Here is a 55,347-nt window from a genome sequence, read left to right as displayed (position 1 = left end):
CGCCACCACCACTTCCCCAGTGGCGCCCAATCTCGTAGCCCGTCATGCCGCCCAGCCCGCCAGCCGTGCCCGACGGCCAGCCGCGGCGGCTCGTCACGACATAGGGCTGCCGTCCGCGCCGCATGAGCGCCGACACAAAGAAGAACACGATGATGGCGATGGGGAACAGCACAGGCAGCCAGTCGCCAAGGCCATCGTCCTTCGCCTTGGCGCGGTCGGGACCGGCCAGCCCCTCCTTGTCGATGGTGGCTTGTATCGCCGAGATGCCCGCGGCCAGACCACCATAAAAATCATTCTGACGGAAATGCGGCGCCATCACGTCGCGCATGATGCGGGACGACATCGCATCGGTCAGCGATCCCTGCACGCCGCGCCCCACCTCGATCCGCATCTTGCGCAGCCCCGGCGGGTTGTCCTTGGCGATCGTCACGATCACGCCGTCATCCACGCCCTTGCGGCCCGCCTTCCATGCCTCCGCCACGCGGATGCTGTACTGGTCGATGGTCTCCGGCTCGGTGGTCGGCACCATCAACACGAAGATCTGGCTGCCGCGCTGCTGCTCGTACTCGGCCAGCACGTTCTCCAGCGCATTGCGCTGGTCGGCGCTCAGCGTGTTAGTCAGATCGGTGACGCGGGCCTGCAGCGGCGGCACGGCCACGAAACCATCGGCCGCCCATGCGGGCACGGCCAGCAGCCACATCAGGCAGCAGAAGGAGATCAGCCTGCGCATCATCGTTTCGCGGCGCTCAGAACTTCACGGCCGGCGGCGCGGAGATGGCTTTCTCGTTCTCCACCGTGAACGATGGCTTGACCGGGTACTTGAACACCATCGCGGTCAGGTTGGTCGGAAAGCTGCGCGCCAGCACGTTGTAGTCCTGCACGGCGGCGATATAGCGCTGGCGGGCCACCGTGATGCGGTTTTCTGTGCCTTCGAGTTGCGATTGCAGATCGCGGAAGGCGGCATCGGCCTTCAGCTGCGGATAGTTTTCGGCCACTGCCAGCAGTCGCGACAGCGCGCCGGTCAACTGACCCTGCGCCTGCTGGAATTTCGCGAACGCCTCGGGATCGTTCAGCGTCTCGGGCGTGACCTGGATGCTCGTGGCCTGCGCCCGCGCCCGCGTCACCGCCTCCAGCGTCTCGCGCTCATGGCTGGCATAGCCCTTGACCGTCGCCACGAGGTTCGGAATCAGGTCGGCGCGGCGCTGGTACTGATTCACCACCTCGCCCCACGACGCCTTCACGGCCTCATCCTTCTTCTGGAAATCGTTGTAGCCGCATGCCGAAAGCAGGCTGGCGAACAGGGCCAGCACCAGCCAGCGGAACAGGGCGGAAGCATTGTGCATGGTGAGCACTCCGAAAATCGAAAAGGCAAATATGGAGTGTAGTGCAGGTGATGTGGCGGGGATGTTCAATTTCTGTGGGCGTCGAGCGAGGGCATGCGGCGTTTGGGCAGCCGTGGTAGATTCGCTCCCATGCCGCAGACAGCCATCCTTTTTGCCTCCGCGCACGTTCCCGCTTCGGGCACGTCGATGATGGCTGCCTGCGCCAAAGCCAAAAAACAGTCGCTCGTCTGACCGGAGCGCGCTGTTCCGTCAGATGGGCGACGGAACAGTACCCGGCCGGGGAGAGCGGACCTGCCTCTCTTTCTTCCCTTCACGCGTCCTGCAACGTTGCACATCGGCGGTTTCTCACCCGGTCGTACGGAGTTTTCCGATGCAAACGATGCAACATGCTTTTCAAGGTATCTGGCTGCCGCTGGTCACCCCTTTTCTTGGTGACGCGGTGGACCACGCGGCACTGGCGAACATGGTCGCCCGCTACCGCGCCAGTGGCCTGTCGGGACTCGTGGTCTGCGGCAGCACCGGCGAGGCCGCAGCACTCGACGAAGCCGAGCAACTGGCGGTACTCGATACCGTGCTCGGCGCTGCCGGCGACATGCCCGTGACGATGGGCCTGGCCGGTAACCATCTCGGCAATGTCCTGGCCCGGCTCGACCGGCTTGGCAACTTCCCGCTGGCGGGAGTGTTGGCACCGGCGCCGTACTACATCCGCCCGTCGCAGGCGGGGCTGCTCGACTATTTCCGTCGCCTGGCCGATGCGTCGCGTGCGCCGCTGGTGCTCTATGACATCCCGTACCGCACGGGCGCCACGCTGACGCTCGATACGCTGCTGCAATTGGCCGACCATGACAATATTGTCGCCATCAAGGATTGCGGCGGCAACGTGCAGACCACGCAGGCGCTGATCGACGATGGCCGCCTGGCCGTGCTGGCCGGCGAGGATCTTCAGATGCTGAATACGCTGGAGCGGGGCGGGCAGGGCGCGATCATTGCGTCAGCCCATGTTCGCCCCGAGCTGTTCGTGGCGATCTGGCGGGCGATGCGCGAAGGCCGGATCGACGAGGCGCATCGCCTGTTCGATGCGCTGGTCCCACTGATGCAGGCCCTGTTCGCGGAACCGAACCCTGGGCCGGTCAAGGCGCTGCTGGCGCAGCAAGGCTGGTTGCGCAACAGCCTGCGCGCGCCGATGACGGCGGCCTCGTTTCCTCTCGCGGCACAGTTGGCGGCGCTGCACGAGGGGTTGGATGTGGTGTATGAATTTCGCTCCCCTCTCCCACTTGTGGGAGAGGGGCTGGGGGTGAGGGCATAGCGGTTCAAATGGCCGCTATCGCGTCTTGAGCCGCTGGCCCTCACCCCCGACCCCTCTCCCGCCATGCGGGAGAGGGGAGCGCATAACGTTGGGAGGTGGGCTCACCCCACCGCAAACGCCTTCTTCGCTGCCTCGATCGTCGTGGCAATGATTGCGTCGTCATGCTTCGCCGACACGAACCCGGCTTCGAATGCCGACGGTGCCAGATAGACGCCTTCGTTGAGCATCGCGTGGAAGAAGCGGTTGAAGCGGCCCACGTCGGCCTTCGTGACCTCTGCGAAGCTGGCCGGAATCTCGTTGGTGAAATACAGGCCGAACATGCCGCCGATGGCGTCGGCGGAGAACGGCACGCCGGCGGCGCGGGCGGCGGCGGTCAGGCCGTCGGTCAGCTTGCGCGTCTGCGTGGCGAGTCGATCGTAGAAGCCGGGCGCCTGGATCAGTTTCAGCGTGGTCAGGCCAGCGGCCACGGCCAGCGGGTTGCCGGACAGCGTGCCGGCCTGGTAGACGCCGCCCAGCGGTGCCAGCTTGGCCATGATGTCGCGGCGGCCGCCGAAGGCTGCGGCGGGCATGCCACCGCCGATGACCTTGCCAAGGCAGGTCATGTCCGGCTGGATGCCGTAGTGCGCCTGCGCGCCGCCCAGTGCCACACGGAAGCCGGTCATCACTTCGTCGAAGATCAGCACGGCACCGTGCTCGCTGCACAGGTTGCGCATGCCTTGCAGGAACGCCTCGCTGGCGCGCACCAGGTTCATGTTCCCGGCCACCGGTTCGACGATGACCGCGGCGATCTCGCCCTTGTGCTTGGCGAATGCCTCTTCCAGTTGCGCGACGTTGTTGTACTCCAGCACCATCGTGTGGCGCGTCACGTCGGCGGGCACACCGGCCGAGGACGGGGCGTTCTGCGTGGTGTCGGCAAACGTCAGCAGGCCCGAGCCGGCCTTGACCAGCAGGCTGTCCGCGTGACCGTGATAGCAGCCCTCGAACTTGACGATCAGGTCACGACCCGTGAACCCGCGCGCCAGCCGCAGCGCGCTCATGGTGGCCTCGGTGCCCGACGACACCAGTCGCACCTGCTCGATCGACGGCACAAGCTTGCAGATCTCCTCGGCCATCACGATCTCGGCCTCGGTCGGCGCGCCGAACGAGAAGCTCTGGACGGCGGTCTCCTGCACGGCGCGTACCACATCGGGATGGGCGTGGCCGACGATCATCGGGCCCCAGGAGCCGATGTAGTCGATGTATTGCTGACCATCCGCATCCCACATGTAGGCGCCATCGGCCCGGGTGATGAAGCGCGGCGTGCCACCCACGGAGCGGAAGGCGCGCACGGGCGAGTTGACGCCGCCGGGAATGGTTTGCTGGGCGCGGTCGAAGAGCTGTTGGTTTCGGGACATGGGAATCGGTTCGGGAAAATTCAGAGGATAGACGGGCGTCCGGCGGTGACAGGGGCGCATGCGGCGGGGCCAACTGGCCGGAAATCCAGCAAATCGGATCCAAAAGGGTGCCGTTCGAACGGCATCTCCCCGCTAAATTGCGCGAACGCGGCGATATCGGGCCAACTACGCGGTTTCATGGGTGGCGTCATCGGCGCTGATTGGGTACCATCATGCGCTGGATTTTAATGGAGAGTGGCAAGCGCCTGCATATATGGAATACAAGACTTGGATGTGCCTGATCTGCGGCTGGATTTACGACGAGGCTGCCGGCGCGCCGGAAGATGGCATCGCCCCGGGGACCAAATGGGAAGACGTGCCCATCAACTGGACCTGCCCGGAATGCGGGGCACGCAAGGAAGATTTCGAGATGGTTGCGATCTGACGCAAACCTTCTACTGTTCGTCGCGCCGAAGCGACAGAACGGCAGGTGGCGCCGGAATGTCCGGAGTGTCCGGATTGACGGCCCCACCTTGAATCGTCACACTCTGCGGCAAAACTGAGCATACGTCCGGCCATCTGGCACCGGGCGTGGCTTGCAGTAAAAGAACATCGAAAACATTGCAGTGTCGGCAGCGCGTTCGGGTACGCGCCGCCACCGGCAAGCCTTGTCAGGGCTACCGGGATTTTGATTGGGAATACGGTAATCGGGGGCCGCCGGCGCGTGCATTGCGCATTGCCGTGCGGAAGTTCTCAAGTGAATGCCGACGCCTGTCGCAATTTCAGGCAGTTGGCCGCGGGAACAAGATGCGGGTCAATCCTACTGAACAAGACACGTCTGTCGATGGGGTCGATGGCGGCGGCATGGCCGGCGTCAGCGACACCGGCGCGCCACGCAAGGCCGCCACGAAGGTGCTCGTGATCGACGACTCCAGCACCATCCGCCGCACCGCGGAAATCTTCCTGACGCAGGCAGGCTTCCGGGTCATGCTGGCCGAGGACGGCTTCGAGGCGCTCGCCAAGGTTGGCGACCTGCGCCCGGACGTCATCTTCTGCGACATCCTCATGCCGCGTCTCGACGGCTACCAGACCTGCTCCCTCATCAAGAAAAGCCCGCGCTTCCACGCCATCCCCGTGATCATGCTGTCGTCCCGCGATGGCGTGTTCGACCGATCGCGCGGGCGGCTCGTGGGCGCCCATAACCATCTTGCCAAGCCATTTTCCCGCGAAGCCCTGCTGGAGGCGGTGCAAACCTGCCTGGGCGGCTGCGTGGCGGAAGAGGGCGCGGCCGAGGCGGCATGATCCTGCCGCCGCAGCATTCAGGAATACAACAATGACCATCAGCAAAATCCTCATCGTCGACGATTCGCCTACCGAAGCCCTGTTCATGTCCGACCTGCTCGGCAAGAAGGGCTTCAAGGTTTCGGTAGCTGGCAACAGCGACCAGGCCCTGGCCCGGCTGGAAGCGGACACCTTCGACCTGATCCTGATGGACGTGGTGATGCCCGGCCAGAACGGCTACCAGACCACGCGCGCCATCAAGCGCGACGACCGCTTCAAGGACATCCCCGTCATCATGTGCACCAGCAAGGGCCTGGAGACGGACCGCATCTGGGGCATGCGACAGGGCGCGTCGGACTACATCGTCAAGCCCGTGGATGGCGAAGAACTGCTGACGAAGATCGCCGCGCTGACCCACTGAGCCCGAGCCACGAGCCCGAGCCGCTCTCGGGCTTTATTGCTGGCTTCCGGCCAGCCCTTGCCTCACGACCCGCTTCACCGGGACCCCGATCATGAATGCGCCGCGCCAGGACATCCGAGCCCGACAGACCCGACTGCATGACTACCAGGCCATGCTGGCCCGACGCCTGCGCGAGGCGCGCAGCATGCCGGCCGTGGACAGCTACCTCGGCGTGCTGGTGGGGCAACGCCACTGGCTGCTGCCGCTGACCGAAACCGGCGAAGTGCTGGAGATGCGCGCGCCAGCGCCCGTGCCGCTGACCCAGCCGTGGTATCGCGGCCTGGTCAACGCGCGGGGCAACCTGCTTGGCGTGATCGATTTCAGCCTGTTTGGCGGCGAGGGTCCGACGCCAGTGCAGCCCGGCAGCAAGATCGTGGTGTTGTCGCGGCACGTGGAACGGGCCTGCGGGATCATCGCCACACGCGTGGTGGGCCTGCGCCACGCGGTGGACCTGACGCCGTCCGCGCAGTCCCCCGAGGGCGATGCCTGGCACGGCGCGCCGCTGGTGGATCGCGACGGGCGCGACTGGCGGGTACTGGACATCGGCCGGTTGCTCGACGCACCCGCCTTTCTCCAGGTGGGCCGCAGCGCGGCCTGACCGGCCGGGCGGACACACCAAGAACAATCGAATAACGCAAGAAAACGAACAGAGGGTTGCTATGGTTATCAAGAAGATCAGCCTGGGTCGCCGCACCTCGGCCGCTGGTGGGGCCGGTGGCTCGGCGAATGCCGACGCGCCGCACACTTCGGTATTCGCCAAGGCGGCCAGCAAGACGGGTGGTCTGGGCCAGAGTCCGGCCGGGCAGATGTCGGGCTGGCTGACCAACATGCCGTTCGCGTCGCAACAGCGTGCGCTGACGGCGGGCGTGGTGGTGTCGCTGCTGGCCCTGCTGGCCTCGGTCTATCTTGATAACCGGCAGGCTACCAACGGCGCGGCGCAGATCGAAATCACCGGCAACATGCTGATGCATTCGCAGCGTCTGGGCAAGGCGGTGCCGGTGGCATTGCTCGGTAACGCGCAGGCATTCACGCAGCTGCGCCAGTCGAAGGAGCAGATGACGGCCGACTTGCTCGCGCTGCAGAACGGCAGCGACGAGATGCACGTGCGCGCGACAACGGGCGAGGCCGTGCCGCTGCTCGATAAAGCGCAGACGTCGTGGAAGCGCTCCGAAAAGAGCGCGGCCGACGTGCTGGCCCAGCAGCCCATCCTGACCACGATCGGCCAGACGCTGCAGATCTTCAATGCATCGAACCCCGAACTGCTCGAAGCCGCCGAGCAGGTGGCGGCGATCAAGCTCCAGGCGGGCTCGAATACCCGCGAGGTGGCTGCGTCCGCGCAGCTTGTGATGCTGACGCAGCGCCTGGGCAAGAACCTGAACGAGTTCCTTTCCGGCGAAGGCGTGAACCCGGAGACGGCGTTCCTGCTGGGCAAGGACACCAACACCTTCCGCGAAACGCTGGACGGCCTGACCAACGGCTCCGAGGCGCTGCGCCTGTCGCCGGCCAACGATGCCGAGACGCGCACGTACCTGAAGCAGCTTTCGGAGCGATTCGAGGCGGTGCAGAAGACCACGCAGACCATCCTGCAAAACCTGCCGGGCCTGATTGCAGCCAAGCGCGCGCAGCAGCAAATCTTCAACGACAACGAAGCCCTGCGCGGCGAACTGTCGCAACTGCAGACCACGTATGCCGAGGGCGCGCGGTTCCGACCGTGGACGCTGGGCGCGATGATCGCCTCCGCGGTGGCCACGCTGCTGTGCCTGGCCGGGCTGGCGGCGCTGTACCTGCGCGATTCGCGCGTCCGTACACTGGAAGCCGAGGCGCGCGAACGCGAGGCCGAAGCCCGTCGTCTCGACGAAAAGCGCAACAACGACACCACCCAGAAGGCCATTCTGCAACTGATGAACGAACTGCAGGACATCGCCGACGGCGACCTGACACGCCAGGCCACGGTGACCGAAGACATCACCGGCGCCATTGCCGACTCGGTGAACTACACGGTGGAAGAACTGAAGGAACTGGTGGGCCGCGTGCAGCAGACCGCCGGGGAAGTGCAGACCGCTTCGTCGCAGGTGCAGGAGACCTCGGTCCAACTGGCCGCGACGACCGAGGAACAGACGCGCCAGATTCGCCAGACCGGCGAATCGGTCGTGGAGATGGCGGACCGCATCACGCAGGTGTCGCGCGGCGCAGCCGAATCGGCGAATGTGGCGCGCGCCTCGCTGGCCGCTGCCGAACAGGGCCAGAACGCGGTGCAGAACGCCATCGCGGGTATGAACGGCATCCGCGAGCAGATCCAGGAAACCTCGAAGCGGATCAAGCGGCTGGGCGAATCGTCGCAGGAGATCGGTGAAATCGTCGAACTGATTTCGGACATTACCGAGCAGACCAACGTGCTGGCACTGAACGCTGCCATCCAGGCGGCGTCCGCGGGTGAAGCGGGTCGCGGGTTCTCGGTGGTGGCCGAAGAAGTGCAGCGCCTGGCTGAACGTTCGGGCGAAGCTACCAAACAGATTGGCGCCCTGATCCGCACGATTCAGACCGATACGCAGGACGCGGTCCACGCCATGGAGCAGAGCACGGCCGGCGTGGTCGAAGGGGCACGCCTCTCGGACAACGCCGGTGCCGCACTGGTGGAGATTGGCCGCGTGTCGCGCCAGTTGGCCGAGCTGATCGAGCAGATCTCGCAGACCACGTCGCACGAGGCCGGTCTGGCCACCAACGTGGCGCACCACATCGAAGGCATCCTGGAGGTCACGGCCCAGACGACGGCCGGTACGCGCCAGACCGCTACCTCGGTGCGCCAGCTGACGGCGCTGACCGAAGAACTCCGTAACTCGGTATTGCGATTCAAGATCGCCTGAGGCGGGCCCGTTACCTAACGGGCACACCGGAACTCGTCATGTCCTTGCATTCAACAGTTACCAGCGACGTGGCCGATCCGGCCGCTTCGCAACCGCCCGTAGCCGCCGAGCATGAGCCACTGATCCCGGCGGCTCCGCCGGCCGCGCCGCTGCGCGACCTTTCCGTGCTGGCCTGGCTGGCGCCGAGCCTGCGCACGGCGCTCGACGATGCAGCGGCCGAGTTGGGCCACTATGTCGACGAGATCCGCCAGACGCCCGAGGCGCTGGGCGCGCGCGACACCACCTCGCTGCGCCTGGCGGGCCAGCAATTGCATCAGGCCGCTGGCGCGGTGCATATCGTCGGCCTGCGCGGCGTGGATGCCTATTGCCAGGCGCTGCGCCGGTTGCTGGAAGCGGTCGATACGAGTGCCGTGCCTGCCGATGCCGGCACACTGGCGGTGTTTCGCACAGGCGTGCAGGCACTGGCGGAATATGTGGACGACCTGATGGCCGGCGACGCGGAAGATCCGTTGCGCCTGTTCCAGCCCTATGCCGCCGCGCTGTCCTTGATAAAGGAAGAGCGCATCCATCCGGCCGACCTCTGGGGCGAAGAGTTGCAGATGCTGCCCGGCATCGTGCTGCCCACGCTTTCGGCGTCGGCGGTCACGCGTGCGCGCCAGCGTTTCGAAGCCGCGCTGCTCAAGGCGCTTCGGCTGCCTACCCCATGCACGGACGCTTCGCTGCTGCGTGAAGCGTGGCTGCCGCTGCAGGCGGCACTCGACGAAGTACGCCATCACGAACAGGACGCCCGCCGCACGACCGATACGCCCGATCGTGGCATCTGGCACACGCTGGCCATGGTGTTCCGGGCCCTGGCGCATGGCCTGCTGCCGTCGGACCTGCTCGCCAAGCGATTTGCCGCGCGCGTGCACCTGTTGGTGCGCCAGTACCTGCAAGGCCAGGTTCGCGTGCCGCAGGCTCTGCTCAACGATGCGGTGTTCTTCCTCGTCAATACCGGCCTGACACCCGATGGTGATCCTGCTACGACGCCGCCTGCGACGCAGGCGTCCATCGGCGTGCTGCGTGCGGACATCACGCGCTCGCTCCAGGCCTTCCGTGTGGATGCAGCGCACGCGGTGGCGCGGGCCGATTTCCAGCAGCGTTACTACGGCTGGCTCGATCCGATCGATACCCGCAACCTTCAGCACGCGGCCACTGCCATCGGCCGTGCCGCCAGTGACGATCAGTCAGGCTGGGAACTGGCGCTGGCCTCGCTGGCCGAGGCGGCGATGCCGCTGGCCCAGCCCGCGCTGCAACAATGTCTGACGGCCGCCGCCGCGTATGCAGGACAGCGTCCTGCCGGCGATGCGCTAGGCCGCGCCGGCGTGGCGCTGTTCCTGTCGCGCGCACTCGCCATGCCGTGGCGCGTGCATGGCAAGTCCGGCCACATCGCCGCACGGATCTTTGCGGAGCAGTGCGCGGTCCTGGAAGGCGCTTTGGGCGATGCTGCTGCCACCGCGCCGGACTGGCTGGCGGAGATGGTGCAGGTGGCTGGCGCCCAGGCGCAACGTGCCGAAGCCGTGTCCCAGTTGCGTGCCCAGCTTGACAGCGGGGAATCGTGGCTTGATACGTATGACCGCAATGCGGCGCGTGCCGATGCGCCGCAAGCGCTGGATGACGCCGCCCAGGCTTTCGGGGCGTTGCTGGCGACGCTGGAAAATATCCATGGCAGCACGGCCATGCCCGAAGGTGCCGACGAGCCTGCCGACGCCGCGCTGGCAGCCGCACGCTCTGTGATGGGGCGGCTGGCCGTGCTGCGCGAGACCGAACACGAGACCGCCCGCGTCGATCAGCTTTCCGACATCGCGGCCGAGCTGGGCGCGGTCCATTCGTTCGCGGACCTGCTCGAATTTGGCCGCAAGGCCGGTGCCGATGCGGAGGACGATCCCTTGGCATGGATTGCTTCGGAGCACGAGAGTCTGCCGCAGGGTACGCTCGGCGCGGCCCGGAGCGCCGCCATGGATGCGATCCGCGTGGCGGCTGCCGCCGATTCTCCCGAAATTCAGCGGCTGCGCGCCGCACTGCAGGCTGTGGCCGACCATGCCACCATCGACGATAACGCCACGCTGCGCCGCCAGGCCAGCGAGGCGGCGACGCAACTGAACGCCTGGCTGGCCGGCAGCGATTCCGCCGCCGAGCGTCTGGTTGTGGCACTGGCCGATCCGATACCTGCTGCAGCTGCGCCGGCCGCACCGCTGCCGATGACGGCACCCGTGCCGGTCGATGCGGCGGCCATCGACGCAGAACTGCTCGAGATCTTCCTGTTCGAGGCCGAGGAAGTGCTCGGCAACATCGCTGCCGATATGGCGGGTGGCATCGACGCGCTGGGCGATGCCGACGCGCTGAGCCGCCTGCGCCGCGCGTTCCATACCTTGAAGGGCTCCAGCCGCATGGTGGGCCTGAATCGGTATGGCGAAGCGGCGTGGGCTGTGGAACAGTTGATGAACCTGTGGATCGCCGAGGGTCGCGCTCCGCTGCCGGCATTGCTGACGCTGCTGAACCAGGCGCATGACCTGCTGCGCGAATGGGCGCTGGCGCTGCGCGACGATTCGTCCACGCTGCGTGATATCGCGGCATTGGTGGATGCGGCGCAGGGCGTGCGCGAGCCGGGTTCGGTTCAGGCGGTGCCGGAATCCAGGTCCGTCGATGCTGTGGATGCCATCTCTGCCGGGGATCCGCTCGATGCCCTGCTGGCCGAGGCCGAAGCCATCGAGATTCCAGCCCTGCCCGATGAACCGATCGTTCCGGAGGGCAATGCCGACATCGACAGCAACGTGCTGCCGTTCCGCCTTGGTGGTGGGCTGGCCGACGAGGACGACCACTACAAGGTTATCGGCCCGGTTCGCATCGGGCTGGCGCTCTATAACGTCTATTTGCAGGAAGCCGACGATCTGCTGCGGCAGTTCGCCACGGATCTCTCCGAGTGGAAGCACGAGAACCATCCGTGCCCGAGCGAACTCGCGCTGCGCGTGGCACACACGCTGCAGGGCAGCGCATCGACAGTCGGCCTGACACCGGTGCGCGATATCGCCGAGGCGCTGGAACAACTGCTGTTGCTGCTGGGCCGTCATCCGGTGGTGATGCATCCGGCCGACTTCCGTCTGCTCGATATGGCCGTGGACAGCCTGCGCGCGATGCTGCACCAGTTCGCTGCCGGCATCTGGCCCGATGCGGATCCGTCGCTGTGTCGCGACCTGAACGATTTTGGCGAACGCGCGCTGGTGCGTCCGCGTGCGGCGGTGCCGCCCGAGCAGTCCGCCGGGCAGGAGGGCTCTGTCTCGCAGTTGTTTGGCAGCCAGCCGCCGTCGCCTGTGTCGCCGCTGCCCGAGATCGACAATGCGGCGCAAGCGCCCGCGCCCGGGTTGCCGCCGGTGAAGCTGACGCCTGTGGTGTCGCTCCCGCCGATCGTGCCGACTCCGGCTGCCATCACCCCGGTCACGGAAGTCCATGACGCGGTGGTGATCACGATGCCGACGCCGCGCCACGATTCCGTTGCCGTGGCACACGTATCGGCCAGCTCGCCCGATGTTCCAGAGACGCTGCCCGAGGTGCCGACCGATGCCTCGTCGCTCGACCCCGCACTCGTCGAGATCTTCCTCGAAGAAGCGCAGGGTGCCTTGCCGGATCTTGGCAAGCTGGTGCGGACGTGGGAAGCCTCGCCCGAGGAGTTGCAGCAGGGCGGGTTGATCCTGCGCGGGCTGCACACGCTCAAGGGCAGCGCCCGCATGGCCGGGGCAATGGCGCTGGGCCAGGCAGCGCACGAAATGGAAACGCTGCTGGATGCCAGCGTGCGCGGCCAGCGCGTGACCCCCGACTTGTTCGGCAAGCTCTACGCCTGGTACGACCGCATCCTGGCGCACGTCGAGGCATTGCAGAACGGCCAGTTGCTGCCGGTGGACGATGCGGACGTGGTGAACGGACTTGTCGCTGCCGCGCCGGAGCCAGCTTCTCCATCGCAGGCGCTGGTGCCAACGCAGGTCATCGCGCCGCCATCGATCCAGCCCGTCGTGGCGCTGCCGACCGATGCCGAACGCCAGCGCGCGCTGGTGCGCGTGCAGGCTCGCACGCTCGATACGCTGATCAACGATGCCGGCGAAGTGGGTGCCACACGTGCCCGTCTCGACAGCGAACTGCTGGCGCTGCGCAGTTATCTTGGTGAACTGAACGACAACGTCGCGCGTCTGCGCATGCAGCTGCGCGAGATCGAAATCCAGGCCGAAACGCAGATGGCGTCGCGTATTGCGGACGCCCAGCACAACCAGGAATTCGATCCTCTCGAGTTTGACCGTTTCACGCGCTTCCAGGAACTGACGCGAATGATGGCCGAGTCGGTCAACGACGTGGCAACCGTGGAGCAGAATCTGCAGCGCGGCTTCGACCGCGCCTCGGGTGACCTCGCCGCACAGGCACGGCTGACGCGCGGGCTGCAACGCGGCCTGATGCAGGCGCGCATGGTGCAGTTCGATGCGCTGGCCGAACGGCTGTACCGTGTGGCACGCCAGTCTGCCACCGAAACCGGCAAGGAAGTGCGCCTGCTGATCAAGGGCGGTACGGTGGAAATCGACCGCTCGGTGCTGGACCGCATGGCTGGCCCCATCGAGCACTTGATCCGCAATGCCGTGGTACATGGCATCGAACCGGCGGAGACGCGTCGCGCGGTGGGCAAGTCGGCCACTGGGGCGCTGACGCTGGAAGTGCAGCAGGAAGGCAACGAGGTCGTGCTGACGTTCTTCGACGACGGCAGCGGCCTGGACCTCGGCCGCATTCGCGAGCGCGCGGTGTCGCGACATCTGCTGGCCGCCGACGAGGATGTCAGCGAGGCGCGTCTGACCGAACTGATCTTTGCGCCGGGGTTCACCACCGTCGATACGGTGTCCGAACTGGCGGGACGCGGCGTGGGCATGGACGTCGTGCGCTCGGAGACCGTGGCACTCGGCGGCCGGATTACGCTCTCTACCGAGGCAGGACGCGGCACGAGCTTCACGGTGCATCTGCCGCTGACCACGGCTATCACGCAGGTGCTGCTGGTGTCGCTGGGTGGTCGCCTGTACGCGATCCCGAGTGGCATGATCGACCAGGTCCACCAGTTGCGCGAAAAGCCGCTGCTCGATGCATACAACGCGGGCCGCTTTGCTGCCGGCGGACTGGAAGCACCGTTCTTCTACTTCGGCGCGCTACTGGAAGAAGTGGCGGCGATGGGCTCGGGCCGCAAGTATTCTCCGGTGGTGGTGGTGCGCTCGGGCGCCGAACGCGTGGCCGTGCATGTGGACGACGTGATCGGCAATCGCGAAGTGGTGGTGAAGCACATCGGCCCCCATCTGGCACGTCTGGAAGGTATCGCCGGTGCCACGACGCTGGGCGATGGCGAGATCGTGTTGATCTACAACCCGGTGGTGCTGGCCCAGCGCTGGGTACGCGAACGCGGCGAGGCATCGCCCGCTGTGCCGCTGCTGGTGGCGGGGGTGCCGCCGCAGATGGGCGCTGTGGCCGAGTTGGTCGATGCCAATACCTCGGTACCGGTCGCCGGTCTGCTGACCCAGCCAACAGTCATGGTGGTGGACGATTCGCTGACGGTGCGCAAGGCCAGCCAGCGTCTGTTGACGCGTGCGGGATACAAGGTGGTACTGGCGCGCGATGGTGTGGATGCGCTGAAGCAACTGCAGGAAGTGATGCCCGATGCCATGCTGGTCGACATCGAGATGCCGAATATGGACGGCTTCGACCTGACGCGCAACGTGCGCGCCGACAACGACACCAACCACATGCCCATCGTCATGATCACGTCGCGAACGGCAGAGAAGCACCGTCGCTACGCCGCGGAGATCGGCGTGAACGTGTACCTGGGCAAGCCGTTCAACGAGGATGAGTTGCTGCGTACGCTGCAGCAGCTGATCGGGGAAAAGGCGGAAGGGACAGCGGGGTCGGTGGCGCAGATGTTGGGGGATGCTTAAGCATTAAATCTCCCTAGTGTTTTGCTCCCCTCTCCCGTTCTGCGGGAGAGGGGCGGGGGAGAGGGCCAGCAGTTCAAATTGCGATGTGGTCGGCAAGCAGAACCGCCAGCCCTCTCCCCCAACCCCTCTCCCAGAGGGAGAGGGGAGTAAAGACCAAACGCGGCTCAATCGGCCTTCCGGTTCACCATCCTTGCCGGCACTGACAACGTCAGTGCCGCGCCCACCACCAGACACACGGCCAGCAGATACATGCCCGAGTCCGTGCTCTTGGTCAGGTCCTTCAGCCAGCCCACCGCATAGGGGCTGATGAATCCCGCCAGATTCCCCAGCGAGTTGATCAGCGCGATGCCTGCCGCAGCGCCCGTCCCGGCGAGGAACGCCGTGGGCAGGCTCCAGAACAACGGCAATGTTGTCAGGATGCCGATGGTGGCCAGCGTCAGCGCGATCATGGCCATCGTCGTATCGCCGTGCCATTGCACCGACAGCACCAGACCCAGCGCGCCCAGCAGGGCCGGGATTGCAATGTGCCAGCGGCGCTCGCCGCGACGGTCAGCGCTGTAGGCCACCACGATCATGCCGATCACCGCGCAGCCGTAAGGAATCGCCGTCAGCAGGCCCACATCGAGTGCGCCTTTGACGCCGGTCTGCTTGATGATCGTCGGCAGCCAGAAGCTCACGCCATACAGTCCCATCACGAAGCTGAAGTAGATCGCGCTCATCAGCCAGACACGTGGGCTAAACAGCACGGTACGGATGGGCGGATCTTCCTTGTGCTGGTCTTCGGCTGCGATATTGCGTTCGAGCAGCGCCTTTTCCTCCTCGGTCAGCCACTTTGCGTGCCGGATGCGGTCATCGAGGCGCACCAGCACCCAGATGCCGACGAGCACCGACGGAATGCCTTCGATCAGGAACATCCATTGCCAGCCCGACCAGCCGTTATGGCCGTCGAAGTTCTGCATGATCCAGCCCGACAGCGGCCCGCCGATCACGCCCGACAGCGCAATGGCCGTCATGAAGAACGTGGTGGTGCGACCGCGACGATTGGCCGGATACCAGTAGGTCAGGTACAGGATGATGCCGGGGAAGAAGCCCGCCTCGGCGATACCGAGCAGAAAGCGCAGCACGTAGAACATCGTCGGCGTGGTGACGAACATCATCGCCGCCGAGATCAGGCCCCAGGTAATCATGATCCGCGCAATCCAGATGCGCGCGCCTACCTTGTGCAGGATGACGTTGCTCGGCACCTCGAACAGGAAGTAGCCGATGAAGAAGATGCCTGCGCCCAGCCCGTAGATGGTCTCGCTGAACTGCAGGTCGTTGAGCATCTGCAGCTTGGCAAAGCCTACGTTCACGCGGTCCAGATAGGCCACGACATAGCAGAGCAGCAGGAAGGGGACGAGGCGCCAGCTCACCTTGCGGTAGGTGGCGTCCTCGAAGGCGGCGTCATGCGCACCGGCATGGGCTGCGGTGGAAGTCATGGGTGTCTCCTTTCTCGGTTTGTCCGATTTTTTGTTGTACTGCCGGGATACTTCCGGGGTGCTAACAACGAACGGTCAGACGCAGCGACCGCCGTCCACTTCGATGCAGGTGCCGGTGATGAAATTGGCGTCGTCCGAGGCCAGGTAGAGGCAGGCGTTGGCAACGTCCTGCGGCGTGGACATGCGGCCCATCGGAATCGTGGCGAGGAATTTCGCGCGATTCTCCGGCGTATCGGGCACGCCCATGAATTGTTCGAGCAAGCCCGTGGCGCCGATTACCGGGTTGACGCAGTTGACGCGGATATTGTCGGGACCGAGTTCCGCAGCCATGGCCTTGCTGGCCACGATCACGGCGCCTTTGCTGCCGTTGTACCAGACCAGCCCCGGACGCGGCCGGATACCGGCGGTGGATGCAACGTTCACGAAGTTGCCGCCGCCGTGCTGCCGGAAATGCGGGATGAAGTGTTGGGCCGACCAGTAGATGCTCTTGACGTTGACCGCATAGACGCGGTCGAAGTCTTCCTCGGTGATGTCGAGGATCGGCTTGTTGCGGTGGGTGGTGCCCGCGTTGTTGACCACGCAGTGCACGCGGCCAAACGCGGCGATGGTGGCATCGCGCATCGCGGCTACGTCGTCGCCATGCGAGACATCGGCCCGCACGGCGCGCGCCTGGCCGCCCGCATCGCGAATGGCGGACGCCACGCGTTCCGCGGCGTCGAGGTTCAGGTCGGCCACCATCACGCTGGCGCCTTCGCGCGCAAACGTGTGCGCGATGCCTTCTCCGAAACCCGAGCCGCCGCCCGTCACTACCGCTACCTTGCCAGCCAGTCTGGTCATTGCCTGTCTCCTGTCTTGGTGAAGGCCCGGCGCGGTCTGTCGTCTATTGCCTGGTGCCGCACTGCGGGCGGAACAACGTTGATAAACGCAAAAACAAAAAAGAACGATGGGTTAGAACGGTCCCTTGTTACGCAAGGCGTTGCCGACCATCATGATCGCCAGCAGAAACGGCAGTGCCACGTAGAGGCACCAGTGGACGCGGTCGCCCACGGTCTCGCCCCATTTGCGCTTGAAGATCTGGAGGCGGGGCATGCCCGACGGATTCGTCGCGCGCTTGGCCCGGACATGCCATGCCATCCAGAAAAAGAAGATGGCGAAGGCGACCGAGAGGAAATTGATGTTACCCATGCTGAATGGCGATAGTTTTCAAAGTGGTGAATCCGTACAGGGCTTCAAAGCCCTTTTCACGGCCGTAGCCTGAATGGCCTGTGCCGCCGAACGGCAGCTCGACGCCGCCGCCGGCGCCATAGTTGTTGATGAAGACTTGCCCTGCGCGCAGCTTGCGCGCCAGGCGCATCTGCCGCGCACCGTCGCGCGTCCAGACGCCCGCCACCAGCCCGTAGGCGGTGCCATTAGCCATGCGGACGGCTTCGTCCTCGGTGTCGAACGGCATGGCTGCCAGCAGCGGGCCGAAGACTTCTTCCTGCGCCAGCCGATGCGTGGGCGGCACGTCGCGGAACAACATCGGCACCTGGTAGTAACCGGACTCCGGCGCCTCGCCCACGATCTGGCCCTGCGCCATGACCGAAATGCCGGCGTGCTGCGCATCGGATACGAAATCCCACACGCGTTGCTGCTGCTTGCGGCTGATCAGCGGGCCGCATTCCAGATCGAGTTCAGACGGGCCCACGCGCAGAGATTCGAACACGCCCGACAGGCGGTCCAGCAGTGCCTCGTAGACCGGGCGCTCCACCAGCAGGCGGCTGCCGGCCGAGCAGGTCTGGCCGGCATTCTGCACGATGCCGTTGACCACCACGGGCAGCAGGGCGTCGAGGTCGGCATCCGCAAAGACTACTTGCGGCGATTTTCCGCCTAGTTCGAGTGTCACGGGCACGTGGTTCTCGGAAGCCAGTTGCGAGACCAGCTTGCCGGTCTGCGGCGATCCGGTGAACGAAATGTGATTGATGCCAGGATGGCGGGCCAATGCAGCGCCGGCCTCGTGGCCATAGCCGGTGACGATGTTCAGCGCGCCTTCGGGCAGGCCAACTTCGGCGGCCAGTTCGGCCACGCGCAGGATCGACAGGCAGGCATCCTCGGCAGGCTTGACCACGCAGGCGTTGCCGGTGGCCAGCGCCGCGCCGACGCTGCGTCCGAAGATCTGCAGCGGATAGTTCCAGGGAATGATGTGGCCGGTCACGCCGTGCGCCTCGCGCACGGTCAGAACGGTGTAGCCAGCCTGGTAGGGGATGGTCTGGCCGTGCAGCTTGTCGGCTGCACCCGCGTAGAACTCGAAATAGCGGGCCACGGCGCGGGCGTCGGCGCGAGCCTGGCGCAGCGGCTTGCCCGTGTCGCGGGCTTCCAGCGCGGCCAGTTCGTCCTCGTGCTCCATCAGCTTGACGGCCAGGCGGTTCAGCAGGCGGACGCGGTCGGCCGGGTTCATCGTGCCCCAGGCGCCTTCGGCGGCCTGGCGGGCGGCGTGGACGGCCACGCTGATATCGGTGGCGTTGCCCCGGGCGATCTCGGCAAAGGGCTGGCCGCTGGAGGGATCGAACACCTTGATGCGCAGGCCAGAATCGGGGGCGATCAGGCGATTGGCGACGAAATGCTGGGCGTGCATGCAGGTCTCCACGGCTCCGGTTATGGAGCACATGCTGAAATTCGGGAATGCCGCATTATCGCGCACCGCGACCTTGATGCAAGGCAGGGTTCGCCACATGGTCCCGGCCGGGGCGCCAAACCGGCCGCCGCGCCCGGCCGCGCCTGCGTTGTCAGCATCTGGTCAGGGCTGACCCGCTATAATGCCGCCCATCCCATTTCACAGGTATTCGGAGAACTCGCATGAGCTTCAACCTCGTTTCCCCGGGCAAGGACCTGCCCAACGATTTCAACGTCATCATCGAGATCTCCGCACAGAGCGATCCCGTGAAGTACGAGGCCGACAAGGAAACCGGGCTGCTGTTCGTGGACCGTTTCATCGGCACCGGCATGCGCTATCCGGCCAACTACGGCTTCATTCCCCAGACCCTGTCCGGTGACGGCGACCCCGTGGACGTGCTGGTGCTGAGCCCGTTCCCGATCCTGGCCGGCGCTGTCGTGCGCTGCCGCGCCCTGGGCATGCTGAAGATGACCGACGAGTCGGGCGTGGACGCCAAGCTCGTGGCCGTGCCGGTGGACAAGCTCTCGCCGGCTACCGCCTTTATGAAGGGCCTGTCGGATGTGCCGCAAAACCTGCTCGACCAGATCAAGCACTTCTTTGAGAACTACAAGGCACTCGAAGCAGGCAAGTGGGTCAAGGTGGAAGGCTGGGCCGGTATCGAGGAAGCCCACAAGGAAATCACCGACGGCGTGGCGAACTTCAAGAAGTAAGCGGCATCTTGTGCGATGCGAACCCCGCTGCGGCGGGGTTTTTTATTGGCCGTCCTGATCCGCGACAACGCGGGGACCCAAGCGTCGGCGTTAGGCTTGCCGCTCCCCACATAAGCCGTCCACGAACGATGTCGTACTCCCAACCCCCTTCCGACCAGTCAGTCATTGTCCGGCCCTCCTCACCCGCGGATGTCCCCTTCCCGAGCTTCGAGCGCTATGACGCCATGGCCATCGCCTTCCACTGGCTGATGTTCCTGCTGATCGCGGTCGCGTACGCGACGATCGAACTGCGCGACTTTGCCGACAAGGGCACGCTCGCGCGCATGGTCCTGATGGAATCGCATAAGTGGTCCGGTGCACTGGTGCTGGTCCTGGCGGTGCCCCGGCTGCTGTGGCGCCTGTTCAATGGCGCGCCCGCGCCGGAACCCGGGCCGCGCTGGGGCCATCGGCTCGCCAGCCTGATGCACGGCGCGTTATACCTGTTCCTGATCGCGCAGCCATTGATCGGCATCGTGATGATGAATGCGGCAGGGCGCATGCTGGTTGTGCCGATCCTGGGCATCGAAATACCTGCCATCGTGGCACCGAGCGAAGCGCTCAACGATGCGGCAGGCGATGCGCACGAACTGATTGGCAATGCGTTCTACCTGATCATCGGCTTGCATGCCATGGCCGCGCTGTTCCGACACTACATGCTGGGCGACAACACGATGCGGCGCATGTCGCGTCGCCGGTAGTCGAGTTTCAGTTCAGTCTGCCTCGGCCTGCCGTGCGAACGGGTTGCGTTCGTTGAGTTCGTCGAGGTAGGCATCCATCCCCTGGCGTTCGCGTTCCAGAAAGCGCTCCACCGCATCGGCGAACGACGGATGCGCCAGCCAGTGCGCCGAGCGCGTGGCCACGGGCAGAAAGCCCCGCGCCATCTTGTGCTCGCCCTGCGCGCCACCCTCGAAGGTACGAATCCCCTCGGCAATACAGAACTCCAGCGGCTGGTAGTACGCGGTCTCGAAGTGCAAGCACGCGTGATGTTCCAGCGCGCCCCAATAGCGGCCATACAGCGTACTCACTGCCGGGTCGGCGTCGTAGACCACCAGGGAGCTGGCAATGTCGTGGCCGTCGCGCTGGGCGATGACTAGCAGCAGGTTTTCCGGCATCGCCTCGCCGATCTTCCGGAAGAAATCCAGGTTCAGGTAAGGCGTGGAATGATGCTCGCGGTACGTCTGCCGATAACATCGGTTGAAGAATTTCCACGCGTCATCGTCGATCTGCACGCCGCGCAACTGGCGGAACGTGATGCCGGCGTCGGCCACACGGCGCCGCTCGGCGCGGATGTTCTTGCGCTTCTTCTGCGACAGCGTGGCCAGGAACGCGTCGAAGCTTTCGTATCCCGGATTGGTCCAGTGGAACTGCACGCCGTGGCGCATCATCAGGCCGGCCTCGTCCATGAGATCGGCTTCATGGTCGGACGGAAACAGGATGTGGAGCGACGACAGCTGGCTCTCTTCGGCCAGCGTCAGCGCAAAACGCAGAAGAATGCGCCGCGCGAGATCGTCCTCGGCCAGCAGGCGGGCGCCGCGCACCGGCGTGAACGGAATGGCCGACAGCAGCTTGGGGTAGTAGGGAATGCCATGCTGGCGATAGGCGTCGGCCCAGGCCCAGTCGAATACGTACTCGCCATAAGAGTGCGACTTGGCATACAGCGGCATCGCAGCCGCCAGCCGGTCTTTGCCTGGCGCCTTGCCATCCGTCACCCAGATCGTCAGGAAGCGCGGCGACCAGCCAGTGTCATCGTCAGCGCTGCCGCTGCCATGCAATGCATGCAGGAAGGCGTGGCGCAGGAACGGCGTGGGTTCGGGTTGCGTGGCGAGCAGGGCATCCCAGTCGGCGGCATCGATCTCGGCAAGGTCCGACACGATTTCCGTGCGGTATTCGGGGCGCGGTTCGGTCATCGGGGCGCGGTCATGAGGGCAGGCGGGAGCAGACAAGGGGACGACGGCAGGGCTGGCCGAGTCTACCGGAATCGCCTGTGTGCTGCAGGCGTAGTCAGCGTGACGCCGACGCCGTCTATGGGCTTGGCGTCGTAGAATGCCTCCATTGCTTCCATCGCGCCTCCCCCTGGGCCCTGACATGACGCACCCGTTCTATAACCTCTATTCCCACGGCTTTGCGCGCGTGGCCGTTGGCGTGCCCGAGTGCCGTGTGGCCGATCCGGCGTTCAATGCCGAGCAGACCATTGCGCTGGCCCGCCAGGCGGCGGACGGCGGCGCCGTGCTGGTGGCGTTCCCCGAACTCGGGCTGCCGGCTTACACCTGCGACGATCTGTTCCACCAGCGCGCACTGCTGCGCGAGTGCGAACTGGCGCTGCAGGCCATCGTCGAGGCATCCACCGGCATCCGCGCCGCGATCATCGTCGGCATGCCTGTGCTGGTGGAGCACCAGTTGTTCAACTGCGCGGTGGTGGTCAACAACGGCGCGGTGCAGGGCGTGGTGCCGAAATCCTACCTGCCGAACTACTGGGAATTCTACGAAGCCCGCCAGTTCAGCCCGGCCGACTGCGCGGCCATCGACACCCTCTCGCTGCTTGGCGCGGAGGTGCCGTTCGGCGCCAACCTGCTGTTTGAGATCGAGAACATTCCGTTCTTCCGTTTCCACGTGGAAATCTGCGAGGACGTCTGGGTGCCAATCCCTCCGTCGTCGTTTGCGGCGCTGGCCGGCGCCACGGTGCTGGTGAACCTGTCGGCATCGAACATCGTGGTGGGAAAGTCGGGCTATCGGCATCAACTGGTGTCGCAGCAGTCGGCGCGCTGCATGGCCGCCTACCTGTACACCTCGGCCGGCAAGGGCGAATCCACCACCGACCTGGCCTGGGACGGTCAGGCACTGATTTGCGAGAACGGCGAGCTGCTAGGCGAATCCGAGCGCTTTGCCGACAGTTCGCATCTGCTGTTCGCCGATGTGGACCTGGAGCGGCTCTCGCGCGAGCGCATGCACCAGACTTCGTTCGGCCAGTCGGTGCGCCGGCATCGCGAGGAAGTGGAACAGTTCGACGTGGTGGCGTTTCGCGTGGACCTGCCGGCGGGGACGCTGCCGCTGGAGCGTCGCGTCGAGCGGTTCCCGTACGTGCCGGCCGACCCGCGCCGTCGCGACGAGCGCTGCATGGAGGTCTACAACATCCAGGTGCAGGCGCTGGTGCAGCGGCTGTCTTCGAGCAAGATTGCCAAGGTGGTAATCGGCGTATCGGGCGGACTTGATTCCACGCACGCGCTGCTGGTCTGCGCCCAGGCGATGGATCGCCTGGGTCTGCCGCGCGCCAACATCCTGGCCTATACGATGCCGGGCTTTGCCACGAGCGACCGCACGCTGAAGCAGGCACGCGAGTTGATGGAAGTGGTGGGCTGCACCGCGCGCGAGATCGATATCCGGCCCAGTTGCATGGCGATGCTCAAGGATCTGGATCACCCCTATGCACGCGGCGAGCCGGTGTTCGACGTGACCTTCGAGAACGTGCAGGCCGGCGAGCGGACCAACCACCTGTTCCGGCTGGCCAACCACAACGGCGCCATCGTGATCGGCACGGGCGATCTCAGTGAACTCGCGCTGGGCTGGTGTACGTACGGTGTGGGCGATCACATGTCGCATTACAACGTCAACGCGAGCGTGCCCAAGACGCTGATCAGCCACCTGGTGCGCTGGGTGGCCGATACTGGTCAGGTCATCGACAGCGGCAAGGAGGTGCTGATGGCGGTGCTCGACACGGACATCAGCCCCGAACTGGTGCCGAGCGGTGCGGCAGCGGGCGGCCTGGACAAGGCGCCCGAGCAGAAGACCGAGCAGATCATCGGGCCGTACGAGCTGCAGGATTTCAACCTGTACTACACGCTGCGCTACGGTTATTCGCCGTCGAAAGTGGCCTTTCTTGCGCTTCATGCATGGAGCGACGTGGAGCGCGGCGCGTGGCCCAATGGCCCGCATGTGGCCCGCAACAGCTATCAACTCCCGGAAATCAAGCGCATCCTCGGCATCTTCGTCGATCGGTTCTTCCGCACCAGCCAGTTCAAGCGCTCGTGTGTGCCGAATGCACCGAAGGTTGGTTCGGGCGGCTCGCTGTCGCCACGTGGCGACTGGCGTGCGCCCAGCGATGGGGAGTCGGCGGTGTGGATGCGTGATCTGGCGCGGATTCCCGATCAAGCCGATTGACCCGTTTGAGGGGGCTCATCGAGTCCCCGTCTGGCATAAGGATTGCGGACAATGTGGGGGTGCCCGCAATCCGCATGTGGTGTTTCGGGCTAGAATCTGACATCTTCCGACATCAGAGACACAGAGGCCAGCCATGAAGCAGATTACCGCCATCATCAAACCGTTCAAGCTCGACGAAGTGCGCGAAGCGCTGGCAGATGTGGGTGTGACGGGCCTGACGGTGACCGAGGTGAAGGGCTTCGGCCGCCAGAAGGGTCATACTGAACTGTATCGCGGCGCCGAATACGTGGTGGACTTCCTCCCGAAGATCAAGATCGAAGTGGTCGTGGCCGAGAACCAGTTGGACACCGTGCTCGACGCCATCGTCAAGGCCGCCCACACCGGCAAGATCGGCGACGGCAAGATCTTCGTGACCGAAATCGAACGCGTGATCCGGATTCGCACGGGCGAACAGGATGAAGCAGCTGTTTGAGCGGTTGTTGGGTTTGAGTTGAGAAAGAGCCGGCGAATGCCGGCTTTTTTGTTGGCGTTTTTTGAATCTACCTATTGTTTGATTCCCCTCTCCCGCTGTGCGGGAGAGGGGAGAAAAACAGTGGTACGCCGATTTCAACTCGGCAACTTCCACTTGAACTGCACCGACAGCAGCCGCATGCTCACCGTCACCAGTGCCCCCGCCAGCAGCGCCACTTCCTGCCCGGTGCGCAGCCACGTCAGGCCCACGTACACCCAGCAGCCAAAGAACGAGCAGGTCGCGTAAGGCGAGCGGTCACGCAGGATCATCGGTACTTCGTTGCAGAGTACGTCGCGCACTACGCCGCCGAACACGGCCGAAATGATGCCCATCATGACGGCCACCGTCGGCGTCATCTGGGCCACCAGCGCCAGGGAAGTGCCCGTGACCGAGAACAGTCCCAGGCCGATGGCATCGGCTACCAGCATCGTGCGGTCGGACGCCACGCTGCTGACCACGCGGAACACGATGGCCGCGCCGATCGACATCGCAAAGATCAGCAGCACGTAGTATTCATGCTCGACCCAGTAGAACGGGCGCCGATCCAGCAGCACGTCGCGCAGGGTGCCGCCGCCGAACGCCGTGGCAAAGGCGACGATAAAGGTGCCCACGGCATCCATCCGCTGCCTGCGTGCATCGACCACGCCAGACACGGCAAACGCGAGCACACCGATGACCTCCATCACATGCAGGATCAGCGGCAGCCGCCCCATCAGCAGATCGAACGGCAGGTGCATGGGTGTCAGGGTTTGGGTTGGCGCAGCAGTACCATCAATGCGCCGGCGCCACCCTGGGACTCGCGCGCCTGGACGAAGGCGATCACTTCCTCTTTCTGCACGAGCCAGCTGCGCACCTTGCCCTTGAGCACGGGCAGCTTGTCGGGCGAGCCGATGCCCTTGCCGTGGATCACGCGCACGCAGCGCACGCCGTTACGCACCGAGCGGCGCAGAAAGTTGGCCAGTGCCTCGCGCGCCTCGTCGCTGCGCAGGCCATGCAGGTCCACTTTGTCCTGCGGCACCCACTCGCCGCGTCGCAGCTTCTTGATCACGTCTTCGCCAATGCCGGGACGGCGAAACGACATGGTCTCGTCGATATCGAGCAGGTTCTCGACATCGAACTCGTCGGACAGCGATGCTTCGAGCACGGCCTTGTCGTTGAGCTGGCTTTGGACCGGAATGGGGGCGGGGGCTTTGCGGGGCGTCGGCACATGGTTGCGGTCGCGCAGCGTGCTGACCTGGCCGACGTTGGCGCGGAAGACGTTGGCTTCTTCGGCAGCGCGTTGTGCGGCGGCCTCGGCGGCCAGCCGCTCGGCTTCGCGCCGTTCGGCTTCCACCTTCAGGTTGTCTCGCAGGGCGGCCAGATCGTTCAGGCCGAACCGCTTCGGGGGAGTCTTGGCGCCTTGTGGCATGGGAAAATCTCCAGATACGCGCGTCGATTATAAGGAAAACGGGGACGGCCGCGGCTAGGCGGACGTCCCCGTTCTTCCTGTCCCCGGCGTCCGGGGGCGGACAAATTTACTTCAGCGCTTCAACGTAACGCTGCGCGTCGAGCGCGGCCATGCAGCCCGTGCCCGCGCTGGTGATGGCCTGGCGATACACATGATCCTGCACGTCGCCGGCGGCAAACACGCCCGGGATGTTCGTGGCGGTAGCGTCGCCCGACAGGCCGCTCTTGGTCACGATGTAGCCGTTTTTCATCTCGAGCTGGTCCACGAAGAGATCGGTGTTCGGCTTGTGGCCGATCGCCACGAACAGGCCGGCGAGCTTCAGGTCTTCCGTCTTCGTCGTGTCCTTGGTGCTGCGGATGCGCAGGCCGGTCACGCCCGAGTTGTCGCCCAGCACTTCGTCCAGCGTGTGGTCGTAGCGCAGTTCCACGCGGCCTTCCTTCACGCGTTGCAGCAGGCGGTCCACCAGGATCGGCTCGGCACGGAACTTGTCGCGGCGGTGGATCACGGTCACCTTGCTGGCGATGTGCGACAGGTAGAGCGCTTCCTCGACAGCGGTATTGCCGCCGCCGATCACGGCCACTTCCTGGTTCTTGTAGAAGAAGCCATCGCAGGTGGCGCAGGCCGACACGCCGCGGCCCATGAAACTTTCTTCGGACGGCAGGCCCAGATACTGTGCCGAGGCGCCCGTGGCGATGATCAGCGCATCGCAGGTGTACTCGCCGGAATCGCCAATCAGGCGGATGGGCTTTTCGGTCAGCTTGGCCGTGTGGATGTGATCGAAAATGATTTCGGTGTTGAAGCGCTCGGCGTGCGCCAGGAAACGCTGCATCAAGTCCGGTCCCTGGACGCCGTTAGCATCGGCGGGCCAGTTTTCCACGTCGGTCGTGGTCATCAGCTGGCCGCCCTGGGCCAGGCCGGTGATCAGCACCGGGTTCAGGTTGGCGCGGGCCGCGTAGACGGCGGCGGTATAACCAGCCGGGCCGGACCCGAGAATCAGCACTTTTGCGTGTTTTGCGGACATGATGCGTTCCTGTAGGCAGCAGATGAGCCGGTGCGATGGTCGCACCGGTGTCATCGGAAACCGCCATTATAAGTGGCACGGCGTTTGCCGACTGTTGCAAATTCCAATGAGTGCGATAGTGCCGGCCAAGGGTAAAATGGCCGCCATCCTCCACTCCGAGCGATCGACTGAAACCTGAGGCATGGCGCGCGCAACCACGACTACCCGAACCGACCCGTCGGCACTTCCCTCGCGAATCGGCAAGCTGCTGGGCGAGGTACGCTGGTTCCTGCTGCTCGCCGTGACCCTTGGCTTCGTCTGCGTTCTGGCGAGCTACAGCAAGGCCGATCCCGGCTGGTCGCATGCCAGCCAGGTGGCGGATATCCACAACCTCGGCGGCCGTGTGGGCGCCTGGGTGGCCGATGTGCTGTTCTTCATTTTCGGTTTCTCGGCTTACTGGTGGAGCGTGCTGCTGATGCGCCGCTGCTGGCGCGGCTGGCGTGTGCTGACCGCCGAACTGCCCGAGCGCCTGCCCGAACCGCAGCAGCACAGCACCGCCGTGAGCTGGATCGGCTTTGCACTGACACTCGTTTCCAGCATGGGCCTGGAAGCCATCCGCATGTATCCGCTGCGCTCGGCCTTGCCGCGCGCGCCGGGCGGCGTACTGGGCGACCTGCTCGGCGGCTGGCTGCAACTCGCGCTGGGCTTCTCCGGCGCCACGCTGCTGCTGTTGCTGATGTTTGCGATTGGCCTGTCGCTGTTCTTCCATTTCTCGTGGATCGCCGTGGCAGAGCAGGTCGGCGCGTTCGTCGAAACGGGCTTCGCCGGCTTCAAGGCGCGTCGTGAAAACAAGCAGGACCGCATCATCGGTGCCGCCGCCAAGGTGGAACGTACCGAGACGGTGGAAGTGCAACGCGTGAAGCAGGAAGAAGCCGCGCCGGTGCAGATCGTGCGTCCGCAGGCCGTGCCCAAGCACGAACGTGTGGAGCGCGAGAAGCAGCAGCCGCTGTTCGCCGATATCCAGGATACGGACCTGCCGCCGCTGTCGCTGCTCGATCCGATTCCGACGCAGCAGGAAACCGTCAGCGCCGAGACGCTGGAATACACGTCACGGCTGATCGAGAAGAAGCTCAAGGACTTTGGCGTCGAGGTCAAGGTCGTGGCCGCCTATCCGGGTCCGGTCATCACGCGCTACGAAATCGAGCCGGCCACGGGCGTGAAGGGCAGTCAGGTGGTGAACCTGGCGCGCGATCTGGCGCGGAGCCTGTCGCTGGTGTCGATCCGCGTGGTTGAGACGATTCCCGGCAAGAACTACATGGGTCTGGAACTGCCGAATCCGAAGCGCCAGACTGTGCGGCTTTCGGAAATCCTCGGTTCGCAGGTCTACAACGAGAGCGTGTCGAGCCTGACCATGGCGCTCGGCAAGGATATCGCCGGCAAGCCGATGGTGGCCGACCTCGCCAAGATGCCGCACTGCATGGTGGCCGGCACCACGGGTTCGGGCAAGTCGGTGGGCATCAACGCGATGATCCTGTCGCTGCTCTACAAGGCGCGCGCGGATCAGGTCCGCCTGATCCTGATCGACCCCAAGATGCTCGAAATGAGCGTCTACGAAGGAATTCCGCATCTGCTGTGCCCGGTGGTGACCGACATGCGCCAGGCCGGCAACGCGCTGAACTGGGCCGTGGGCGAGATGGAGCGCCGCTACAAGCTCATGAGCAAGCTCGGCGTGCGCAACCTGGCCGGCTACAACAAGAAGATCGACGAGGCTGCGGCCAAGGAAGAGAAGATTCCGAACCCGTTCAGCCTGACGCCGGACGCACCGGAGCCGCTCGACAAGCTGCCGACCATCGTCATCGTCATCGACGAACTGGCCGACCTGATGATGGTGGTGGGCAAGAAGGTCGAAGAACTGATTGCGCGGATTGCCCAGAAGGCGCGTGCCGCAGGGTTGCACCTCGTGCTGGCCACGCAGCGTCCGTCCGTGGATGTGATCACCGGTCTGATCAAGGCCAACGTGCCGACCCGCATCGCGTTCCAGGTCAGCAGCAAGATCGATTCGCGCACGATCCTGGACCAGCAGGGCGCCGAAGCGCTGCTGGGCATGGGTGACATGCTTTATCTGGCGCCGGGCACGGGCATGCCGGTGCGGGTGCACGGCGCGTTTGTCTCGGATGATGAAGTCCACCGCGTGGTCGAGAAGCTCAAGGAGGGCGGCGAGGCCAACTACATCGAGGGCATTCTCGAAGGTGGGCTGGTCGACGGCGATGGGGCTGGCGACAGTCTCGGCGGTGGCGCCGGTATCGGCAGCAGCGGCGGCGAGGCCGACCCGCTCTACGACCAGGCGGTGGAAGTGGTGGTCAAGAACCGCCGCGCTTCGATCTCGCTCGTGCAGCGCCATCTGCGCATCGGCTACAACCGCGCGGCGCGTCTGCTGGAAGACATGGAGAAGGCCGGTCTGGTCTCGGCCATGTCGGGCAACGGCAATCGCGACATCCTGGTGCCGGCCGGCGCCGGTGCGGGCAGCGACGACTGAGCGTCTCCCACATTGTCATGTGACGGGTAATATACCGTTACGCCGGTCACAGCCTGTCGCGGAATTGATGATCCGCGACACGCTCTAACCCGTCATTCGCGACTCATAAAGGATTGGATTCCATGCGAACTCGCATCCTCGCGCCGCTGTGCGCGACGCTGGCGTTGCTTGCCGCCGTGCCTGCCGCTCAGGCCGCTGCGACCGACCAGTTGCAGACCTTCGTGACCACCGTGAAGTCCGCACGCGGCGAGTTCACGCAGAAACAGATCAAGGGGCAGGGCGCCGATACCAAGGTAGCCGGCACCTCCAGCGGCACGTTCGCCTTCGCGCGGCCCGGCAAGTTCACCTGGCGCTATACCAAGCCCTACGACCAGCTGCTGCAGGCCGATGGCCAGACGCTGTACATCTACGACAAGGACTTGAATCAGGTCACCGAGCGCAAGCTCGATGGCGCGCTGGGATCGAGCCCGGCGGCCATCCTGTTCGGCAGCAACGATCTGGGCAAGAACTTCGACGTGAAGAATGGCGCTACGCGTGACGGCGTGGAGTGGCTTGACCTGACCCCGAAGGCGAAGGACACGCAGTTCGAGCGGATCGCCATCGGCTTCAAGGGCGGTAATCTGGAGGCGATGGAATTGCGCGATGCGTTCGGCAACACGACGATGCTGACGTTCACGGGCATCCAGAAGAATCCGCCGCTGCCTGCGGACGCGTTCCGCTTCACGGTGCCGAAGGGCGCCGACGTGATGAAGCAATAAGCGCATCTGGCGAATCAACGCCGCGCCAAGGACACCATCGATGAAAGACGCCCCCGCTTTCCTGTATTCCTGCCGCACGTTCGTGGCATCCGGCAGTGCCGTGGCCGCCGCACTGGTGCTGGCCGGCTGCGCAACCAGCCATGCCAGCCGGTTCGACGTGGACGCCTTCCTGCGCGGCTCGGATACCGCGCTGCCCGAAGTGCTCGCCAATAGCGACTTCCTCCAGGCCACGCGCATTGCACCGACGGAATGCGCCGCGCTGCTGCAATCTCCCGACAGGGGAGCATTGGAAGACCTGCCCGCCGCCAGCCTGGCGCGCGGACCAGCCTGGGTGTTTCACCCGAAGGGAACGCCGGACAAAGTCTGGCTGATCGTGGGTCAGACGGGGGGAGAGCGCAGCTGCCACGGCCCGCTGCCGGCCGATGCAGTGAAGACACTGACCGAACGGGCGCGCGGCTGATTGCTGCTGGTGATGCGGAGGGGGGATCTACCCCGCCAGTGATTCGCGCGCGTAGCGCTGGCGCGGTTTCGGCAGTGCCTGCAGTTTCTCGCGGCGGATACGGATCGCTTCCTCGTCGCCGCGCTTGATGGCGGCGCGCAGTTTCAGCACCGCTTTCCGATACTGCTTCTTCTTGCGTACGCGGGTGGTGATGGCCATGGCAGTGATGTCCTCCTGTCATGCCGGCGCCAAATGCCGGCTGCCTGCCATGGTAAAGGATGACAAGGCGGGGTGGCGCGCCGGTTTCCGCATTCGAAAGAATTCAGATCGCCTTGCCATCCCGCTCATGCGGCGGCGCAGCATCGGTGCGCCGCCCGCCATGCGGCAGGTTGCATCAGGTCAGGAAGCGCCGGTTGTCGTTCTCGGAGTATCGCGGCTCGATCTTGCGGAACGTGAGTTTGGTGCTGCTCTTGAGCTTGCGCCCCGCCGTCTTTTTCTGAAGCTGGCGATGCACGGCCCGGATGTGGCCTACGGAGTCCTGCGCGTAGGGTTTGCCGTCAGTGGCACCCGCCAGCCCGCCCCCTGCAGCTAGTGCTTCATTGTGAGCGGCGGCTGATTTTGCGATCAGTACATCGAGATACTGCCTCGCGCGCACGGCGGCGTTGAGGTGGCCGTCGGCGGGGTTCTGCTTGGCGCGCACCGCGTCCTGCGGCAGTTTTACATTGCCCGCCACGCGACGGAGGGCGGCGCGCAGTTCGGCGCCATCCATGGTGGCTTCCTGCACGATCCAGATGGCGTCGTGTCGAATCCAGCCTTCCACATCGGCCATGCGTTTAAGCAGCGCTGCCGGGAGCAGGCGTCCACCGTGGCGGCGGGTGCGGCGGATGGCGGACAGGCCAATGCGGCGCACATGCGGATTCTCGTGTTCGAACAGGTCCTCGATGACCCGGTCGGCGTCTTCCTGCGATTCGATCAGTTCCGTGAACTGGCCGGCCAGCGACACCTCATCCACGGCGTTGAGCTTGTTCTTGTTAGCCAGCCGGTTCAGCTTGAACATCAGCATGCGGTAACGCAGCATACAAATCCTCGAAGTTCGAAAACAATGTCCTGCGGTGAGCCGCCGGTCGTGCCGGCGCCGAGTCTGCCCGTGTGGCGTGAAACGCGGGCCATTGGGTGCTATCGGCACATTGCAAGCAAACCTTTAGGCGGGCTTCAGGAAAAAGTGCGCGGCACGGGATGGTCTACACTGTGGCGTTCCGCGCCGCTTCGGCGGCCGCATCTACTGAAAGGCTTTCGCATCGTGGCGGATTCGCTGTTCTCCGACCCCCCTGAACGTTCCCGGCAACCGCTCGCGGAGCGTCTGCGCCCGCGCAATATCGACGAAGTCATCGGCCAGCAGCACCTGCTGGGCGCCGGCAAGCCACTGCGCGTGGCCTTTGAATCGGGCGAGCCGCATTCGATGATCCTGTGGGGGCCGCCCGGCGTAGGCAAGACCACGCTGGCACGGCTGATGGCCAATGCGTTCGATGCCGAGTTCATCGCGTTGTCGGCGGTGCTGTCGGGCGTGAAAGATATCCGCGAAGCCGTGGAGCGCGCCGAGCAATACCGCGCGCATGGCCGGCGCACGCTGGTGTTCGTCGATGAGGTGCACCGCTTCAACAAGAGCCAGCAGGATGCTTTCCTGCCTCATGTGGAAAGCGGGCTGTTCGTGTTCATCGGCGCCACCACCGAGAACCCGTCGTTCGAGGTCAACGGCGCATTGCTGTCGCGTGCGGCGGTGTACGTGCTCAAGAGCCTCGATGAAACCGAGTTGCGCCAATTGGTGCTGCGTGCGAGCGAAGAACTCGGTGGCGTGGCCTGGGACGACGAGGCCATGACGCTGATCGTCGGATCGGCCGATGGCGATGGCCGCAAGCTGCTCAACAACATCGAGATCGTGGTGCGCGCCGCGCGCAATGCCGGTGCGCAGTTGGTGGATACGGCGCTGCTGGGCAGTGCGCTGGCCGAGAACCTGCGGCGCTTCGACAAGGGCGGCGACGCGTTCTACGACCAGATCAGCGCGCTGCACAAGTCCGTGCGCGGCTCCGACCCCGATGGTGCGCTGTACTGGTTTTGCCGGATGATCGACGGCGGTGCCGATCCACGCTATCTGGCGCGCCGCATTGTGCGGATGGCGTGGGAAGACATCGGACTGGCCGATCCGCGCGCGGCCCGCATCACGCTTGATGCAGCGGAAACCTACGAGCGACTGGGCTCGCCCGAGGGCGAACTGGCGCTGGGCCAGGCGCTGATCTATCTGGCCGTGGCGCCGAAGTCCAACGCGGGCTACAACGCCTATAACGCGGTACGCGCATTCGTCGCCAAGGATAAATCGCGACCGGTGCCCGTGCATCTGCGCAATGCGCCGACCAAGCTGATGAAGGAACTCGGCTACGGTCACGCGTATCGCTACGCGCATGACGAGCCCGAAGCCTATGCCGCCGGCGAGCACTACCTGCCTGACGACCTGCGGCGCCAGGACTGGTATCAGCCCACCCCGCGCGGGCTGGAGGGCAAGATCGGCGACAAATTGCGGCACCTGCGCGATCTCGATGCGGCCTGGCATCGGGAGCAGAAGGGCGCAAGGAACCCCTCGGAAAGCGGCGACAAAGACTGAGGGTGCGGCGCCATATGGCGCTCGCCCGAGAACAACGGGACGAAAACCCGGCAGATTCGGCGCGTGCGGCCATGTGGGTGCAGTAAAATGTCGCGTTCCGCCGGCATGTCGCCGGTACTGCACACCGACCCGCAACATGCTCGACATCCAGCTGTTCCGCAAAGACATCGACGCCGTGGCCCAACGCCTTGCCACGCGCGGATTCCAACTCGACATTGCAACGTTCCAGGCCCTGGAGGCCGAACGCAAGCAACTGCAGACCCAGACCGAAGACCTGCAGGCGCGCCGTAACGCGCTGTCCAAGCAGATCGGCATGCTCAAGGGCAAAGGCGAAGACGCCTCGGCCCCGATGGCCGAAGTGGCTGGCATTGCCGACACGCTGAAGTCTTCGGCCGAGCGTCTGGGCCAGATCCAGGGCCAGCTCAACGACGCCATGATGTCGATTCCGAACCTGCCGGACGCCAGCGTCCCCGTGGGCAAGGACGAGACCCAGAACGTGGAAGTGCGCCGCGTCGGCACGCCGCGCACGTTCGATTTCGAGGTGAAGGACCACGTCGATGTCGGCGCGCAACTGGGCCTGGATTTCGAGACCGCTTCGAAGGTGACCGGTTCGCGCTTCACCTTCCTGCGTGGCGGTATCGCCCGCATGCACCGCGCGCTGGTGCAGCTGATGGTCGATACGCATACGCTGGAGCACGGCTACACCGAGATGTACGTGCCCTACATCGTCAATGCTGCGTCGATGCGCGGCACGGGCCAACTGCCGAAGTTCGAAGACGATCTGTTCAAGGTGCCGCGCAAGGTGGGTGGCGAGGACGGTCAGGACACGATCGAGAATTTCTATCTGATCCCGACCGCCGAAGTGCCGCTGACCAATATGGTCCGCGATGCCATCGTCGCGGCCGAGAAACTGCCGCTGCGTTTCGTGGCGCATACCCCGTGCTTCCGCTCCGAAGCTGGCTCGTATGGCAAGGATACGCGCGGCATGATCCGCCAGCACCAGTTCGACAAGGTCGAGATGGTTCAGGTCGTGCCGGCAGACCAGTCGATGGATGCGCTGGAACAGATGACCGGCCACGCCGAAGCCATCCTCAAGAAGCTGGACCTGCCGTTCCGCACCGTGGTGCTGTGCACGGGCGACATGGGTTTCGGCAGTACCAAGACCTACGACATCGAAGTGTGGATTCCCGCGCAGAACACGTACCGTGAAATCAGCTCGTGCTCGAACATGGGCGACTTCCAGGCGCGCCGCATGCAGGCCCGCTCGCGCGCCGCGCAAGGCAAGCCGGAACTCGTGCATACGCTGAACGGCTCGGGCCTGGCCGTGGGCCGCACGCTCGTGGCGATTCTCGAAAACTACCAGAACGCTGATGGTTCGCTGACTGTGCCGAAGGCGCTGCAACCCTACATGGGTGGCACCGAGCGACTGGAACCGGAAGCCTAAAAAATTGCAGGAAGGGGCTTGCGCAATTCGTAGCAATGTCCCTATAATCTTGGCTTCGCTGCTGAAACGCAACGACCCAGTTACCGGAGAGGTGGCAGAGTGGTCGAATGTACCTGACTCGAAATCAGGCGTACCGGCGACGGTACCGTGGGTTCGAATCCCACCCTCTCCGCCAAAACAAGAAGCTGCCGACGTATTCGACCACCGGCAAGCAACAAAAGTAGTAAATCTCAAACCGACGCCTGCGCAAGCACGCGTCGGTTTTGTTTTTGGGCGATTGATTTTTACTGTGGTTTTGCTCCCCTCTCCCGCCTTGCGGCAGAGGGGAGCAAAAAACAAGGGTTACTCGGACGCCTTTGCCACCACCGGCAACCTCGACACCAGCAACTGGTCGATCTTGTGATGGTCGATATCGAGCACTTCGAAGCGGTAGCCGGCCACGGTGATCGATTCCGATTTCTTCGGGATGCGTTTCAGCGCGTAGATGACCAGGCCTGCTGCGGTGTCGACATAGTCGTCGCCGGGCAGCGTTTCCAGTTCCAGCGCCTTCTTCAGGTCCACCAGCGGCGTGAGGCCATCCACGAGCCATGACGAGTCGTCGCGGCGCACGATCTGTTCGTCTTCGTTCGTGTAGAGGATGTCGCCCATCAGCGCGCCGACGCTGTCGTCGAGCGTGACGATTCCCACCACCAGTCCATATTCGTTCATCACGATCGCGAAGTTCTCGTGCATCTCGCGGAAGCGCGTCAGCGATTCGGATAGCGTCAGTGTGTCTGGAATCACGAGCACGTTCTTGTCGTAGTGCTTGCCGATATCGTCGAGCACGGCGGCGCTTTCGTTGGCCAGCAGCAGTTGCAGGATGGCCTTGGAGTCCATGAAACCGAGCACGTCGTCGATGCTCTTGCCGCAGACCGGATACTGGCCGTGCGGTTGCTTGACCAGCTTGCGGCGGATGCTGTCGGCGGATTCGTCGAGCGTCAGGAAGACCACGTCGTCACGCGGCGTCATGATTGCGGTGATCGGCTTCGAGTCCAGTTCGAATACGTTCTCGATCAGGTGCAACTCGTGCTTGTGCAGCACGCCGGCCTCGGCACCGGCATCGACCATTGCGGCGATGTCTTCCGTGGTGATCTGGTCCACGGGCTTGGTGGGAATGCCGAGCAGGCGCAGCATGGCGTCGGCAGCGGCATTGAAGACCCACACTACAGGCTTGAAGATCCGCAGCAGCATCAGCATCGGGCCGATGACCTGCACCGCGCAGGCTTCGGGGAATGTCATCGCGATGCGTTTCGGAATCAGGTCGGCGAACTGGATGAAGAGCAGCGTCACCACCAGGAACGAGCCGATATTGGCCACGCGTTGCGCGACCCCGGCATCCATATAGCTCAGCAGGAGTTCGTAGAGCAGGTCCGAGACGTGCTTTTCGCCGAGGATACCGGCCAGGATCGCCACGCTGTTCACGCCGATCTGCACGATCGTGAAGAAGTTGCCGGGCTCTTCCTTGAGCAGCAACACCTTGGTGGCACGGCGATCGCCGCGTTCGGAGAGGACTTGGAGTTTGGTGCGCCGGGCCGCGGTCAGGGCGATCTCGGAGATCGAGAAGAACGCGCTCGCCAGCACAAGAAGGATCAGGGTCAGGACGAACATAAGGTTTCACGCGCCGGTAGGGGCATGTCGATGATGGTGCCCCACGCCGGGGCTGTCAATTGTCTGCTCACTCGTCAAATCGAATCGATCGTCAGCGTCCCGGCGGATCAAAGTGGACCAACGATGCTGCCAGCCGATCGTCGAGCGTGGCGGCGAGCGCCCCAGCCGCAGCCGTGAACTGCGCGTGCATATCGTCGACGAGGCTCGACGCGCCGCGATGGCTCGCGCGCAGCATCTGGATCTCGAAGCCTAGTTCGGGCTGCACATCGTGCAGCGTCACGTGATCTGGATTGGCGCTCAGCGCGGTGTACTGGTCGAGCAATGTCAGGCCGAGTCCGGCATCGACCAGCGCCAGCGCGAGCGAATAGGTTTGTACTTCCAGCGTGGAGTGTGGTTCCAGCGCATGGCGTGCCAATGTCTGTCGGACTAGCAGGCCGAGCGAACTGTCGTCGTCATAGCCGATGAACGGTCGCTCCATGACCTTGCGGATCGGCACCACGCCGCGCCGGCCCGCAGGCAACGGCTGCTCGCGCGGCACGGCCAGCAGCATGCGTCCGGTGGCGACGGGTTGGCTCGTAATCGCTTCGTGCAGCGGTGGGGAAAACGCGAATCCCACATCGATCTGGTTGGCGAGCAGCGCCGCGACGATCTCGTTCGTATGGTGCGTCAGCACCTGTACCTGCGTTTCGGGGTGTCGCGCGCAGAAGCGTCGCACGGCGGGGACTAGCAGCGGATTGGCCAGGCTAGGCGTCGCGGCCACGCGCAGGCGTCCCGCGCCCTTGTGCCGCAGGCTTTCGGAAACGCGCCGTACGCGCTCGATCTCGCCATATAGCCTTTCGACATCGCCATACAACGCCACGGCTTCGGGAGTCGGCTGGAGCCTGCCGCGTTGCCGATCGAACAGACGAAAGCCCAGCGACGCCTCGGCGTGCTGTAGCACGCGCGTGACGACGGGTTGGGAGACATGGAGCAGGCGGGCGGCTTCGCTGACGGTGCCTGTCAGCATCACCGCGCGGAAGACTTCGATCTGGCGCAGGCGCATCGTTGTGGTGCCAAGTGGTGACCGCCATGGTGCGTAGGCGGAAGGCGCAATGGTGCTTTGCACTACAGGGTAGACCCGTGGTGCGCACCTATAGCTTGAGGACATATTCTGGCACGTATTGGCATTGGGCAAGCGGCCGCGTGTGTTCTACGCTCTGGCCCATCGTTTTGATGGAAAGCAGGTGCAGAGTGCGAATCGCAATCGTGGGCGCAGGTGTGGTGGGCATGACCACGGCATGGCGACTGGCCAATGACGGGCATGAGGTGACGGTGGTGGAACGGCACACCGGGCCGGGCGAGGAAACCAGCTTCGCCAACGGTGGCCAGCTCAGCTACAGCTACGTGGCGCCGCTTGCCGGCCCTGGCGTGCTGTCGAAGGTGCCGGGGTGGCTGCTGGACCGCGATTCGCCGATGCGCTTCCGTCCGTCGATGGACCCGGGCCAGTGGCGCTGGCTGATGGCGTTTGTGCGGGCTTGCAATGCATCGACCAGCGAGGCCACGACGCGCAAGCTGCTGCGCCTGGCGTTCTATTCGCGGGATCTGATGCAGGCGTTCGTGGAACGGCCCGATGCCCGCGAGGAGGGTGGCGGTTTCGATTTTGCGCGGCGCGGCAAGCTTGTGGTGCATCGCGATACCGCCGCCTACGAGTCGGCTTGCCGGCTGCTCGATTACCAAGCCAGCCTGGGATGCGAACAGCAGGCGCTGGATCGTACGGCCACGGTGGCGCTGGAGCCGGCGTTGGCCGGTATTCAGGAAGATATCGCCGGTGCGATCTACACGCCGAGCGAGGAAGTGGGCGATTGTCATCGTTTTTGCGTATCGCTGGCCCATCTGTTGCAAGGCAATCCTGCCGTGACGCTGCGCTTCGGCACGCGGGTGACCCAATTGATGCGTCAGGGTGACCGGGTAACGGGCCTGCGCACCGATCAGGGCGAGATTGCAGCGGATGCCGTCATCGTGTCGGGCGGCATCGGCAGCGTGCCATTGCTGCGTCCGGCGGGTGTCCGGCCGATGCTGTGGCCGCTGAAGGGTTACAGCATCACGGTGCCGATCGCCGATGGCGTGCAGGCTCCGCATATCAGCGTGACGGACTTCGCCAACAAGATCGTCTATGCGCGCATCGGCAACACGCTGCGCGTGGCAGGGATGGCCGATATCGTGCGCGGCGGTGCAGTCATCGATCGCGAGCGCGCGCAGACGCTGGTGTCGCAGACGCGCGCGGTGTTCGGCAATGTGGCGAACGGCGCGGACCTCGACGGCCTGCAGCCATGGGCCGGATTGCGGCCTGCCACGCCAACGGGTTTGCCGATGGTTGGCGAATCTCGGTTACGCGGGCTGTGGCTGAACCTCGGTCACGGCGCGTTGGGTTTCACGCTGGCGATGGGCAGCGCGGGTCTGCTGGCGGATCAGTTGGCTGGGCGCCGCCCGGCCATCGATGCGGAAGATTTCAGTGCAGCGGCTGCCTAGCTAGTGCGAGTGGATGGCTGCAACACGGGTTGTACTGAAGATGTGAAGAAGTGGAAGTGTGAGTGATACGCGTAGTTGATACGCCGCAGTAAATACTCGGTAGTGAGATTGCCTCGTCGTGCCATTAAACCAAGCCCCTTGAAGGAGCGAATCATGAAGTCACTGTCTGTCCGTCAATTCCCCGTCCAACGCCTGCTGGCTGCGGCCGTCCTGCTCGGTGCCGCCGCTGGCGCCCATGCCGCCGATGGCGATACGCTCAAGAAGATCAAGGACAGCAACACGATTTCGCTGGGCTATCGCGAATCGTCGATTCCTTTTTCGTATTCCGATGGCAAGGAAGTCATGGGCTATTCGCATGACTACCTGCTGGCTATCGTCGACAAGGTCAAGTCGACGCTGAACATGCCGAACCTGCAGGTCAAGATGACGCCGATCACGTCGCAGAACCGCATTCCGCTGATGCAGAACGGTACGCTCGACATCGAATGCGGCAGCACCACGAACAATACCGAGCGTCAGAAGCAGGTGGCCTTCTCGAACAGCCTGTTCATCTACGGCATCCGCATGCTGACGAAGAAGGATTCGGGCGTGAGCGACTTCCCTGACCTCAAGGGCAAGAACGTGGTCACCACGGCCGGCACCACCGGCGAGCGCCTGCTGGTCAAGATGAACGGCGAGGGCTACAACATGAACCTCACCAGCGCCAAGGACCACGGCCAGGCGTTCCTGATCCTGGAAACGGGTCGCGCCGCAGCATTCGTGATGGACGAGCCGCTGCTGTACGGCGAACGTACCAAGGCCAAGAATGCAGGTGAGTGGGTTGTGGCCGGCACGCCGCTGCAGACCGAAAACTACGCCTGCATGTTCCGCAAGGACGACGCCCAGTTCAAGAAGCTCGTGGATGATGTGGTGGCCGACATCCAGAAGAGCGGCCGCGCCGAGAAGATGTACACCAAGTGGTTCCTGCAACCGATCCCGCCGCGCAACATCAACATGAACTACGCGCTGTCGCCGGAAATGAAGCAGCTGTTTGCCGCGCCGAACGACAAGGCGTTTCAGTAAAACACCGCTCCCGCTTCTTGGCTCCCCTCTCCCGCTTGCGGGAGAGGGGTTGGGGGTGAGGGCATGCGTTCAAATTGCGACTTGTTGGTGATTGCACCGCTGTCCCTCACCCCCACCCCTCTCCCACTGACATGGGAGAGGGGAGCGCATAGCGACGGGTAACTCAGGAAGCCAGTTATATAGCCATATCGAATCATTATTTCGCTTTCGATAGTGTTTGCGGTACCTTTGAGCCCGTTATAGGCTCATAGGGCCGCCGGCCTTCCTCTAAGAGAGGAGGGGCTCGGCAAAAGAACCGCATCCTTACTGGAGAACATATGCGAACGATTCGATCGGGTTGGTTCAAGACGCTGCTGGTTACCGCACTGGTGGCGGGCGGCGTTTCCGCGACGGCAGCGCAGGCTGCCGACCTGCTGGACACCGTGAAGCAGGCCGGCGTCCTCAAGGTGGGTCTGGAAGGGACCTACCCCCCGTTCGGATATCGCGGCGCCAACAACGAGCTCGATGGCTTCGATGTCGACGTGGCGCGTGCCGTGGCCGCCAAGCTCGGCGTCAAGCCGGAATTCGTGACGACCGAATGGAGTGCGATCATCGCCGGCCTGCAGGCGGGCAAGTTTGACATCATCGTCAATCAGGTTTCCGTCACGCCGCAACGCAAGCAGGCGCTCGATTTCTCCACGCCGTATGTGTACTCCGCCGCCCAGCTCATCCAGCGCAAGGACGACAAGCGCGAGTTCGCCTCGCTCGACGCGCTCAAGGGCCACAAGCTCGGCGTGAGCCTGGGCAGCAACTACAACGAATTGGCCAAGTCGGTGCCGGGCATCGACGTGAAGACGTATCCCGGTGCGCCCGAGTACCTGCGCGACCTGGCTTCGCAACGCGTGGATGCGGCGCTCAATGACCGGTTGATGGTCAACTACCTGATCAAGCAGGCCAACTTGCCGCTGCGTCCGGGCGCAGTGCTGCCGGGTGCCAACACCGAGGTCGCCATCCCGTTCCGCAAGGACAATCCCAAGTTCGCCGCTGCCATCGACAAGGCACTCGATGATCTGCGGAAGGATGGCACGCTGACCAAGCTGTCGAACAAGTGGTTTGCCTCGGACGTGACGAAGCCGCTCAAGTAAGAAAGCAATAGTGTGTTCGAACAAGGGGCTGGCAGCGGGCCGGCCCCGGCTTCACGTATGATCGCGGCATTCCGGTTTACGACTGCTTCCAGCCTCCGCCATGCCTGCCCTCCAGCTCGTCATTGATTCCCTGCCCGTACTGTTGCAGGGCACGCTGCTCACGCTGAAGTTCGCCGTGCTGTCGATGTTCTTCGGGCTGATCGTCGGCGTGGTGGTGGCGCTGATGGGCATCAGCCAGTTGCGGATCTTCACGATTCCCGCACGCATCTACGTCAGCATCATGCGCGGCACGCCGCTGCTGGTGCAGATCTTCGTGGTGTATTACGGCTTGCCGGGCATCGGCATTTCGCTGGAGCCTACGCCCGCTGGCGTGCTGACGCTGAGCCTCAATGTGGGGGCGTATCTCTCGGAAAGCATGCGCGGGGCGATTCTGGGCGTGGCGCGTGGCCAATGGCTGGCGGCGTACAGCCTGGGCATGACACCGCTTCAGACGCTGGGCTTTGTGGTAGGTCCGCAGGCATTGCGGCTGGCGGTACCGAGTCTCTCGAACAGCCTGATCAGCCTGATCAAGGACACGTCGCTGGTTTCGGTGATTACCGTGACGGAACTGCTCCGCACGTCGCAGGAGATCATCGCTGCAACGTATCAGCCCTTGCCACTCTATCTTGCGGCGGCCGTCATCTACTGGATTCTGAGCACCGCACTGTCGGCGCTGCAGCATGTGATGGAGCGCCGGCTTTCGCTGCCGACGCGCCACTGAGACACCCCCTCCCGTTCGGGAGAGGGTTACCGTCTTACTGCCCCGCCACGCGCTTGGCGATGTGGTCCAGCGCTTCCTCGACCTGATCGATCAGGATCAGGCACAGGTCGCCGGGCTGCAGGCGGGCCAGCGCGGTATCGATGGCAAGAAACTCGCCACGGATTTCCTCGATATGGCGGGTACGTTGCGCACCCACCAGACCCTCCTGCAACAGGGCGAGCACTTCGCCATCCTCGCGGCCCCGCTGGCACTGATCCTGATACAGCAGCACATCGTCGAATGCGCCGCCCAGGATCTGCGTCTGCTTGCGGATGTCCTCGTCGCGACGATCCCCCGCGCCGCTGATGACCACCACGCGCTGCTTCGACGGCATCGACTGCACGGCGTTGCACAACGCCTGGATCGCGTCCGGGTTGTGTCCGTAGTCGGCAATCAGTGTTGCGCCCTTGTAGTCGAACACGTTGAAGCGGCCCGGCGCCGTGGCGGAGTCGCTCACAAACGTGGCCAGCCCGCGACGGATCACGTTCCAGTCGATGCCAAGTGCCCATGCCGCAGCAATCGACGACATCGCGTTTTCCACCTGGAAGCCGATCGAGCCATTGCGCGTGAGCGGGATATCCGCGAGCGCAAAGCGCGCCACGGTCTCGCCTTCGGTAGCCACGATCTCGTCGCCTTCGACGAACACCACGCGCTTGCCCTGCGCGCGATGCAATGCCATCGTCGGCAGGCCGGCATCGTGTGCGAAGAAGGTGACGGTGCCCGGGCAGGCATCGGCCATGCGCACGACCATCGGGTCTGCGGCATTCAGCACGGCCATGCCATGCGGCGCAACGTTCTGCACGATCACGCTCTTGAGCACGGCCAGGTCTTCCACGGTGCTGATGTACGACAGCCCCAGGTGGTCGCCTTCGCCCACGTTGGTCACCACGGCCACGTCGCAACGATCGAAGGCCAGGCCCTCGCGCAGCAGCCCGCCACGCGCGGTTTCGAACACGGCGGCATCCACGTCGGGATGCAGCAGCACGTTGCGCGCACTGCGCGGTCCGCTGCAGTCGCCAGTGTCGATGCGCTCGCCACGGATGTAGACGCCGTCGGTGCCGGTCATGCCCATGCGCAGGCCGCTGGAGGCCAGCAGGTGCGTGATCAGGCGGACGGTCGTGGTCTTGCCATTGGTGCCCGATACGGCCACCACGGGAATCCGGCCATCGTCGCCATCGGTGAACATCGTCGAGATGATGGCTTCGCCCACCGCGCGGCCCTTGCCGTACGACGGCTGCAAATGCATGCGCAGCCCCGGCGCGGCGTTGACTTCGACGATGCCGCCCGCCTGTTCCTCGAATGGCTTGAGCATCGTCTCGCAGACAGCGTCCACGCCGCAGATGTCGAGCCCGACCATCTGGGCTGCGGCCACGGCACGCGCGGCGATGTCCGGATGGACGTCGTCGGTCACGTCGGTGGCGCTGCCACCCGTGGACAGGTTGGCGTTGTTGCGCAAGACCACGCGCGTGCCCTTGGCCGGCACGGCATCGGCGGTCAGGCCCTGCTTGGCCAGCGTGGCCAGTGCGATGTCGTCGAAGCGGATCTTCGTGAGCGAGGTGGCATGGCCTTCGCCACGGCGGGGGTCGCGGTTCACTTCGTCCACGAGTTCACGCACCGTATGCTTGCCATCGCCAATCACCTGGGGCGGATCGCGGCGCGCCGCGGCCACGAGGTGCTTGCCCACTACCAGCAAACGGAAGTCGTGACCGGGGATATAACGTTCCACCAGCACATCGGAAGAAATATCGGCCGCCACTTCATAGGCCGTCATGACTTCCTCGCGCGTGCGGATGCGCACGGCCACGCCCTTGCCCTGGTTGCCGTCGCGCGGCTTCACCACGACCGGGCCGTTGATTTCCTGCGCGGCCGCCCAGGCTTCATCGGCACTGCGTACGGAGCGGCCCAAGGGCACCGGTACGCCAGCTGCGTGCAGCAGCGCCTTGGTCAGTTCCTTGTCCTGCGCGATCGATTCGGAGACCGCGCTCGTCATGTCAGTCTCGGCGGCCTGGATGCGGCGTTGCTTGCTGCCCCAGCCAAACTGCACCATCGAGCCCTGCGTCAGGCGGCGATACGGAATGCCGCGCGCAACCGCTGCGTAGACGATCGAACCCGTGCTCGGGCCCAGTCGCACGTCCTCGTCCAGTTCGCGCAGGCGATGCAGCGCATCGTCGAGATCGAACGGCTGGTCGTCGCGTGCGGCCAGGCAAAGTCTCTCGGCCAGTTCGAACGCCAGGCGGCCCACTTCCTCTTCGCTGTACTGCACCACCACCTGATAGGTGCCCGGTTCCAGCGTAGGCGCCGCGTGGCTGAAGGTAACCGGGCAGCCGGCCGCAGCCTGCAGGCCCAGCGCAGCGGCTTCGAGCGCATGCGCCATCGAGGGCGAGCCAGCTTCCTCGTCGGGACGCATCGGGCCGATGCCCGGGAAGCGCGCGCGCAGACGCTCTTCGAAGCCGGGCAGTTCGGCCAGCAGATGGGATTGGTCGGAACACGCCACGATGGCTTCGATGGCGGTGTGTCGGCACCAGAGATTCGGGCCACGCAGGGCCCGGATGCGAGAAACTTCCATAGACTATTTATCCGTTGTTCTTCCGGCCGGATTCACGCGCGGCGTCCGCTGCGGCCCATCCACTGATGTACCTGTTCGACCGTGCTCTCGACCGATGCCTCGTCGCACTGGAGCACCAGCAGGTCCCCGGCCACCAGTTGCGACAGCGCAGCTTCCACAGCCACGCTACGCTTGCCTTCGTCGATGATCTTGGTCACGCGGCGTCCTTCATACAGGCCCTTCTTGAGCAGGGCGCGCGCCTCGGTCTCGGGCAGGTCGCGGCGTACGCTCAGGTCTTCGCACAGGAACACCCGGTCGAACGTCTTGCCGATGACCTTGCCCTGCGCCACGATGTCCTCGTCGCGGCGTTGCACGCCTGCGCCGAACACCAGCAGGCGCCGCTCGGACGGAAAGCGGTCCAGCGCGGCAGCCAGTGCCGTCAAGGCCGGCGCATTGTGCGGATCGTCGACGATGACGGTGGCGCCATTGCGCTCGAACATCGTGAAGCGGCCCGGCACGTCCACCTGGCCCACATCGAACGTGACCACGCCCGCGCGGATCAGGTCATTGGAGATGCCCAGCGCCCAGCCCGTGGCCACGGCGGCCAGCACGTTTTCGATCTGGAACGCGACACGGCCCGCGTACGTCAGCGGAATCGCCGAGACATCGGTCAGCGCGGTTTCGTTGTTGCCCGTGGCCAGCACCACCTTGCCTTCGCGTACGAACACCGTGCGCTTGCCCGCAGCGCGATGTGCGGCGATGGCCGGCACATCGGCGGACAGGCCGAAGAAGATCACGTCGCCATCGCACAGCTCGGCCATTTCGACCAGACGCGGATCGGCGCCATTGAGCACGGCCGCGCCGGTCTGCAGCACCACGTCCACCTGCGTGCGCAGCACGTTATACATGCGGTCTTCGTCCTCGACGTAGTAGTCGCCGAGGTGATCGGGCTGGCCGAAGTTCGTGATCACGCCCACCTGGCAGCGGTCGTAGGGCAGGCCCTGCGACAGGATCATGCCGCTGTCGTTCTCGAACACGGCGGCTTCCACTGCGCGGTTCATCAGGATGCGGTGACCTGCGTCCCAACTGGCCTTCTCGCCACGGTCACCGCTTTCCACGCGGCGGCGGTCCAGGAACAGGCCGTCGCTGCAGGCCAGACCCGTATGTTTGCCGGAGAGTTGCAGCAATCGTGCGACGAGCTTGGCCACCACGGTCTTGCCGTTGGTGCCCGCAATCCCCACCACGGGGATGCGGCCATCGTCCTCGACGCCATTGCGGTTCGGGAACAGGTGATCGACGATCGCGCGGCCAACGGGGCGCGGTTCGCCATCGGCGGGCTTGATGTGCATCAGCAGGCCCGGACCGGCGTTGACCTCGACGACGGCGCCGCGCTGTTCGGCCAGCGGTCGCGAGATATCCTCGGCCACCAGGTCCACGCCGGCGATGTCGAGTCCCACCACGCGCGCAGCCAGCGCGGCATGGGCCGCCACGCTCGGATGCACGCGATCCGTGACGTCGAACGCCACGTTGCCGTTGCGCTGGATCAGCACGGTACGGCCCTCGGCCGGCACGGCGCTGCCATCGGCGTAGCCCTGGCGCTTGAGTTCCAGACGTGCCGCGGAATCCAGGCGCACGCGGTTCAGCGGATGGTCTTCGGTGCTGCCGCGACGCGGATCGGCATTGATCTGCGATTCGATCAGTTCGTCGATACTTTGCTTGCCGTCACCGACGACCGAGGCGGTCTCGCCCATCGCGCAGGCCACCATGCGGCCACCGACGACCAGCAGGCGGTGCTCGTTGCCCGGAATGAAGCGCTCGACGATGACGCCATTGCCTTCGTCGATGGCCACGGCATAGGCCGTTTCCACTTCCTCGCGCGTCATCAGGTTGGTGAAGACACCACGGCCGTGGTTGCCGTCATAGGGCTTGACCACCACCGGCACGCCGATGCTCTCGGCAGCGTCCCAGGCGTCTTCGGCACTGTCGACCATGCGGCCTTCCGGCACCGGCACGCCGCAAGATTCCAGCAAGCTCTTGGTCAGGTCCTTGTCGCGCGAAATCGATTCGGCGATGGCGCTGGTACGGTCAGTCTCGGCCGTCCAGATGCGACGCGAACGCGCACCGTAGCCGAGCTGCACGAGGTTGCCGTCCGACAGGCGGATCGACGGGATGTCCCGGTCATCCGCCGCGTCGACGATGCAGGCGGTGCTCGGGCCGAGGCAATGTTCGTCCACCAGCCGGCGCAGGTTGTCCACGGCCTCGGGCACGTCGAACGGGCGATCCTCGATGGCGGCCATGACCAGGTCCCGGGCAGTGAACAGCGCCGCGCGCGTCACCTGCTCGTGCCAGGCGCGCACGATCACCTTGTAGACGCCTCGCACCGGGGTCTCGCGCGCCTTGCCGAAGCCACCCGGCATGCCTGCCAGATTCTGCAGTTCCAGCGTGACGTGTTCCAGGATGTGTCCCGGCCACGTTCCTTCCTTGAGGCGCATCAGGAACCCACCGCGCACGCCGGGGCTGCAGCGGTGCTCGATCAGCGTCGGCAACCACGCCGACAACCGCTCGTAGAACCCCGGAATCTTGTTGGAGGGGAAATCCTCCAGTTCGCCGATGTCGACCCACGCCTCCAGCACTGGCCGATATGTCCACATATTCGGGCCGCGCAGCGACATGACATCGAAAATCTCAATGTCCTTCTTTTTCATTGATCTACTTTGAGGCAGTGGGCGAGCGCCCGAGAATTGGAAGCCTAACCTTTCAGTAACGTTACTGCACGCTCAGGGTTGACCCCACAGGCTCCAAAAACACCACGCTGCCGTGTTGTGCGGCGCAGCAGGAGTTCCGTTCGTTTGCGTTATGTATACTTGCGGGCAAAATTGCGGCCCGCCAGTCGGCAAGCTGCTGAAATTGTTTCAATTTATGTCCGAATCTGATCCTTTTCGGGTCATCCGGACGCGCATTTCACTCGTTTCTCCGCCAGTTTCCTAGCTTGTTTTCGTTTTCCAACGCCAACAGATGACCCAAACCTCCCCGTCCGTCCCCCAACCCTCAGGCACCCCGGAACCCTGGGTCGCCGAGCTGGCCGCCAGCCTGGCACCCGGGGAAACTGTTCTGGCCGGGCTCCCACTGGATCTGGACGCGAGGCTGCATTTTACCCAAGGGTGGCTGATTGTGACGAATCGTCGTCTGATCTCTCGCACACCTGGAGAAAAATCGCTGCAAAGCTGGGACATTGCAACAGGGATGTCACTCTCGCACGGTGACCATGCAGGGGTAGGGACGCTGGAACTGGCCAGCGGCGCACAGCGGCTGGCCACCTGGCGCTATACGCTTGGTTACAATCCCGACGCGTTGCGTCTGGCCGACCAGTTCGAAACGCGCCTTGACGCGCTGACGACAGGTCGCACCGTCTCTGTCGAAGCAGATATCTGCCCCACCTGCAAGGCGCCGATTCCGGCAGGCGAAGAGCAATGCCCGCAATGCAGCCGCGAACTCGAAACGCCGCCTTCCACCTGGGCGCTGCTGCGCCTGTGGCGCTTTGCCCGGCCGTATCGCTGGGAACTGCTGGCCGGCTTCATGCTGCTGGTGCTCGGCACGGGTGCCACGCTGATCCCGCCGTACCTGACCATGCCGCTGATGGACAAGGTTCTGATTCCGTATCAGAACGGGGTGCCCATCGACTATGACCTGGTCAAGATGTACCTGGGCGGACTGCTCGGTGCGGCGCTGGTGGCATGGCTGCTGGGCTGGGCGCGCACCTATCTGCTGGCGCGTGTCTCGGAGCGCATCAGTGCGGATCTGCGCACCACCACGTACGAGCATTTGCTCAAGTTGTCGCTCGAATACTTCGGCGGCAAGCGCACGGGCGACCTGATGGCGCGGATTGGCTCGGAGAGCGACCGTATCAGCGTGTTCCTGTCGCTGCATCTGCTGGACTTCGCCACCGATGTGTTGATGATTGCGATGACCGCGATCATCCTGATTTCCATCAATCCGTGGCTCGCGCTCGTGACACTGGTGCCGTTGCCGTTCATCGCATGGATGATCCACCTGGTGCGTGATCGCCTGCGCCATGGCTTCGAGAAGATCGACCGGATCTGGTCGGAAATCACCAACGTGCTGGCCGATACGATTCCGGGCATCCGGGTGGTGAAGGCGTTCGCTCAGGAGAAGCGCGAAGTCACGCGCTTCCGTGAAGCCAACCGGCACAACCTCGCTATCAACGATCGCGTGAATGCGGTGTGGTCGCTGTTCACGCCGACCGTGACGATGCTGACCGAGGTGGGCTTGCTGGTGGTGTGGATCTTCGGCATCTGGCAGGTCAGCCACGACGCCATTACCGTAGGCGTGCTGGTCGCGTTCCTGACCTATATCAGCCGCTTCTATACGCGCCTTGATTCGATGAGCCGAATCGTCTCGGTCACGCAGAAGGCCGCGGCTGGCGCCAAGCGGATCTTCGACATTCTCGACCACGTATCGAGCGTGCCGGAGCCTCAGCGCCCGGTGCATATCGAGAACGTGCAGGGTGCCATCGAACTGCGCGACCTTGGCTTCCGCTACGGCAACCGTGCTGTGATCCGCAACCTGAACCTGTCGATTCGTCCCGGCGAGATGATCGGCCTGGTAGGCCATAGCGGCTCGGGCAAGAGCACGCTGGTGAATCTGATCTGCCGCTTCTACGATGTGTCTGAAGGCGCGATTCGCGTGGATGGTGTCGATATCCGCTCGCTGCCTGTCTCGGAGTTCCGCCAGAACATCGGCCTTGTGCTGCAGGAGCCGTTCCTGTTCTTCGGCACGATCGCCGACAACATCGCCTACGGCAAGCCCGAGGCCACGCGTGAGGAAATCGTGGCCGCGGCCCGCGCGGCGCATGCCCACGAGTTCATCCTGCGCCTGCCGCACGGCTACGACTCGCTGGTGGGCGAGCGCGGCCAGGCCCTGTCTGGTGGCGAACGTCAGCGTATCTCCATCGCCCGCGCGCTGCTGATCAATCCGCGCATCCTGATCATGGACGAGGCCACGTCGTCGGTGGACACCACCACGGAGAAGGAAATCCAGAAGGCGCTCGACAACCTCGTGCAGGGCCGCACCACGATTGCCATTGCGCACCGTTTGTCGACGCTGCGCAAGGCCGATCGCCTGGTGGTGATGGATCGCGGCCAGATCGTCGAGGTAGGTAACCACGACGAACTGCTGGCGCGCGAGGGACACTACTACAAGCTCTACCAGGCGCAGGCGCGCAACGTGGATGTCGAGGATGCCAGCGTTGGCGACCGCAGCGAAACGGCCGAGACGATCGGTGCCCAATAACCCATCATTTGGATCGGCCATGCAGACGCCTGAATTCACCCTGACCCGTAATCGCCTCGGCAAGCTCCTGATGACCATGGCCGATGGTACGCAACATGAAGGCGTGGTGCCGGTGCGGGCGTTTCCGATTTCCGCATCGGAAGATGGCCTCGGCCTGATGAGCACCGACGGCCGCGAACTGGCCTGGATTCCGCGCCTCGATCTGCTGCCTGCGCAGATTCGCGAACTGATCGAGGCGGAACTTGCCGGGCGGGAGTTCATGCCCGAGATCGAGAAGATCCTGGGCGTGTCCACCTATGCCACGCCGAGCGTGTGGACCGTGAAGACCGACCGTGGCCAGACCGACCTCGTGTTGCGCGGAGAGGAGGATATTCGCCGGCTCACGGGCAATACGCTGCTGATCTCGGACAGCCACGGCATCCACTACCTGATTCGCGATCAGCTCACGCTGGACAAGCCAAGTCGGAAGATTCTGGACCGATTCCTCTGATGCGGGGAGGGCGGTGAAAGGAAAAACGGCACGCGCAAGGCGTGCCGTTTTGCTTTGGCATGGCCGATGCCGGTTCAGTGCAGCATCGTGGACGAATCGTCGTCGTCCTCTTCCCAATCTTCGTAATCGAGTGTCGTCTCGGGAGACAGGTCCCAAATCATCGAGTGGTACTTGACCGAGAACCACTTGCGGAACATGTCCAGCGAGAGGGTCGCGGGCCACAGTGATTCGTCGAACCATTCTGCGAGCATGAATTCGAACATGGCGCGCCAGCGTTGCTCGACCCACTGCTGCGCATTCTCAGGGGTGTCGGCGGCGTCCTCGGGCAGCAGGAACACGCTGGCATCGTCGCGCACGGCTTCCACCGAGAGCGTAGGCGGGGGCTCGGGATCGACGGCGAGGATCCAGTCAACGAATGGCTGCTCGGGCAGCAGGATGACCATGGACCGGTTGATGGTGAAGCGTGGGTGATCGGACATGAGGAGAGGGCGTGAGAGCATCGACGGGCTATTGTAGCGCCCGCTGTCGGGCGCTCGTCCGATTCGTTCTCAGATAGGTTGCCGGCATCGTACGCACGCAGGAATTGAAGCATCGCAAGACTTTGATGCTTTAGGAAGTTTCCTATTTTTTTCGCACCTTGTAGCGGGTGAAATCGGCCCCGCCGCTTTCGGGTTCCCCATGGCGGTTGCAGTCTCGATCTCCCGCCCCTTTTTTCTTCAGGTGCAATATGTCAAAGACAGTCATCATCCTCGCGGGGCTTGCCATGGGCGCCGCGCTGCCCACCTCGGCAATAGCTCACGGAACCATGGAACTGCCGGTCAGCCGCGTGCTGAACTGCTACAACGAAGGTGCAGAGAGTCCGAAGTCAGGCGGCTGCAAGGCCGCCCGCGCGGTGGGCGGCGCGCAGCAGTTCTATGACTGGAACGGAGTGCGGCAGGGCGGTGCGAACGGTGACCACAAGGCGGTTGTAGCCGATGGCATGCTGTGCTCGGGCGGCTCCTCGCTGTTCCGTGGCCTTGACCTGCCGCGCGGCGACTGGCAACAGACCTCGATCGTACCGACACCGGCAGGCGACTACACGTTCGTCTGGCGCGCCACGGCCCGCCATGCCACACAGTATTTCAAGTACTACATCACGCGCGACGGCTGGGACCCGTCAAAGGCGCTCGCCTGGAGCGATCTTGAAGAGTTCGCCTCGGTGCCCGGCTCGTCCGCGACCAACGAGGGCGGCCGGTATCGCATGAACGTGCGACTGCCCGCTGGCAAGAAGGGCAGCCACATCATCTACAGCGTCTGGCAGCGCAACGACAGCCCCGAAGCGTTCTACGCGTGCGCCGACGTGAAATTTCCCGGTGATGGGGTCGCCGCACCTTCCGCCGGCTGGGAAGACCAAGGACCGCTCGTTGCAGCAGGAGATCTGGCGGCGGGCACCAGGTTGACCTTCCGCGTGATGGATGCCTCGGGCCGTGACATCGCCAAACACACGGTCGATGTGGTGGCAGGACGCACGGGCGCCGATGCCTGGGCCTTCCAGCTCGCGCAGAAGGTCAACGCCGAATCGCACGTCTTCCGCATCGGCGAACTCCAGTCGCGGAACGGTGTGGCGAACGTCGTGCCGCAGACCTCGGCAACGCAGAACCGGGTCTACCTGGGCAAGGGCTATGAGGGTTACAAGTTCGAGGTGGACAAGGAAGCACCGTCGTCCGGTAACGGTGCCACTGGCAATAGTGGCAACGCAGGGGCGAAGGGCGGCACGCCGTGGGCCGAAAACGTATCGTATGAAATCGGACAGGTGGTGACGTACAACGGTCGCCGCTACGCTTGCCGACAACGTCATACGGCTTGGGCAGGTGCTGGCTGGACCCCAGCGGCCACGCCGGCTCTGTGGCGCATCGTCCGCTAACTGTTGTATTTGCGCTGAAAACTGCTGCGATCTATACCGATCGCTACAGTTTTCGGCGTCAATTGCCGTCATTGAATTTCGACACGGGATTTGGAGACGGGCAATGAGTCTTTCGTTTCACCTGTTGGGCAGCACGCCAGAACCGGATATGAGCGAGCGCTTTGCAGAAGCAGAAAAAATAGAGAACCGCGAAGCGCGCTGGACCGCACAGGCAGAAATCGCCCTCGATACGGGTGACATGTACCTGGTGGGCCTGGTGCTGTTCAAGGCCATCCAGGAGTTCGGCGTTGACGGCTTTGCCGAGCGCTCGGGCATGGAAGCCACGCGCCTGCAGCGGTTGTGGATGCCGGGCATGATCCAGTCGGTGGACCACGCCGGCCACATGTTCGCGTGGCTGGGCGTCACGCTGCCCGTGGAGCGCTTCTACAAGGCACGACTGGATAGCTTGCCGGCGACGGGTGCCGTGATGCACTGACGTGGCGCTGCCGCCCGCGAAGCGTGGCCAGGAAAGGAAAAACCCAACCGGTGAAGGTTGGGTTTTTTTGTGTCTGGTGGAGCCGGCGGGAATCGAACCCGCGTCCGCAAGCCCTCCACAGAGAGTTCTACATACTTAGTTCTGTCATTTGATTTAACCGGCGCATCGCGGACGAACACGCTCTACGACGGCGAGTCACTAGGTTTTCGTCCTCGGGCCCGTGACACTCCCGAAGCTTATCTGACGTAAATGACCTCGCTGGTTCTTGCGAACCCTAGCCCGTCAGCGAGCCAGTGCGAGGACGGCTAGCCCTTAGGCAGCCAGTGCGTAACGTTCGTCGTTAGCAGTTATTGCATTCCCATTGATTAACGAGGTGACGGGTCCTCGGTATGCCCTCCACTGCTTTGTAACCCACGTCGAAACCAGGTCGGCCCCAATGTGCGTAGTCAAACGCGAAAGAACCGCGATTGTACTCCGTTTCGACGCCGCTGGCGCACGGTGGTTCCTTCTGGGCTACGGGGACTCAGCGAAGCAGCGTCAGCAGCTCCGACGGATGCTGGATCAGGTAGTCGGCGTGCCAGGTCTCGGGCGGCTCGGCGTCGCCGCAATAGCCGTAGGCGGCGGCAACGGTTGCCATGCCCGCGGCCTTGCCGGCCTGGATGTCGCGCAGGTCGTCCCCAACGTACAGGCAGCGGGTCGGGTCCACGCCGCTCACTGCGGCGGCGTGCAGCAGGGGGGCAGGGTGGGGCTTGGCGTGTGCGGTGGTGTCACCGCTGACGACGGCTGAAGCGCGCGGTGTCAGGCCGATGGCGTCTACCAGCGGCACGGTAAAGCGGGCGATCTTGTTGGTGACGATGCCCCAGCGTATGCCGTCGGCTTCCAGGGCCGCGAGCACCGTGTCCATGCCGTCGAACAGCCGCGTATGCACGGCGATGTCCGCTTCGTAGTAGTTCAGGAACGTATCGCGAAGCGCGGGGAATTCCGGATCTTCGGGTCGCTTGCCGAACGCGACGCCAATCAGTCCGCGCGCGCCATGTGAGGCGACGGGACGGAGTTTCTCGTAGGCGACCGGGTCCCGCCCGTGCTCCACGACAAGGCGGTTGGCCGCCGCGGCCAGGTCCGGGGCGGTGTCGGCCAGCGTGCCGTCGAGATCGAAGAAAACTGCGTCGAATGTTGGCATCGTTTTAGCGTGGCTTGCGGAATGCCATCATGTAGTTGACGTCAGTATCACGGCCCAGCGCATAGACCTGCGTGATCGGGTTGAAGGTCATGCCGCGCATCTCGATGAGCTCCAGGCCGACTACGCGGGCAAAGCGGGCCATTTCCGAGGGCGTGATGAATTTCTCGAAGTCGTGCGTGCCGCGCGGCAGCATGTTGAGGACATACTCGGCGCCGACGATTGCCAGCAGATATGCCTTCAGGTTTCGGTTGATCGTCGAGAGGAAGACATAACCGCCCGGTTTGACCAGCGCGGTGCAGGCGCGCACGATCGACTGCGGATCGGGCACGTGTTCGAGCATTTCCATGCAGGTCACCACGTCGACGCTGGATGGCGCGCGCGCGGCCAACGCCTCGACGGCGATCTCTTCGTATGTCACTGCCACCCCGGATTCCAGGCTGTGCAGGTCGGCCACCTTCAGTGCCTTCGTTGACAGGTCGATGCCGCGGACCGTGGCGCCCAGGCGCGCCATGCTTTCGGACAGGATGCCGCCGCCGCAGCCGACGTCGATGACCTGCTTGCCCGAAAGGCCGGCGATACCATCGATCCAGCCGAGCCGGAGCGGGTTCAGGTCATGCAGCGGTTTGAACTCGCTATTCGGGTCCCACCAGCGGTGAGCGAGCTCGCTGAACTTGTCGATCTCTTTCGGATCGGCGTTGAGCCCGGGGCGGGAATCGAGCGAGGAGGTGAGCGTGGACGAATGCGACATCTTAAGGCCGGGCGACCGGCGGTCTCGTGAGAAGGCTGCGGCAACTTTACCAAAAAACCAGAGCCGCATTGGCATGCGAGGCGGAGATGCGCCTGGTTTTCCAGTGGAAACACGGAAGGCATAAACGAAAAAAAGCCCAGCTTGCGCTGGGCTTTCTTCATCGGAAGCGTTCCGATTAACGTGCGCTGCGGGTGCCGACCACTTCGACTTCCACGCGGCGGTTCGGCTGCTGGCAGGCGATCTGAGCGGTGCGGTTGCCCTTGCACGACTTCGGATCAACCTTCAGCTGGCGCTTGCCCTTGCCTTCGGTGTAGACGCGGTTGGCTTCGACGCCCTTGCTCACCAGGTAAGCCTTGACCGATTCAGCACGACGGATCGACAGGCGATCGTTGTACTTGTCCGAACCGAACGAGTCGGTGTGGCCAACGGCGATGATGACTTCCAGCGTGATGCCTTGCAGCTTCGAGACCAGGTCGTCCAGCTTGGCCTTGCCTTCGGGCTTCAGAACAGCCTTGTCGAAGTCGAACAGCGTGTCAGCAGCGAAAGTGACCTTCTCGCTGGACACAACCGGCGGTGCCACCGGGGTCGGTGCCGGAGCCGGAGCAGCAGCCGGAGCCAGTGCGCCATCGCACAGGGCATTGGCCGTTGCCGGGGTCCAGGAGCTGTCGCGCCAGCAGAGCTCGTTCGTGCCATTCTTCCACACGTACTCGCTCGTACCGTTGCCCCAGTTATCGTTCACGGCCTTCTTTTCATAGGGGACGGACTGGGCTTGAGCGGATGCAGCCATTACTGCGGTAGCTGCAACGAGTGCGAGCTTGGCAAATTTTTTCATATTTCTCCTCTCAGGATGAGATCACCGCAGGGTTACTGCGAGCAAATGGACGAAAACAAGTCATACATTCTTCGGAGTATAACATTCGCGATGTGGAGTATGCTCCACTTCGAACAATGTCTGGCTCTTCGCTGGGGAATTGTGCCACAAGGCTCGTTTCCTAAGAAGTAAATATATTCGATCTAACCACGTGGTTTTGGGCCTGTGGTGTTTGTGCAACATCGGACTTGCGGCGCCTGCAAACCCTTGTCCTGTATGGGTTGCCGGGTAGGGGGTTTCGG

The 55,347-nt window shown here is 64.2% G+C and carries 45 protein-coding genes, 1 tRNA gene and 1 other RNA gene; 25 read left to right on the top strand and 22 right to left on the bottom strand.

Going from position 1 to position 55,347, the window contains the following annotated elements; translation table 11 throughout:
* Both FFS21_RS20850 and FFS21_RS20845 read right to left on the bottom strand, forming a co-directional pair.
* On the bottom strand, positions 1-733 hold a 733-nt coding region (locus tag FFS21_RS20850; RefSeq protein ID WP_137926687.1), incomplete at its 3' end, for a TPM domain-containing protein.
* A 13-nt stretch (positions 734-746) separates the two neighbouring features.
* Entirely contained in the window at positions 747-1,343 is a 597-nt protein-coding gene (locus tag FFS21_RS20845; protein WP_137926686.1) for a LemA family protein, read from the bottom strand.
* A 370-nt stretch (positions 1,344-1,713) separates the two neighbouring features.
* Here FFS21_RS20845 and dapA point away from each other — a divergent pair, with 370 nt between their 5' ends.
* Complete coding sequence (dapA, locus tag FFS21_RS20840) at positions 1,714-2,649, top strand: 4-hydroxy-tetrahydrodipicolinate synthase (protein WP_137926685.1); 936 nt, start codon at positions 1,714-1,716, stop codon at positions 2,647-2,649.
* Positions 2,650-2,750: 101 nt separating this feature from the next.
* On the opposite strand, the gene hemL is transcribed toward dapA, so the two are convergent.
* Complete coding sequence (hemL, locus tag FFS21_RS20835) at positions 2,751-4,043, bottom strand: glutamate-1-semialdehyde 2,1-aminomutase (RefSeq protein ID WP_137926684.1); 1,293 nt, start codon at positions 4,041-4,043, stop codon at positions 2,751-2,753.
* A 253-nt stretch (positions 4,044-4,296) separates the two neighbouring features.
* Between hemL and FFS21_RS20830 the strand changes: the two genes are divergently transcribed.
* From FFS21_RS20830 to FFS21_RS20805, 6 genes are all read left to right on the top strand, one after another.
* Positions 4,297-4,467, top strand: a complete 171-nt coding sequence (locus FFS21_RS20830; RefSeq protein WP_008644874.1) for a rubredoxin — start codon at positions 4,297-4,299, stop codon at positions 4,465-4,467.
* Between the two features lie 362 nt (positions 4,468-4,829).
* Positions 4,830-5,324: a response regulator gene (locus FFS21_RS20825; RefSeq protein ID WP_137926690.1), complete on the top strand. Its 495-nt coding sequence runs from the start codon at positions 4,830-4,832 to the stop codon at positions 5,322-5,324.
* Between the two features lie 31 nt (positions 5,325-5,355).
* The gene (locus FFS21_RS20820; protein ID WP_137926683.1) at positions 5,356-5,724 is read left to right on the top strand and encodes a response regulator; all 369 of its coding nucleotides are present in this window, start codon (positions 5,356-5,358) and stop codon (positions 5,722-5,724) included.
* Positions 5,725-5,815: 91 nt separating this feature from the next.
* Entirely contained in the window at positions 5,816-6,361 is a 546-nt protein-coding gene (locus FFS21_RS20815; RefSeq protein ID WP_137926682.1) for a chemotaxis protein CheW, read from the top strand.
* A 61-nt stretch (positions 6,362-6,422) separates the two neighbouring features.
* Positions 6,423-8,627 carry a methyl-accepting chemotaxis protein gene (locus FFS21_RS20810; RefSeq protein WP_137926681.1) on the top strand — a complete coding sequence of 735 codons (2,205 nt, stop codon included), beginning with the start codon at positions 6,423-6,425 and terminating at the stop codon, positions 8,625-8,627.
* Between the two features lie 38 nt (positions 8,628-8,665).
* Positions 8,666-14,617, top strand: coding sequence for a hybrid sensor histidine kinase/response regulator (locus FFS21_RS20805; RefSeq protein WP_137926680.1), 5,952 nt, complete (start codon positions 8,666-8,668; stop codon positions 14,615-14,617).
* Between the two features lie 164 nt (positions 14,618-14,781).
* Here FFS21_RS20805 and FFS21_RS20800 read toward each other — a convergent pair whose 3' ends face one another.
* From FFS21_RS20800 to FFS21_RS20785, 4 genes are all read right to left on the bottom strand, one after another.
* On the bottom strand, positions 14,782-16,095 hold the full coding sequence (locus FFS21_RS20800; RefSeq protein ID WP_137926679.1) for an MFS transporter: 1,314 nt from the start codon (positions 16,093-16,095) through the stop codon (positions 14,782-14,784).
* Between the two features lie 75 nt (positions 16,096-16,170).
* Positions 16,171-16,932 carry an SDR family oxidoreductase gene (locus tag FFS21_RS20795; protein ID WP_137926678.1) on the bottom strand — a complete coding sequence of 254 codons (762 nt, stop codon included), beginning with the start codon at positions 16,930-16,932 and terminating at the stop codon, positions 16,171-16,173.
* Between the two features lie 111 nt (positions 16,933-17,043).
* A complete protein-coding gene (locus tag FFS21_RS20790) occupies positions 17,044-17,280 on the bottom strand; it encodes a hypothetical protein (protein WP_137926677.1) in 237 nt (78 codons plus the stop codon).
* Positions 17,273-18,709 carry an aldehyde dehydrogenase family protein gene (locus tag FFS21_RS20785; RefSeq protein ID WP_137926676.1) on the bottom strand — a complete coding sequence of 479 codons (1,437 nt, stop codon included), beginning with the start codon at positions 18,707-18,709 and terminating at the stop codon, positions 17,273-17,275. Before FFS21_RS20785 ends, FFS21_RS20790 begins: the two co-directional genes overlap by 8 nt.
* A gap of 221 nt (positions 18,710-18,930) precedes the next feature.
* Here FFS21_RS20785 and ppa point away from each other — a divergent pair, with 221 nt between their 5' ends.
* Complete coding sequence (gene ppa / locus FFS21_RS20780; RefSeq protein WP_137926675.1) at positions 18,931-19,458, top strand: inorganic diphosphatase; 528 nt, start codon at positions 18,931-18,933, stop codon at positions 19,456-19,458.
* A gap of 224 nt (positions 19,459-19,682) precedes the next feature.
* On the top strand, positions 19,683-20,195 hold the full coding sequence (locus tag FFS21_RS20775) for a cytochrome b (RefSeq protein ID WP_370459298.1): 513 nt from the start codon (positions 19,683-19,685) through the stop codon (positions 20,193-20,195).
* A gap of 12 nt (positions 20,196-20,207) precedes the next feature.
* Here the strand turns inward: FFS21_RS20775 and FFS21_RS20770 are convergent, their stop codons facing one another.
* Entirely contained in the window at positions 20,208-21,404 is a 1,197-nt protein-coding gene (locus FFS21_RS20770; protein WP_137926673.1) for a GNAT family N-acetyltransferase, read from the bottom strand.
* Between the two features lie 178 nt (positions 21,405-21,582).
* Between FFS21_RS20770 and FFS21_RS20765 the strand changes: the two genes are divergently transcribed.
* Complete coding sequence (locus FFS21_RS20765) at positions 21,583-23,652, top strand: NAD(+) synthase (protein ID WP_137926672.1); 2,070 nt, start codon at positions 21,583-21,585, stop codon at positions 23,650-23,652.
* 133 nt (positions 23,653-23,785) lie between these two features.
* Complete coding sequence (glnK, locus tag FFS21_RS20760) at positions 23,786-24,124, top strand: P-II family nitrogen regulator (protein WP_006162803.1); 339 nt, start codon at positions 23,786-23,788, stop codon at positions 24,122-24,124.
* A 134-nt stretch (positions 24,125-24,258) separates the two neighbouring features.
* Here glnK and FFS21_RS20755 read toward each other — a convergent pair whose 3' ends face one another.
* The 3 genes from FFS21_RS20755 to trxB all read right to left on the bottom strand — a co-directional run bounded on the left by FFS21_RS20755 (position 24,259) and on the right by trxB (position 26,631).
* Entirely contained in the window at positions 24,259-24,900 is a 642-nt protein-coding gene (locus FFS21_RS20755; protein ID WP_137926671.1) for a trimeric intracellular cation channel family protein, read from the bottom strand.
* 5 nt (positions 24,901-24,905) lie between these two features.
* Positions 24,906-25,571, bottom strand: a complete 666-nt coding sequence (locus FFS21_RS20750; RefSeq protein WP_137926670.1) for a Smr/MutS family protein — start codon at positions 25,569-25,571, stop codon at positions 24,906-24,908.
* 106 nt (positions 25,572-25,677) lie between these two features.
* Positions 25,678-26,631 (bottom strand): thioredoxin-disulfide reductase, encoded by a 954-nt coding sequence (trxB, locus tag FFS21_RS20745; protein WP_137926669.1) that lies wholly within the window; start codon positions 26,629-26,631, stop codon positions 25,678-25,680.
* 181 nt (positions 26,632-26,812) lie between these two features.
* On the opposite strand from trxB, the gene FFS21_RS20740 reads away from it, so the two are divergent.
* The 3 genes from FFS21_RS20740 to FFS21_RS20730 all read left to right on the top strand — a co-directional run bounded on the left by FFS21_RS20740 (position 26,813) and on the right by FFS21_RS20730 (position 30,364).
* Positions 26,813-29,146: a DNA translocase FtsK gene (locus tag FFS21_RS20740; RefSeq protein ID WP_137926668.1), complete on the top strand. Its 2,334-nt coding sequence runs from the start codon at positions 26,813-26,815 to the stop codon at positions 29,144-29,146.
* Positions 29,147-29,268: 122 nt separating this feature from the next.
* The gene (gene lolA / locus FFS21_RS20735; RefSeq protein WP_137926667.1) at positions 29,269-29,904 is read left to right on the top strand and encodes an outer membrane lipoprotein chaperone LolA; all 636 of its coding nucleotides are present in this window, start codon (positions 29,269-29,271) and stop codon (positions 29,902-29,904) included.
* A gap of 40 nt (positions 29,905-29,944) precedes the next feature.
* Entirely contained in the window at positions 29,945-30,364 is a 420-nt protein-coding gene (locus FFS21_RS20730) for a hypothetical protein (protein ID WP_137926666.1), read from the top strand.
* A 27-nt stretch (positions 30,365-30,391) separates the two neighbouring features.
* Here FFS21_RS20730 and FFS21_RS32095 read toward each other — a convergent pair whose 3' ends face one another.
* A complete protein-coding gene (locus FFS21_RS32095) occupies positions 30,392-30,562 on the bottom strand; it encodes a hypothetical protein (protein WP_171020460.1) in 171 nt (56 codons plus the stop codon).
* A 175-nt stretch (positions 30,563-30,737) separates the two neighbouring features.
* Entirely contained in the window at positions 30,738-31,421 is a 684-nt protein-coding gene (locus FFS21_RS20725) for a hypothetical protein (RefSeq protein WP_137926665.1), read from the bottom strand.
* 222 nt (positions 31,422-31,643) lie between these two features.
* Between FFS21_RS20725 and FFS21_RS20720 the strand changes: the two genes are divergently transcribed.
* From FFS21_RS20720 to FFS21_RS20710, 3 genes are all read left to right on the top strand, one after another.
* Positions 31,644-32,999 carry a replication-associated recombination protein A gene (locus FFS21_RS20720; RefSeq protein ID WP_137926664.1) on the top strand — a complete coding sequence of 452 codons (1,356 nt, stop codon included), beginning with the start codon at positions 31,644-31,646 and terminating at the stop codon, positions 32,997-32,999.
* Between the two features lie 136 nt (positions 33,000-33,135).
* Positions 33,136-34,443, top strand: coding sequence for a serine--tRNA ligase (gene serS / locus FFS21_RS20715; protein WP_137926663.1), 1,308 nt, complete (start codon positions 33,136-33,138; stop codon positions 34,441-34,443).
* An 85-nt stretch (positions 34,444-34,528) separates the two neighbouring features.
* Positions 34,529-34,618, top strand: a tRNA-Ser gene (locus FFS21_RS20710).
* Positions 34,619-34,785: 167 nt separating this feature from the next.
* Here the strand turns inward: FFS21_RS20710 and paeA are convergent.
* On the bottom strand, positions 34,786-36,090 hold the full coding sequence (gene paeA / locus FFS21_RS20705) for a polyamine export protein PaeA (RefSeq protein ID WP_137926662.1): 1,305 nt from the start codon (positions 36,088-36,090) through the stop codon (positions 34,786-34,788).
* Between the two features lie 91 nt (positions 36,091-36,181).
* Complete coding sequence (locus FFS21_RS20700; protein WP_137926661.1) at positions 36,182-37,132, bottom strand: LysR family transcriptional regulator; 951 nt, start codon at positions 37,130-37,132, stop codon at positions 36,182-36,184.
* A gap of 188 nt (positions 37,133-37,320) precedes the next feature.
* On the opposite strand from FFS21_RS20700, the gene FFS21_RS20695 reads away from it, so the two are divergent.
* From FFS21_RS20695 to FFS21_RS20680, 4 genes are all read left to right on the top strand, one after another.
* Positions 37,321-38,598, top strand: a complete 1,278-nt coding sequence (locus tag FFS21_RS20695) for a D-amino acid dehydrogenase (protein ID WP_137926660.1) — start codon at positions 37,321-37,323, stop codon at positions 38,596-38,598.
* 153 nt (positions 38,599-38,751) lie between these two features.
* A complete protein-coding gene (locus FFS21_RS20690) occupies positions 38,752-39,660 on the top strand; it encodes a glutamate/aspartate ABC transporter substrate-binding protein (protein WP_137926659.1) in 909 nt (302 codons plus the stop codon).
* 317 nt (positions 39,661-39,977) lie between these two features.
* Positions 39,978-40,784 carry a transporter substrate-binding domain-containing protein gene (locus FFS21_RS20685; RefSeq protein WP_137926658.1) on the top strand — a complete coding sequence of 269 codons (807 nt, stop codon included), beginning with the start codon at positions 39,978-39,980 and terminating at the stop codon, positions 40,782-40,784.
* Positions 40,785-40,884: 100 nt separating this feature from the next.
* The gene (locus FFS21_RS20680) at positions 40,885-41,544 is read left to right on the top strand and encodes an amino acid ABC transporter permease (protein WP_137926657.1); all 660 of its coding nucleotides are present in this window, start codon (positions 40,885-40,887) and stop codon (positions 41,542-41,544) included.
* Positions 41,545-41,578: 34 nt separating this feature from the next.
* Here the strand turns inward: FFS21_RS20680 and cphA (FFS21_RS20675) are convergent, their stop codons facing one another.
* Positions 41,579-44,149 (bottom strand): cyanophycin synthetase, encoded by a 2,571-nt coding sequence (gene cphA / locus FFS21_RS20675; RefSeq protein ID WP_137926656.1) that lies wholly within the window; start codon positions 44,147-44,149, stop codon positions 41,579-41,581.
* Between the two features lie 32 nt (positions 44,150-44,181).
* Positions 44,182-46,833: a cyanophycin synthetase gene (gene cphA, locus FFS21_RS20670; RefSeq protein WP_137926655.1), complete on the bottom strand. Its 2,652-nt coding sequence runs from the start codon at positions 46,831-46,833 to the stop codon at positions 44,182-44,184.
* Between the two features lie 310 nt (positions 46,834-47,143).
* Here cphA (FFS21_RS20670) and FFS21_RS20665 point away from each other — a divergent pair, with 310 nt between their 5' ends.
* Together FFS21_RS20665 and FFS21_RS20660 are read left to right on the top strand one after the other, a co-directional pair.
* Positions 47,144-49,438, top strand: a complete 2,295-nt coding sequence (locus FFS21_RS20665) for a cyanophycin metabolism-associated ABC transporter (RefSeq protein ID WP_137926654.1) — start codon at positions 47,144-47,146, stop codon at positions 49,436-49,438.
* 19 nt (positions 49,439-49,457) lie between these two features.
* Entirely contained in the window at positions 49,458-49,928 is a 471-nt protein-coding gene (locus FFS21_RS20660; RefSeq protein WP_137926653.1) for a cyanophycin metabolism-associated DUF1854 family protein, read from the top strand.
* Between the two features lie 74 nt (positions 49,929-50,002).
* Here the strand turns inward: FFS21_RS20660 and FFS21_RS20655 are convergent, their stop codons facing one another.
* Positions 50,003-50,407, bottom strand: coding sequence for a hypothetical protein (locus FFS21_RS20655; protein ID WP_137926652.1), 405 nt, complete (start codon positions 50,405-50,407; stop codon positions 50,003-50,005).
* A gap of 248 nt (positions 50,408-50,655) precedes the next feature.
* On the opposite strand from FFS21_RS20655, the gene FFS21_RS20650 reads away from it, so the two are divergent.
* Entirely contained in the window at positions 50,656-51,831 is a 1,176-nt protein-coding gene (locus FFS21_RS20650; protein WP_137926651.1) for a lytic polysaccharide monooxygenase, read from the top strand.
* Positions 51,832-51,934: 103 nt separating this feature from the next.
* On the top strand, positions 51,935-52,306 hold the full coding sequence (locus FFS21_RS20645) for a hypothetical protein (protein WP_237380039.1): 372 nt from the start codon (positions 51,935-51,937) through the stop codon (positions 52,304-52,306).
* 74 nt (positions 52,307-52,380) lie between these two features.
* Here the strand turns inward: FFS21_RS20645 and ssrA are convergent.
* From ssrA to ompA, 4 genes are all read right to left on the bottom strand, one after another.
* Positions 52,381-52,741: a transfer-messenger RNA gene (gene ssrA, locus FFS21_RS20640) on the bottom strand.
* Positions 52,742-52,829: 88 nt separating this feature from the next.
* A complete protein-coding gene (gph, locus tag FFS21_RS20635; protein WP_137926650.1) occupies positions 52,830-53,486 on the bottom strand; it encodes a phosphoglycolate phosphatase in 657 nt (218 codons plus the stop codon).
* A 4-nt stretch (positions 53,487-53,490) separates the two neighbouring features.
* Entirely contained in the window at positions 53,491-54,234 is a 744-nt protein-coding gene (ubiG, locus tag FFS21_RS20630) for a bifunctional 2-polyprenyl-6-hydroxyphenol methylase/3-demethylubiquinol 3-O-methyltransferase UbiG (protein ID WP_137926688.1), read from the bottom strand.
* A gap of 175 nt (positions 54,235-54,409) precedes the next feature.
* Positions 54,410-55,066 carry an outer membrane protein OmpA gene (gene ompA, locus FFS21_RS20625; protein ID WP_066739225.1) on the bottom strand — a complete coding sequence of 219 codons (657 nt, stop codon included), beginning with the start codon at positions 55,064-55,066 and terminating at the stop codon, positions 54,410-54,412.
* Positions 55,067-55,347 lie beyond the last annotated feature (281 nt).

It is taken from the genome of Cupriavidus sp. 2SB, assembly GCF_005503625.1.
Taxonomy (GTDB): Bacteria; Pseudomonadota; Gammaproteobacteria; order Burkholderiales; family Burkholderiaceae; genus Cupriavidus.
The sequence above is the reverse complement of the archived record's forward strand: the minus strand, read 5'-3'. Positions and strand labels throughout refer to the sequence as shown.

Bases quoted from the DNA above. Each gene is read 5' to 3' on its own strand.
- FFS21_RS20845 (WP_137926686.1), bottom strand. From the start codon at position 1,343: ATGCACAATGCTTCCGCCCTGTTCCGCTGGCTGGTGCTGGCCCTGTTC.
- dapA (WP_137926685.1), top strand. From the start codon at position 1,714: ATGCAAACGATGCAACATGCTTTTCAAGGTATCTGGCTGCCGCTGGTC.
- hemL (WP_137926684.1), bottom strand. From the start codon at position 4,043: ATGTCCCGAAACCAACAGCTCTTCGACCGCGCCCAGCAAACCATTCCC.
- FFS21_RS20830 (WP_008644874.1), top strand. From the start codon at position 4,297: ATGGAATACAAGACTTGGATGTGCCTGATCTGCGGCTGGATTTACGAC.
- FFS21_RS20825 (WP_137926690.1), top strand. From the start codon at position 4,830: ATGCGGGTCAATCCTACTGAACAAGACACGTCTGTCGATGGGGTCGAT.
- FFS21_RS20820 (WP_137926683.1), top strand. From the start codon at position 5,356: ATGACCATCAGCAAAATCCTCATCGTCGACGATTCGCCTACCGAAGCC.
- FFS21_RS20815 (WP_137926682.1), top strand. From the start codon at position 5,816: ATGAATGCGCCGCGCCAGGACATCCGAGCCCGACAGACCCGACTGCAT.
- FFS21_RS20810 (WP_137926681.1), top strand. From the start codon at position 6,423: ATGGTTATCAAGAAGATCAGCCTGGGTCGCCGCACCTCGGCCGCTGGT.
- FFS21_RS20805 (WP_137926680.1), top strand. From the start codon at position 8,666: ATGTCCTTGCATTCAACAGTTACCAGCGACGTGGCCGATCCGGCCGCT.
- FFS21_RS20800 (WP_137926679.1), bottom strand. From the start codon at position 16,095: ATGACTTCCACCGCAGCCCATGCCGGTGCGCATGACGCCGCCTTCGAG.
- FFS21_RS20795 (WP_137926678.1), bottom strand. From the start codon at position 16,932: ATGACCAGACTGGCTGGCAAGGTAGCGGTAGTGACGGGCGGCGGCTCG.
- FFS21_RS20790 (WP_137926677.1), bottom strand. From the start codon at position 17,280: ATGGGTAACATCAATTTCCTCTCGGTCGCCTTCGCCATCTTCTTTTTC.
- FFS21_RS20785 (WP_137926676.1), bottom strand. From the start codon at position 18,709: ATGCACGCCCAGCATTTCGTCGCCAATCGCCTGATCGCCCCCGATTCT.
- ppa (WP_137926675.1), top strand. From the start codon at position 18,931: ATGAGCTTCAACCTCGTTTCCCCGGGCAAGGACCTGCCCAACGATTTC.
- FFS21_RS20775 (WP_370459298.1), top strand. From the start codon at position 19,683: ATGGCCATCGCCTTCCACTGGCTGATGTTCCTGCTGATCGCGGTCGCG.
- FFS21_RS20770 (WP_137926673.1), bottom strand. From the start codon at position 21,404: ATGACCGAACCGCGCCCCGAATACCGCACGGAAATCGTGTCGGACCTT.
- FFS21_RS20765 (WP_137926672.1), top strand. From the start codon at position 21,583: ATGACGCACCCGTTCTATAACCTCTATTCCCACGGCTTTGCGCGCGTG.
- glnK (WP_006162803.1), top strand. From the start codon at position 23,786: ATGAAGCAGATTACCGCCATCATCAAACCGTTCAAGCTCGACGAAGTG.
- FFS21_RS20755 (WP_137926671.1), bottom strand. From the start codon at position 24,900: ATGCACCTGCCGTTCGATCTGCTGATGGGGCGGCTGCCGCTGATCCTG.
- FFS21_RS20750 (WP_137926670.1), bottom strand. From the start codon at position 25,571: ATGCCACAAGGCGCCAAGACTCCCCCGAAGCGGTTCGGCCTGAACGAT.
- trxB (WP_137926669.1), bottom strand. From the start codon at position 26,631: ATGTCCGCAAAACACGCAAAAGTGCTGATTCTCGGGTCCGGCCCGGCT.
- FFS21_RS20740 (WP_137926668.1), top strand. From the start codon at position 26,813: ATGGCGCGCGCAACCACGACTACCCGAACCGACCCGTCGGCACTTCCC.
- lolA (WP_137926667.1), top strand. From the start codon at position 29,269: ATGCGAACTCGCATCCTCGCGCCGCTGTGCGCGACGCTGGCGTTGCTT.
- FFS21_RS20730 (WP_137926666.1), top strand. From the start codon at position 29,945: ATGAAAGACGCCCCCGCTTTCCTGTATTCCTGCCGCACGTTCGTGGCA.
- FFS21_RS32095 (WP_171020460.1), bottom strand. From the start codon at position 30,562: ATGGCCATCACCACCCGCGTACGCAAGAAGAAGCAGTATCGGAAAGCG.
- FFS21_RS20725 (WP_137926665.1), bottom strand. From the start codon at position 31,421: ATGCTGCGTTACCGCATGCTGATGTTCAAGCTGAACCGGCTGGCTAAC.
- serS (WP_137926663.1), top strand. From the start codon at position 33,136: ATGCTCGACATCCAGCTGTTCCGCAAAGACATCGACGCCGTGGCCCAA.
- paeA (WP_137926662.1), bottom strand. From the start codon at position 36,090: ATGTTCGTCCTGACCCTGATCCTTCTTGTGCTGGCGAGCGCGTTCTTC.
- FFS21_RS20700 (WP_137926661.1), bottom strand. From the start codon at position 37,132: ATGCGCCTGCGCCAGATCGAAGTCTTCCGCGCGGTGATGCTGACAGGC.
- FFS21_RS20690 (WP_137926659.1), top strand. From the start codon at position 38,752: ATGAAGTCACTGTCTGTCCGTCAATTCCCCGTCCAACGCCTGCTGGCT.
- FFS21_RS20685 (WP_137926658.1), top strand. From the start codon at position 39,978: ATGCGAACGATTCGATCGGGTTGGTTCAAGACGCTGCTGGTTACCGCA.
- FFS21_RS20680 (WP_137926657.1), top strand. From the start codon at position 40,885: ATGCCTGCCCTCCAGCTCGTCATTGATTCCCTGCCCGTACTGTTGCAG.
- cphA (WP_137926656.1), bottom strand. From the start codon at position 44,149: ATGGAAGTTTCTCGCATCCGGGCCCTGCGTGGCCCGAATCTCTGGTGC.
- cphA (WP_137926655.1), bottom strand. From the start codon at position 46,833: ATGAAAAAGAAGGACATTGAGATTTTCGATGTCATGTCGCTGCGCGGC.
- FFS21_RS20665 (WP_137926654.1), top strand. From the start codon at position 47,144: ATGACCCAAACCTCCCCGTCCGTCCCCCAACCCTCAGGCACCCCGGAA.
- FFS21_RS20660 (WP_137926653.1), top strand. From the start codon at position 49,458: ATGCAGACGCCTGAATTCACCCTGACCCGTAATCGCCTCGGCAAGCTC.
- FFS21_RS20655 (WP_137926652.1), bottom strand. From the start codon at position 50,407: ATGTCCGATCACCCACGCTTCACCATCAACCGGTCCATGGTCATCCTG.
- FFS21_RS20650 (WP_137926651.1), top strand. From the start codon at position 50,656: ATGTCAAAGACAGTCATCATCCTCGCGGGGCTTGCCATGGGCGCCGCG.
- FFS21_RS20645 (WP_237380039.1), top strand. From the start codon at position 51,935: ATGAGTCTTTCGTTTCACCTGTTGGGCAGCACGCCAGAACCGGATATG.
- gph (WP_137926650.1), bottom strand. From the start codon at position 53,486: ATGCCAACATTCGACGCAGTTTTCTTCGATCTCGACGGCACGCTGGCC.
- ubiG (WP_137926688.1), bottom strand. From the start codon at position 54,234: ATGTCGCATTCGTCCACGCTCACCTCCTCGCTCGATTCCCGCCCCGGG.
- ompA (WP_066739225.1), bottom strand. From the start codon at position 55,066: ATGAAAAAATTTGCCAAGCTCGCACTCGTTGCAGCTACCGCAGTAATG.